This window comes from Rhizobium favelukesii (genome assembly GCF_000577275.2).
GTDB lineage: Bacteria > Pseudomonadota > Alphaproteobacteria > Rhizobiales > Rhizobiaceae > Rhizobium > Rhizobium favelukesii.
Genome location: NZ_HG916855.1, coordinates 627,234 through 683,845, shown reverse-complemented (window position 1 = coordinate 683,845; position 56,612 = coordinate 627,234). Strand labels below are relative to the sequence as shown.

52 protein-coding genes, 1 tRNA gene and 7 pseudogenes (2 of these 60 cut by a window edge) are annotated in these 56,612 nt (G+C 59.1%); 21 read left to right on the top strand and 39 right to left on the bottom strand.

The genetic code is table 11. The features are described from left to right. A protein-coding gene (locus tag LPU83_RS66775; protein WP_024315538.1) for a HAMP domain-containing methyl-accepting chemotaxis protein crosses the window boundary here: on the bottom strand, positions 1-1,711 show its 5' portion. It extends 221 nt beyond the left edge of the window; only the first 1,711 of its 1,932 coding nucleotides appear in the window; the start codon lies at positions 1,709-1,711; the stop codon falls past the left edge of the window. Positions 1,712-3,086: 1,375 nt separating this feature from the next. Then, positions 3,087-3,524, bottom strand: a complete 438-nt coding sequence (locus LPU83_RS66770) for a CBS domain-containing protein (protein ID WP_024315539.1) — start codon at positions 3,522-3,524, stop codon at positions 3,087-3,089. A 739-nt stretch (positions 3,525-4,263) separates the two neighbouring features. On the opposite strand from LPU83_RS66770, the gene LPU83_RS66765 reads away from it, so the two are divergent. Next, complete coding sequence (locus tag LPU83_RS66765; protein WP_157997394.1) at positions 4,264-4,425, top strand: hypothetical protein; 162 nt, start codon at positions 4,264-4,266, stop codon at positions 4,423-4,425. A 152-nt stretch (positions 4,426-4,577) separates the two neighbouring features. Here the strand turns inward: LPU83_RS66765 and LPU83_RS66760 are convergent. From LPU83_RS66760 to fdnG, 8 genes and pseudogenes are all read right to left on the bottom strand, one after another. Continuing rightward, positions 4,578-4,673, bottom strand: a tRNA-Sec gene (locus tag LPU83_RS66760). 129 nt (positions 4,674-4,802) lie between these two features. Next, a pseudogene (gene selB / locus LPU83_RS66755) lies at positions 4,803-6,632 on the bottom strand (selenocysteine-specific translation elongation factor); the annotation flags it as partial. A 2-nt stretch (positions 6,633-6,634) separates the two neighbouring features. Next, on the bottom strand, positions 6,635-7,393 hold the full coding sequence (locus LPU83_RS66750) for a tetratricopeptide repeat protein (protein ID WP_063828723.1): 759 nt from the start codon (positions 7,391-7,393) through the stop codon (positions 6,635-6,637). A 62-nt stretch (positions 7,394-7,455) separates the two neighbouring features. Then, positions 7,456-8,862: an L-seryl-tRNA(Sec) selenium transferase gene (gene selA / locus LPU83_RS66745; protein ID WP_024315542.1), complete on the bottom strand. Its 1,407-nt coding sequence runs from the start codon at positions 8,860-8,862 to the stop codon at positions 7,456-7,458. A gap of 10 nt (positions 8,863-8,872) precedes the next feature. Continuing rightward, positions 8,873-9,790 carry a formate dehydrogenase accessory protein FdhE gene (gene fdhE / locus LPU83_RS66740; RefSeq protein WP_024315543.1) on the bottom strand — a complete coding sequence of 306 codons (918 nt, stop codon included), beginning with the start codon at positions 9,788-9,790 and terminating at the stop codon, positions 8,873-8,875. A gap of 52 nt (positions 9,791-9,842) precedes the next feature. Continuing rightward, positions 9,843-10,550 carry a formate dehydrogenase subunit gamma gene (locus LPU83_RS66735; protein ID WP_024315544.1) on the bottom strand — a complete coding sequence of 236 codons (708 nt, stop codon included), beginning with the start codon at positions 10,548-10,550 and terminating at the stop codon, positions 9,843-9,845. Beyond that, positions 10,547-11,488, bottom strand: coding sequence for a formate dehydrogenase subunit beta (gene fdxH / locus LPU83_RS66730; protein ID WP_024315545.1), 942 nt, complete (start codon positions 11,486-11,488; stop codon positions 10,547-10,549). Before fdxH ends, LPU83_RS66735 begins: the two co-directional genes overlap by 4 nt. A 12-nt stretch (positions 11,489-11,500) precedes the next feature. After that, positions 11,501-14,587 (bottom strand): formate dehydrogenase-N subunit alpha, encoded by a 3,087-nt coding sequence (fdnG, locus tag LPU83_RS66725; protein WP_082323284.1) that lies wholly within the window; start codon positions 14,585-14,587, stop codon positions 11,501-11,503. A gap of 465 nt (positions 14,588-15,052) precedes the next feature. Between fdnG and LPU83_RS66720 the strand changes: the two genes are divergently transcribed. Together LPU83_RS66720 and selD are read left to right on the top strand one after the other, a co-directional pair. Next, on the top strand, positions 15,053-15,493 hold the full coding sequence (locus tag LPU83_RS66720; protein ID WP_037070770.1) for a twin-arginine translocation signal domain-containing protein: 441 nt from the start codon (positions 15,053-15,055) through the stop codon (positions 15,491-15,493). Beyond that, positions 15,486-16,547 carry a selenide, water dikinase SelD gene (selD, locus tag LPU83_RS66715; protein ID WP_024315549.1) on the top strand — a complete coding sequence of 354 codons (1,062 nt, stop codon included), beginning with the start codon at positions 15,486-15,488 and terminating at the stop codon, positions 16,545-16,547. Before LPU83_RS66720 ends, selD begins: the two co-directional genes overlap by 8 nt. 168 nt (positions 16,548-16,715) lie before the next feature. Here selD and LPU83_RS66710 read toward each other — a convergent pair whose 3' ends face one another. Continuing rightward, entirely contained in the window at positions 16,716-17,003 is a 288-nt protein-coding gene (locus LPU83_RS66710) for a hypothetical protein (RefSeq protein ID WP_024315550.1), read from the bottom strand. Between the two features lie 335 nt (positions 17,004-17,338). Between LPU83_RS66710 and LPU83_RS66705 the strand changes: the two genes are divergently transcribed. From LPU83_RS66705 to LPU83_RS66670, 8 genes are all read left to right on the top strand, one after another. Further along, positions 17,339-18,103, top strand: a complete 765-nt coding sequence (locus LPU83_RS66705; protein ID WP_024315551.1) for a carbonic anhydrase — start codon at positions 17,339-17,341, stop codon at positions 18,101-18,103. Positions 18,104-18,225: 122 nt separating this feature from the next. Further along, complete coding sequence (locus tag LPU83_RS66700) at positions 18,226-19,653, top strand: alanine/glycine:cation symporter family protein (RefSeq protein WP_024315552.1); 1,428 nt, start codon at positions 18,226-18,228, stop codon at positions 19,651-19,653. Between the two features lie 107 nt (positions 19,654-19,760). Beyond that, complete coding sequence (locus LPU83_RS66695) at positions 19,761-20,846, top strand: calcium:cation antiporter (RefSeq protein WP_024315553.1); 1,086 nt, start codon at positions 19,761-19,763, stop codon at positions 20,844-20,846. Positions 20,847-21,125: 279 nt separating this feature from the next. Further along, positions 21,126-21,770 (top strand): MarC family protein, encoded by a 645-nt coding sequence (locus tag LPU83_RS66690; protein ID WP_024315554.1) that lies wholly within the window; start codon positions 21,126-21,128, stop codon positions 21,768-21,770. A gap of 104 nt (positions 21,771-21,874) precedes the next feature. Continuing rightward, on the top strand, positions 21,875-22,993 hold the full coding sequence (locus tag LPU83_RS66685) for an HlyD family secretion protein (RefSeq protein WP_024315555.1): 1,119 nt from the start codon (positions 21,875-21,877) through the stop codon (positions 22,991-22,993). After that, entirely contained in the window at positions 22,986-24,044 is a 1,059-nt protein-coding gene (locus LPU83_RS66680) for a DUF2955 domain-containing protein (protein ID WP_082321330.1), read from the top strand. Before LPU83_RS66685 ends, LPU83_RS66680 begins: the two co-directional genes overlap by 8 nt. 325 nt (positions 24,045-24,369) lie before the next feature. Continuing rightward, a complete protein-coding gene (locus LPU83_RS66675; RefSeq protein ID WP_015241729.1) occupies positions 24,370-25,251 on the top strand; it encodes a tyrosine-type recombinase/integrase in 882 nt (293 codons plus the stop codon). A gap of 7 nt (positions 25,252-25,258) precedes the next feature. Continuing rightward, complete coding sequence (locus tag LPU83_RS66670; RefSeq protein ID WP_040680916.1) at positions 25,259-26,455, top strand: IS91 family transposase; 1,197 nt, start codon at positions 25,259-25,261, stop codon at positions 26,453-26,455. 450 nt (positions 26,456-26,905) lie between these two features. On the opposite strand, the pseudogene LPU83_RS66665 reads toward LPU83_RS66670, so the two are convergent. From LPU83_RS66665 to LPU83_RS66655, 3 genes and pseudogenes are all read right to left on the bottom strand, one after another. Beyond that, positions 26,906-27,397 (bottom strand): annotated as a pseudogene (locus tag LPU83_RS66665) (SDR family NAD(P)-dependent oxidoreductase); the annotation flags it as partial. A 520-nt stretch (positions 27,398-27,917) separates the two neighbouring features. After that, positions 27,918-29,735, bottom strand: coding sequence for a molecular chaperone HtpG (htpG, locus tag LPU83_RS66660; RefSeq protein WP_374046230.1), 1,818 nt, complete (start codon positions 29,733-29,735; stop codon positions 27,918-27,920). Positions 29,736-30,513: 778 nt separating this feature from the next. Beyond that, positions 30,514-30,861, bottom strand: a complete 348-nt coding sequence (locus LPU83_RS66655; RefSeq protein ID WP_024319128.1) for a hypothetical protein — start codon at positions 30,859-30,861, stop codon at positions 30,514-30,516. 163 nt (positions 30,862-31,024) lie between these two features. Here LPU83_RS66655 and LPU83_RS74810 point away from each other — a divergent pair, with 163 nt between their 5' ends. After that, entirely contained in the window at positions 31,025-31,279 is a 255-nt protein-coding gene (locus LPU83_RS74810) for a CrpP-related protein (protein WP_231052134.1), read from the top strand. On the opposite strand, the gene LPU83_RS66645 is transcribed toward LPU83_RS74810, so the two are convergent. Then, positions 31,269-31,445, bottom strand: coding sequence for a hypothetical protein (locus LPU83_RS66645; protein WP_157997393.1), 177 nt, complete (start codon positions 31,443-31,445; stop codon positions 31,269-31,271). The genes LPU83_RS74810 and LPU83_RS66645 overlap by 11 nt on opposite strands. A 1,263-nt stretch (positions 31,446-32,708) precedes the next feature. Here LPU83_RS66645 and LPU83_RS66640 point away from each other — a divergent pair. The 4 genes from LPU83_RS66640 to LPU83_RS66630 are packed head-to-tail and all read left to right on the top strand — an operon-like array spanning position 32,709 to position 33,792. Next, positions 32,709-33,071 (top strand): hypothetical protein, encoded by a 363-nt coding sequence (locus tag LPU83_RS66640; RefSeq protein ID WP_231052133.1) that lies wholly within the window; start codon positions 32,709-32,711, stop codon positions 33,069-33,071. Further along, a complete protein-coding gene (locus LPU83_RS66635) occupies positions 33,061-33,282 on the top strand; it encodes a hypothetical protein (protein ID WP_197901963.1) in 222 nt (73 codons plus the stop codon). The genes LPU83_RS66640 and LPU83_RS66635 overlap by 11 nt, the downstream gene beginning before the upstream one ends. Next, positions 33,266-33,583, top strand: coding sequence for a hypothetical protein (locus LPU83_RS72875; protein ID WP_040680914.1), 318 nt, complete (start codon positions 33,266-33,268; stop codon positions 33,581-33,583). Before LPU83_RS66635 ends, LPU83_RS72875 begins: the two co-directional genes overlap by 17 nt. Then, positions 33,580-33,792: a hypothetical protein gene (locus LPU83_RS66630; protein ID WP_040680913.1), complete on the top strand. Its 213-nt coding sequence runs from the start codon at positions 33,580-33,582 to the stop codon at positions 33,790-33,792. Before LPU83_RS72875 ends, LPU83_RS66630 begins: the two co-directional genes overlap by 4 nt. A 305-nt stretch (positions 33,793-34,097) precedes the next feature. On the opposite strand, the gene LPU83_RS66625 is transcribed toward LPU83_RS66630, so the two are convergent. The 5 genes from LPU83_RS66625 to LPU83_RS66605 all read right to left on the bottom strand — a co-directional run bounded on the left by LPU83_RS66625 (position 34,098) and on the right by LPU83_RS66605 (position 37,841). Then, positions 34,098-35,158 (bottom strand): IS630 family transposase gene (locus tag LPU83_RS66625; RefSeq protein ID WP_112334090.1). Its coding sequence is split into 2 segments (ribosomal slippage): positions 34,098-34,666 and positions 34,666-35,158, totalling 1,062 coding nucleotides; the frame shifts between segments, so codons are not numbered across the junction. 27 nt (positions 35,159-35,185) lie between these two features. Then, complete coding sequence (locus LPU83_RS66620) at positions 35,186-35,515, bottom strand: hypothetical protein (RefSeq protein WP_040680912.1); 330 nt, start codon at positions 35,513-35,515, stop codon at positions 35,186-35,188. Then, positions 35,499-36,071 (bottom strand): hypothetical protein, encoded by a 573-nt coding sequence (locus tag LPU83_RS66615; protein ID WP_040680909.1) that lies wholly within the window; start codon positions 36,069-36,071, stop codon positions 35,499-35,501. Before LPU83_RS66615 ends, LPU83_RS66620 begins: the two co-directional genes overlap by 17 nt. Positions 36,072-36,752: 681 nt before the next feature. Beyond that, positions 36,753-37,136, bottom strand: coding sequence for a substrate-binding domain-containing protein (locus LPU83_RS66610; RefSeq protein ID WP_024319206.1), 384 nt, complete (start codon positions 37,134-37,136; stop codon positions 36,753-36,755). A gap of 393 nt (positions 37,137-37,529) precedes the next feature. Then, positions 37,530-37,841: a cupin domain-containing protein gene (locus LPU83_RS66605; protein ID WP_037071701.1), complete on the bottom strand. Its 312-nt coding sequence runs from the start codon at positions 37,839-37,841 to the stop codon at positions 37,530-37,532. A 96-nt stretch (positions 37,842-37,937) separates the two neighbouring features. Between LPU83_RS66605 and LPU83_RS66600 the strand changes: the two genes are divergently transcribed. Further along, positions 37,938-38,895 (top strand): IS630 family transposase gene (locus LPU83_RS66600; RefSeq protein WP_112334086.1). Its coding sequence is split into 2 segments (ribosomal slippage): positions 37,938-38,288 and positions 38,290-38,895, totalling 957 coding nucleotides; the frame shifts between segments, so codons are not numbered across the junction. Between the two features lie 1,097 nt (positions 38,896-39,992). Here the strand turns inward: LPU83_RS66600 and LPU83_RS74805 are convergent. Together LPU83_RS74805 and LPU83_RS66595 are read right to left on the bottom strand one after the other, a co-directional pair. Next, positions 39,993-40,307: pseudogene (locus LPU83_RS74805) on the bottom strand (glutathione S-transferase family protein); the annotation flags it as partial. 1,021 nt (positions 40,308-41,328) lie between these two features. Next, positions 41,329-42,417, bottom strand: coding sequence for an IS110 family RNA-guided transposase (locus LPU83_RS66595; RefSeq protein WP_024318708.1), 1,089 nt, complete (start codon positions 42,415-42,417; stop codon positions 41,329-41,331). A gap of 106 nt (positions 42,418-42,523) precedes the next feature. On the opposite strand from LPU83_RS66595, the gene LPU83_RS75235 reads away from it, so the two are divergent. Continuing rightward, positions 42,524-42,655 (top strand): hypothetical protein, encoded by a 132-nt coding sequence (locus tag LPU83_RS75235; RefSeq protein ID WP_258579804.1) that lies wholly within the window; start codon positions 42,524-42,526, stop codon positions 42,653-42,655. 716 nt (positions 42,656-43,371) lie between these two features. Here LPU83_RS75235 and LPU83_RS66590 read toward each other — a convergent pair. The 9 genes and pseudogenes from LPU83_RS66590 to LPU83_RS66555 all read right to left on the bottom strand — a co-directional run bounded on the left by LPU83_RS66590 (position 43,372) and on the right by LPU83_RS66555 (position 49,539). Continuing rightward, the gene (locus tag LPU83_RS66590; RefSeq protein ID WP_024318710.1) at positions 43,372-43,683 is read right to left on the bottom strand and encodes a potassium channel family protein; all 312 of its coding nucleotides are present in this window, start codon (positions 43,681-43,683) and stop codon (positions 43,372-43,374) included. 248 nt (positions 43,684-43,931) lie between these two features. Next, positions 43,932-44,148: pseudogene (locus LPU83_RS74800) on the bottom strand (hypothetical protein). 24 nt (positions 44,149-44,172) lie between these two features. Further along, a pseudogene (locus LPU83_RS74795) lies at positions 44,173-44,508 on the bottom strand (DUF2092 domain-containing protein); the annotation flags it as partial. 657 nt (positions 44,509-45,165) lie between these two features. Beyond that, positions 45,166-45,444: a DUF982 domain-containing protein gene (locus LPU83_RS66580; RefSeq protein ID WP_024318711.1), complete on the bottom strand. Its 279-nt coding sequence runs from the start codon at positions 45,442-45,444 to the stop codon at positions 45,166-45,168. A 448-nt stretch (positions 45,445-45,892) separates the two neighbouring features. Then, complete coding sequence (locus LPU83_RS66575) at positions 45,893-46,618, bottom strand: amino acid ABC transporter ATP-binding protein (protein WP_024318712.1); 726 nt, start codon at positions 46,616-46,618, stop codon at positions 45,893-45,895. Next, on the bottom strand, positions 46,596-47,255 hold the full coding sequence (locus LPU83_RS66570) for an amino acid ABC transporter permease (protein WP_024318713.1): 660 nt from the start codon (positions 47,253-47,255) through the stop codon (positions 46,596-46,598). The genes LPU83_RS66575 and LPU83_RS66570 overlap by 23 nt, the downstream gene beginning before the upstream one ends. After that, positions 47,252-47,923, bottom strand: a complete 672-nt coding sequence (locus LPU83_RS66565) for an amino acid ABC transporter permease (RefSeq protein ID WP_024318714.1) — start codon at positions 47,921-47,923, stop codon at positions 47,252-47,254. The genes LPU83_RS66570 and LPU83_RS66565 overlap by 4 nt, the downstream gene beginning before the upstream one ends. 72 nt (positions 47,924-47,995) lie before the next feature. Continuing rightward, entirely contained in the window at positions 47,996-48,781 is a 786-nt protein-coding gene (locus tag LPU83_RS66560; protein ID WP_024318715.1) for a transporter substrate-binding domain-containing protein, read from the bottom strand. Positions 48,782-48,786: 5 nt separating this feature from the next. Continuing rightward, a complete protein-coding gene (locus tag LPU83_RS66555) occupies positions 48,787-49,539 on the bottom strand; it encodes a GntR family transcriptional regulator (protein WP_024318716.1) in 753 nt (250 codons plus the stop codon). A 221-nt stretch (positions 49,540-49,760) separates the two neighbouring features. Between LPU83_RS66555 and LPU83_RS66550 the strand changes: the two are divergent. Beyond that, positions 49,761-50,123, top strand: a pseudogene (locus LPU83_RS66550) (site-specific integrase); the annotation flags it as partial. Between the two features lie 16 nt (positions 50,124-50,139). On the opposite strand, the gene LPU83_RS66545 reads toward LPU83_RS66550, so the two are convergent. Next, entirely contained in the window at positions 50,140-50,553 is a 414-nt protein-coding gene (locus LPU83_RS66545; protein WP_024318717.1) for a type II toxin-antitoxin system VapC family toxin, read from the bottom strand. Further along, positions 50,550-50,798, bottom strand: a complete 249-nt coding sequence (locus tag LPU83_RS66540; protein ID WP_024318718.1) for a type II toxin-antitoxin system VapB family antitoxin — start codon at positions 50,796-50,798, stop codon at positions 50,550-50,552. Before LPU83_RS66540 ends, LPU83_RS66545 begins: the two co-directional genes overlap by 4 nt. A gap of 183 nt (positions 50,799-50,981) precedes the next feature. Here LPU83_RS66540 and LPU83_RS74790 point away from each other — a divergent pair. Both LPU83_RS74790 and LPU83_RS66530 read left to right on the top strand, forming a co-directional pair. Next, positions 50,982-51,352: pseudogene (locus tag LPU83_RS74790) on the top strand (IS481 family transposase); the annotation flags it as partial. Beyond that, positions 51,339-51,590 (top strand): hypothetical protein, encoded by a 252-nt coding sequence (locus tag LPU83_RS66530; RefSeq protein WP_024318719.1) that lies wholly within the window; start codon positions 51,339-51,341, stop codon positions 51,588-51,590. The pseudogene LPU83_RS74790 and the gene LPU83_RS66530, both read left to right, overlap by 14 nt. Before the next feature lie 316 nt (positions 51,591-51,906). Here the strand turns inward: LPU83_RS66530 and LPU83_RS66525 are convergent, their stop codons facing one another. The 6 genes from LPU83_RS66525 to LPU83_RS66500 all read right to left on the bottom strand — a co-directional run. Beyond that, complete coding sequence (locus tag LPU83_RS66525; RefSeq protein ID WP_024318720.1) at positions 51,907-52,263, bottom strand: type II toxin-antitoxin system RelE/ParE family toxin; 357 nt, start codon at positions 52,261-52,263, stop codon at positions 51,907-51,909. A 1-nt stretch (position 52,264) separates the two neighbouring features. Continuing rightward, positions 52,265-52,516: a ribbon-helix-helix domain-containing protein gene (locus tag LPU83_RS66520; RefSeq protein ID WP_024318721.1), complete on the bottom strand. Its 252-nt coding sequence runs from the start codon at positions 52,514-52,516 to the stop codon at positions 52,265-52,267. A gap of 354 nt (positions 52,517-52,870) precedes the next feature. Next, entirely contained in the window at positions 52,871-53,011 is a 141-nt protein-coding gene (locus tag LPU83_RS73295) for a hypothetical protein (protein ID WP_112334140.1), read from the bottom strand. A gap of 325 nt (positions 53,012-53,336) precedes the next feature. Beyond that, entirely contained in the window at positions 53,337-54,671 is a 1,335-nt protein-coding gene (locus LPU83_RS66510) for an ISNCY family transposase (RefSeq protein WP_037069090.1), read from the bottom strand. Positions 54,672-55,032: 361 nt separating this feature from the next. Beyond that, positions 55,033-56,556 (bottom strand): adenylate/guanylate cyclase domain-containing protein, encoded by a 1,524-nt coding sequence (locus LPU83_RS66505; protein ID WP_024319029.1) that lies wholly within the window; start codon positions 56,554-56,556, stop codon positions 55,033-55,035. Positions 56,557-56,591: 35 nt separating this feature from the next. Then, positions 56,592-56,612, bottom strand: the end of a protein-coding gene (locus LPU83_RS66500) for a response regulator (protein ID WP_024319028.1). It continues 345 nt past the right edge of the window; 21 of the gene's 366 nt are visible here — the last part of the coding sequence; the start codon falls outside the window, past its right edge; its stop codon occupies positions 56,592-56,594.

Genomic DNA, 56,612 nt, shown 5'->3' with positions numbered 1-56,612 from the left:
CCGCGTTCTTCTGCGTGGATTGATCGAGCGAATTCACCGCGGCATTGATTTCTTTCAGCGCCGTGGACTGTTCCTTCGCAGCCTCGACGATTGAGCTCACGTGACGGTTGATTTCCTGCACTTCGCCGACGATCTCCGTCAGCGCCGTACCGGTCTCGCCGACCAGGGTCACGCCGGAACGCACTTGAACGCCGGAATTGCTGATCAGTTGCTTGATTTCCTTGGCGGCATTGGCGGAGCGTTGAGCCAGTTCGCGAACTTCCTGGGCGACGACTGCAAAGCCTTTGCCCGCCTCTCCGGCACGTGCAGCCTCAACGCCGGCGTTCAGTGCCAGCAGGTTGGTCTGGAATGCAATGTCATCGATGACGCTGATGATATTGTTGATCTCGTTCGAGGAACCTTCGATCTGGCTCATCGCGGCGACCGCACGCTTCACGACTTCGCCGGAACGCTCGGCATTCGTGCGTGTTCGTGCAACAAGGTTGCCGGCCTCTTCCGCGCGACGGGTCGAACCATTGACCGTCGTCGAAATCTCATCGAGCGCTGCGGCGGTCTGTTCAATCGATGCCGCCTGCTGTTCGGTGCGCTTTGCCAGATCATTGGAAGCTTCGCTGATCTCGCGGGCACCGGCATCGATCGACAAAGCGTTGTCACTGATCGTCTTCAACGCAGATTGAAGCTTCTCTACGGAGTTGTTGAAGTTGAGGCGCAGCATATCGAGAGATACGGCAAACGGATTGTCGAGACGGATATCAAGATTGCCGGCGGCCATTTCCTCAAGCGCCTGGCCGAGCTGGCGAACGGCATCGTTCGTCTGCGCCGATAGCGCCTCGCGTTCCGTCGCGGTTGCTTCAAGCCGCGCGTTCTCATCAGCGGTCCGGCGAGCGTCGGCAGCGGCGCGCGCCTCGGCCTGCGAGGTCACGGCTTGGCGCACGGCGCCAACGGCCTTCGCCAAATCGCCGACCTCGTCGCTGCGGGCCTCGATATCGCTGGTGCTTTCGTTGTTGCCCTCTGCCATCCGCCGCAGGGCGATCTGCAGCTTGGCCATCGGCACGGTGATCGAGCGGGTCGCGAGGAACGCGGCGGCAATAGCCATAAGCACAGCGCCTCCCAACGAGCCCAGCGCCAGCGTCTGGAAGCCTGCGACGACGACGCTGACGCCACTGCCAACAGACTTGTTCAAGTTTTCCTGATAGTCGATGAACTTGTTGATGGCCTTGAGCCAGTTGACGAAGAGAGGCGTTGCCTGCTCGATCAGCATCTGCTTGGCTTGCACCGGGTCGTTTGACATCTGGCGCGCGATGATATCTGCGACAACTGGATTGGTTTTGGACTGGACGTCGGCGATTTCCGCAATGATCGCCTTCTCGGGTTCGCTCGCAGCGCCTGGGACAGAAATCATCGCATTCATCTTCTGCTCGTTTTCGGCATACGTCGCAGCAAGCTTTGCAATCAGATCGATCGCGGTCTGACGCGCGGCTGGCTCATCGCGCAAAACGACATCGCGAATGGCAATGGCCCGATCATGAACGCTACCCCGGAAATTGATGGCGAAGCGTTGCTTGACGCTATTGACCTCGTTGATCTGCACGAGATCGTGGTCGACAAAGTTCATCTTTGAAATGGAAAAGACGGTCAAGCCAATCATCAGCAGCAGCAGGAAACCAAAAGCTGTATAAAGGCGGGGGCCGATGCCAAATCGAAACGTCATTCGCAATCCTCCAAGCGCAAATAATCGCGCAAGCAACCAATTGCGCGATGCTGCAACAATGAGCGTTATCCGGGGACACCGGCCGAGCGCCGTTGAGCTCATGTCTCGCTTTGTCAGAAGAGAGCACTCGTGAATAAACAGATAATGAAAGATGGTTAATAATTATAATATGAATAAAATAATTTATACTCTGACCAAGTAATGCCCGGCTCGAGTATTGCAGGTTGCAATTCAAAATCACTTGGTTTCTTGATTCGGCTTTTTTGCGGATTGAATGACTCTGTTTGCAACTGGTACCAGTGCTTGCGGCAATGCCGCGACGGTCTGTGTCTTACCCCGGCGATCGCCTATGCAGATGCCTTGACCGCCAAGTTTCGGGGCGAGATAAATCAAAATGGCCACCAAGGATCGTCGAACTCCTAAGAGCAGCTTTGCGAAAAGATCCCCCCTTCGGGATGGGAGTAGCAGCAAGCGACGAGATTACCCGGCCAACCGGCGCAGTTGAACGTGTGGTGGCATGCGGCCCTGACCGGTCATACCCCATGCTTATCCCTGCAGGGATTGACGCAGTTGCGCTGGTTGAATAATCCCCGCTCGCTATCCGCAGGCCCGGCTCTCGACCCGGTCGTCGCCTTTCCGCCGCGTCCGCATGGTGCCAGATAACCGCCATCGTCGCCGCGATCTTTCTGGGTTACGCGCTACATATCCAGCGTCTCATCGGTGGCGACATGACCATAGCAGGGTTTTTCCTCGCCCCGACAAAGGGCGGTGTCGAAATAGAAAGCAGGGGAGTTTCATCAGAGCAAGAGACCCGAACAGCGAAGCGAAGACATGGCGATTTGGCGACTTGCGAGACTGTTTCTGGCGAATATCAGAAGACGCTGAGGCTCAACGCAGTGAGATGATCGTCGTCGGAATCGGGCGAAGATTGGGAGCACATCGTATGCGAATCCTGTTGATATTGATTATCGGACTAATGGTCGGATCCATATTGGCGATACCGCTGATAAAGCCGTTCATACAGGAAGGCGGCAAAGGAAGCGAGGAGCCGCCTGCGGTAATTCAGCAGCCGGATCCTCTAAAATAGCGCAGGACAGTCGCCACTGCGAAAGGCAGAGTTGGCTCGGTTTGTCTGAACCGTTTCGAGCGTTTCGCTAAAGCTTGTCGCGTCTTGAGCGTGATGGCGAGGACACGTTTCAATCGCACCAGCCGTTGATGTGCCCGGCCGCCCTTCGCGCGCACAGCCTTCCTTGCGCAGCAATAGTGGTATTCGTAGATGTCGCGCCCGGTGCCGTTGATGCAACGGCGCGAGGCGCTTGAGGTGACAGGTGGCAGCTGACTGGTGTTGGCCTTTGCAGATGGCTGCCGCCAACCGTCAATGCGCTGTCTGCGAATGTTCGCCGCCGCGTTGTGAGATGCCGCTCAGTGCCTTACCCGTTTCGGTGGCCTCGCTCTTGGTGGCGAGGTCGCCAAGCGAGATGATGCCGACGAGGCGCTTGTCTCGGTTCAGTACTGGCAAGCGCCGTATCTGAAGATCACCCATGTTGTGAAGCACGTCTTCAACATCTTCATCATCGAAGCAGTATCTAACCTTGATACTCATCACATCGCGAACCTTTGCCTCGGGGCCTTTGCCCTCCGCCACGCCACGAATTGCGATGTCGCGATCGGTGATCATGCCGACCAGCCTGTCATTCTCACTCACCGGGAGAACGCCGGCATCAAGACGTCCCATGATCAGGGCGACATCCCGTAATGTCTGCTCCGGATCGGCGATCTGAACGTCTGTGGTCATGCAGTGGCTGACTTTCATGATAACCTCCCTCACGTTGCCCGCGCCAAAACTGCGGGTGAATAGTGTCAACGTACACCGGTCGTAAATGTTCCTGCGGTGGGGCGGCAAATGGCGGTCGTGCTTCGCCTGAGCGTTTATACTTTGACCTCCAGCCGCGCGTCATGCCGCGGCTCATCGCTCCCTCGGCCAAAGCCAAGAGACGCAGATGACGGATGTCCTCGAACAGTGTGGCAATGGTCGCATTCACGTCGTCGTCGTGCCAAGCCGAGCGCTGCCTTTACTTCGAAATGAACGATGAAACCGCCATCTCAGGAGCCTGATCGAAAGGGAAGCCCTCGGCGGGATATTGCTGCAACGTGGCTGTCGCATGGGGCGAAAGCTTCCCTTCTTGTCCTGGTCCCCAGCGGTCAGAACAAGGACAGATTACGCTAATCTGCACGGCTCACCAGACGGACCAAAGTCCCTGGCAGCAAGAAAATCGACCGTCGTCCGCGATCTCGGCTCTCGTGGGTATTCTACGCAGAGACGTCGCTCGATGAACTGCTGACCAAGTTCGATCGCGCGCATCCACACTACACAGACACAACGCACGAAGACATCATCGCGCACTGGAAAGCCGTTGACGATGTGATGAATGACGCAGAGCTCAGACTGCTCAAGGGCTGAAAGCGATGTGGGACGTCGAGCACCAATTTCCGTTCCTGCGACGCGGACGAGGAAGCCTATAGGGCTGCGTACCGAGGCCAGCAGTAACCTCGTGGAACTGATCGAGGCAATTCAGGTTCATACAGTGGAAGGCTTCAAAGTGAAGGCGCTGGCTAGCTTCTGGTGTCATTCAGGAGGCAAAATCGACTTTGACGCGGCGGCAACAGACCTGCAATTGGCCGCCGATGTCATCAACGATTTGCCGGCAGTCTGAAACGAAAGGCGCTGTCGCGCTTCGCGAACGATGCGGCCGTGTCATCCCACCAAAAGCTATCTCAGGGGCAAAATGGAGTGGGGAGAAAAGTGCGGACGCCTACTTATGCTCTTTAAAATATGAAATGATATCAATTATATAAGGCGGATACTTGGCGGAAGAGAGTGGGAGTCGAACCCACGAAAGACCGTCTCTCGGCCCCTCCCGGATTTGAAGTCCGGACGCCCCACCGGGGACGTATCTCCTCCAGAAACGACACCGTCGCCGGCGATACTATTCGACATATTGCCGAACAGGTCCAGACGGTTTTGGTCGACGCGGCGGAGATCGCCGCGACGCAGCGTAACGCGATGGCGATCGAAGAAATCGAGGATCTGGATCGCGACCTTGCGGCCATTTTCGACACGGTCGCGAAACTGCATTGCGGTGAACCAGCCCCCCTCGGCGCCAGAACTGATCTCGGCAATGATTGCAACCATCTCCGCAACTGCCTCGCGCAGGAAGAAATGATCCTGTGCTACTTCATGCGCCTTGCCCATGCGGCCGCCGAGTTTCAGCAGCCGACGTGTCTGTTGCTCGGGGACCGCCAGCAATGCGGCAATATCGCGAACCCTCGGAGGACGGAACCGCGCTGCCCCGCCGAGCAGCGGCTCAATCCTGTCCCACAGCCGCTCGTCGGCCAATGTCATCGTCACTTGATGTCCCGAAAGCCGGACCCAAGCGCCATCCAGCACGATCTCTCCCGCGCGGACGAGGTTCTGCAGGGCTGCGCGAAATGCCGGGATGGGCAAGCGCACCTCGAGCCCAGCCCGCAACAGCTCGATGCCCATTCCCGGCAGATCCTGGTTCTCCACATGGAACCTCTCAAGCCGGCTCCAAAGGTTGCTATGGAATTTCTCCCAGCGATCAGGCGACATAGCGAGCGCCGTGTCATCGATGGACAACGGCACCGTTCCCAGCGATGCGGCCACGGCGCTGGCATCTGCTGTGGCAATTGCCCTGTCGCGGGCGAAAGCGGCAATGTCGACATAAAACGGATGCACCGCGAGCAACGCCTCGAACGCGCGCTCAGGTGCAACCAACGTCTGCGCCTGAAGTTGAGCCATCCGTTCCGGCGTCCGGCGCTTGCGTGCCGGTGCGCGTAAATCCAGGAACCGGCCTCCGCCGATGGTGCGCCGTGCGGAGGTATCGCGGATGATGTAACGGTCACCGACCGCGGCTGCGATCGGACTGTCCAGCACGAGCTGCACAAAGGTATCTGTTCCTGGGATGGCTGCTTCCTCGGCAAGCACGACGATACGGGCACCGACCTCTGCCGATGCGTGATGAAGCCGGACGGGGAACCAATGACCGATGGGTTTTGCCTCTGAAGAGAGCACACGCAGTGTCGCGTCGATGCGGCCCGTCGGAGCATGCAGGCTTTGCTCGCACACCATATCACCGCGATTGATGGCCGTTTTCGTGATCCCCTGGCCAACGAGGTTTAGGGCGCAACGATCGCCCGCGCGGCCGTTTTCGCTTGGCCGGTTCTGCGTATGGATCGAGCGCACCCTTGCGACAAGGCCGGAAGGGCTTACGGCGACATGATCCTCGACCGATACCGTGCCTGACAGGACTGTTCCGGTTACGACTGTGCCCGTCCCCTGAATTGTGAAGGAACGATCGACGGCCAGACGAAAGCGCCCCGACGCCTGATGCGGCGTGAACCTGCGTGCGGCATTGACGATCTCATCGCGCAGAGCTCCGATACCCCGGCCTGAAACCGTCGAGACGGCGATGACTGGGGTATTGCCGAGCGTTAAGGGGGCTTGCTCGTTTCGCACGGCGACTTCGACCTCGACGAGACGGTCTTCCGGCACAAGATCGGCTTTGGTCAAAGCAACAATGCCATGCTCGATGCCGAGAAGATTGACAATGGCGAGATGTTCGCGCGTCTGCGGCATGATGCCGTCATCGGCCGCGACCACCAGCAGGACGAAGTCGATGCCGCTTGCACCGGCAAGCATCGTGTGAACGAATTTCTCGTGGCCCGGTACATCGACAAAGCCAAGTATCTGCGCGCCATTCACGGGCATATAGGCAAAGCCCAGATCGATCGAGATGCCGCGAGCCTTTTCCTCTTTCAGCCGATCCGTGTCGATGCCGGTCAGCGCCCGGACGAGGGATGTCTTGCCATGATCGATATGTCCTGCAGTGCCGACGATCATTACTACTCCCCCTCTCGGTTATCTGCGGGAGGATCGGCGATTTCCGACAACGGCAGAGCTGCGCGGCGTTCGGCCAGCGCCAGTTCATCCGTATTGAGCGACGCGCGAACGGCATCGAAGAACGCTGCTGAGAGCGCGCTGCCGCCAGCGCGCGCCCGCAGCAACCATGCGAAGGCTTCGATCAAGTCGCGGGCAATGCCGTTTCCGAGATAACAGGCCGCGCCGAGCATGGCCTGTCCATCAGCGTCGCCAGCGGTAGCGCCAAGCCGCCACCAATAGACCGCCTCGACGGGATTGCGCGGCACGCCCAGGGCATTGTGATAAAGCATACCGAGCCGCGTCATCGAAGCGGCAGAGCCGTTTTTCGCAGCCGCAAGCGCCCATCGGCGAGCCTCTTCAAAATCAGGCTCGATAATATCGCCCTCGAGCAGCATCCAGCTCAGCATATCCTGGGCTTCGCTGTCATTCTGTTCAGCCGCCGCTCGATAGAGCGCCGCCGCCCGCCCATAGTCCGGTTGGATGCCCTCTCCCCTGAATAATAAAGAGGCTAGGTTGCGCTGGCCAAGCCGGTCGCCCGCCTCCGCCGACAATGTCAACCAGTGACAAGCAAGATCAGCATCCTGGACGACGCCCAGTCCTTCCACGAAGCATGCGCCGATATTGTTTTGCGCCCGTGCGTTTCCCGCTCTTGCGAGAGGCTCCCAGATGGTGAGGGCCGCTTTGTAATCACCGCGCCGCGCAGCGGCGAGCGCCGCGTTCATCTGCGCCTCGAAGCGGACTGCATTCCCGGCTGGCTTTCGCAGGAAGCGGCTAAAAAGGTTCATCAGACCCTCCCCTGACCGGCGGGGAGGCTCATCAAATTAGCCGCAAAACTCTCCTCATCTTCGAGACAGCGCAGATCCAGCACCAGCGATCCGCGTTCGATTCGACCAATGACCGGGATCGGCAGCCGTCTGAACGAAGACGTCAGTTCTGCGAGCGCGCTGCCGCTGCCTTCGATCGGCGTCAGCGCAAGCCCCGCGCTGGGCACGCAGGACAGCGGCAGGGCGCCGGAGCCGATCTGGCTTTCGCAAGCAACGACAGATACGTGGACAGCGGCCTTCAGCAGGCCCTTGACGACAGGTGCCAGCCGTTCCGCCTGCGTCTTGATTTCAAGCTGAGAACGTGTGAGCAGTCGCATGACGGGGAGGCGCTCGCCCAGGCGCTCCGGATCGCGATAAAGTTTCAGTGTCGCTTCGAGAGCGGCCAACCTTATCTTATCGACCCGCAGCGCGCGTTTCATCGGGTTCTTGTTGATCGTCTCGATGAGTGTCCGGCGCCCGACGATGAAGCCGGCCTGTGGCCCGCCGAGAAGCTTGTCGCCTGAAAAGGTGACGACATCGGCACCCTCGCAGATCGCCTCGCGAACGGTGGGTTCGTATGCGAGCCCAAAACGGACCAGATCGACCAGGGTACCGGAACCGAGATCGTTGATCAGCGGCACGCCCTTGTCGTGGGCGATCCCCGAAAGTTCGCGCGCTCCGACCTCTTTGGTAAAACCCTCTATTCGATAGTTCGACGTGTGGACCTTCAGTATCAAGCCCGTATCGGGGCCGATGGCATCCCTGTAGTCCCTGGCATGGGTGCGGTTCGTGGTGCCGACCTCGACAAGACGGACACCCGCGCGCTCCATGATGTCCGGCATGCGGAAGGCCCCGCCGATTTCGATCAGTTCGCCCCGCGAGACGATGGCTTCCCTGTCGGCCGCCAGGCTGTTCAGCACCAGAAGGACGGCCGCAGCATTATTGTTGACGACGGTTGCATCTTCGGCGCCCGTCAATTCGCAGATCAGCGCGCGCAGATGATCATCCCGTTCGCCGCGCTTGCCGTTGTTAAGATCGAATTCGAGCGCGACAGCCTCGCGCATAGCCGCTGCCGCGGCATCGACTGCTGCTTCCGCGAGGATGGCCCTGCCCAGATTGGTATGGAGGACCGTCCCGGTCAGGTTGAAGACGGAGCGAAGCATCGGGCGGTCGTTGGCGTCGAGCCTCGAAAACGCCGCCGCCGCAATTTCCTCGCGCGATGGGACGTCCTTTCCCTGGCGTACCTTCTCCCTCGTTTCACAAAGGATAGCTCGAATGGCCTGCGTGACCGCGATTCGCCCGAAACATTCGATCGCGGCGCCAGCAGGAGCCGTTTTCAGGATTTGGTCGACCGATGAAATCTCCCGCAGGTTAGCACTGGCGTCCATCTCTCCCACCTCAAAAGCCGGCCAGAAGCGGCGCAAATCCACCCCGGCGATACGGGCCTTCGCGCATCAGAAGGTCCAGATTGAGACTTGCCACATCGTCGGCGACCGGATCGGCCGCCGGCTCTGTGTTCTGATAGATTATCTTCGACCAGCCCTGGCATTCATCACAGGTTTCGGCTTTGACGGCCCCGCCCTGCCCTTCTATCTCCTGATAGCCGATCCCTTTGGTGGAGCCGCAAAGTGTGCATTTGACCCGGACATAGTGCCACAATGTTCCGCAAAGCGAACATGAGCAGTACCTTGCGCCATGCGAGCCCGGCCAGCCGACGACCATGGACGACACCGGCCCGCTGCCACATGCAGGACACAGGCCATCGGCCACAGGCACCAGCATTGCCGCGTCGAGAACTGACGCGAGCCGAGCAAAATGCACCTGAAGTGCAGCCCAGACGAACACATGCTCGGCAATCGCATCCGCCGGCAACGCGCCGGAGAATACGGCTCGCGCCATGGACATGCGTTGTCCGGCATCGGTCCTGGTGACGCGGCCAAGCGCCTCGGCGGCAGCAGCCGGTTTTTCGATGGTATCGACAGCTGCAAAGAGGCCGTCGAATATCGCGCTGATCGTTCCGTCGACTTCTATCGTGTCGCGGTCGAGCGGCGGCATTTCAAACTCCCGCACACGCTTGATCGACTCGGGATCCGGATGTTCCGGAAGGGGCAGATCCGCTTGGATATGGTGTTGGGCCTCAAAGAGCTGCGCGAGGAAAACCAGGTATGGCGCCAGGATGCTGACTTCAGCCAACTGACGTAGACGTTTCGACCTGGCCAAAAAGAGTAAAGCGGGATCTGGAAGACGCGCAAACGGTGGCGATGATACGTCTCCAATTGCCGTTGGATCCGGCACAACCGCGCTTTTGCCTTTCATGACACTCCCTCACGAACCGCACGGGCCACGTGATGCAGACCGTAACGCCCGGTCATTCGGCGGGCGTACCCCCCGATTTTTTCCCTGTTGACCTGGTGACCAGTTCACGCAGCCATTTGCGATGATGCCGCCACGCCCACCCACCTGTCACAGAGCCGCGCGTCATTGCCCGTATCGTACCGCGTACCCACAAGGCTGAATAGACATGAATGATCCACACATTGATGATGACGACGGCTGCGATTGAATGCGACAAGACCGCCCATCGCTTCAGCTCGATCGTGGTATAGCCGGCAAAGTATTGGTCCCAGATTGTGGTGCCCGTTGTTATCAGGACGATGATCAAGATCGACATTGACCAGAACACGACCTTTTGACCGGCATTGTATTTACCGACCTCCGGCGCGCGCTCCTCATGGCCGGCCAGAACATCGCGGCCGTGCGCGAGCCAGTTGCTGTCTTCCCGCCTCCAAAGGTTGGCTTTCCAGAAACGCAGGAAAAGGCCGAGAAAACTGAAGAAGAGAACAACGCCAATCCATGGATGAATGATGCGCGTCAAGGGACCGCCGCCGAAGAGCGCGGTCAGGAAGAACAGGCTCGGATGGAACAGCGCCATGCCGGAGAGCGCCAAGAGCACGAGGCTTGCCGCCGTGATCCAGTGGTTGATCCTTGCTCCTGCGGTATAGCGATCGACCGTGACGGGCTTACCGGGGTGGACGCTGTCGCCTTTTGCCATATCGTCGTTTGTGTTCGAGCTCATGAGGAACCGTCTCCCGTCAGTCTCTCCGCCGCCTCTTCGTCCTCCTCGGAAACCTGGTTTGGTCCGTTGACCAGATAATGAACGAGGCCGGCGACGGCTGCCACACCCATGACAGCGAGCCCGGCATATTTCGTGACCCCCTTCCAGGCCTCGACGACCGGGCTTATCCTCGGATTATTCGGCAGATCGGCATAAATTTCCGGCTGGTCGGCGTGGTGCAGCACGTACATGACATGTGTGCCGCCGACGCCGGGCGGATCATAAAGGCCGGCATTGGCATAGCCGCGGGACTTGAGATCGGTGATCCGCCCTTCTGCGTGCTGCTTCATTTCCTCCTTCGTGCCGAAGACAATGGCCTGCGTCGGACAGGCCTTGGCGCAGGCGGGACCTTGGCCGACGGCGATGCGGTCGGAGCAGAGCGTGCATTTGTAGGCGGTGTGATCGACCTGGGAGATACGCGGAATATTGAACGGGCATCCTCTGATGCAGTAGCCGCAACCAATGCAGTTTTCGTGGACGAAATCGACGATGCCGTTCGAATATTGCACGATTGCGCCTGGCGCCGGGCAGGCCTTGAGGCAGCCTGGATCTTCGCAATGCATACAGCCGTCTTTGCGGATCAGCCATTCCAGATTGTTAGTCTCGGGATTTTCCCATTCGGTGAAGCGCATGAGCGTGAACATGTCAGGTGTCAGGTCATGCGGATTATCGTAGACGCCAGTGTTGACGCCGATCTCCGGGTGCGTGTCGTTCCACACAATGCAGGCCGACTGGCAGGCCTTGCAGCCGATGCATTTGGAGACATCGATCAGCTTCGCCACCTCGGTCTGGCGCTCTACCGGCGGCGTCACGCTTGAGGCCGAACGGCGGATGAGATCCCGCTCGCCGAATCTAGGGCTCTCAGGCGCAACAGTGGGATTTGGAACAGGACGGAACATGGCTGCCGTCTCCTATGCCACCGGCCCGGCGATGGGCTCTATGTTGACCAGGAACGCCTTGTATTCAGGCGTCTCTATGTTTGCGTCGCCGACGAAAGGTGTCAGCGAATTTGGACCGAAACCTTTTTTCGCGGCGCCGGTAAAGCCCCAATGCAATGGGATGCCCACGACATGGACGGGCTTGCCGTCGCATATCAAGGGCTTGATCCGCTTGGTCACGACCGCCTTGGCCTTGACGGAGCCGCGCTTGGACCAGACGCGCACCCAGCCGCCTTTGGCGATGCCTTTTTCCACCGCGAGCTCCTCCGATATCTCGACGAAGAATTCCGGCTGCAGCACGGCATTCACCCACACATGCTTCGTCCAGTAGTGGAAATGCTCGGTGAGGCGATAAGACGTCGCCGCATACGGAAACTCCTTGGAGGCTGGCTCGGCAAATTGCTTGAAATCGTCCTCAAACACCCGCGCCGCGGGATTGCCGCGCACTGCCGGGGCAACAAGATTGGCAACGGGCGATTCGAATGGCTCGTAGTGAGCTGGGAACGGCCCGTCGCGCATCATCGTCCTGGTGAAAAGGCGCGAGACGCCTTCCGGGTTCATGATGAACGGCCCGACATCGGCAGGCTTGGCCGTCGGCGCGATGTCCGGCACATCATAACCCGACCACTTTGCACCATCCCATTCGATCAGCTTGCGGCTCGGATCCCATGCCTTGCCGGACAGGTCCGCCGATGCTCGGTTATAGAGAATACGGCGATTGACAGGCCAGGAGAACGCCCATTTCAGATAGGCGCCGGTCTCGTCCGGGTCCGACGTGTCGCGCCGGGCCATGTTGTTTCCGTTCTCGTTGAAGCAGCCGGAATAGATCCAGCATGCTGAGGACGTCGAGCCGTCGTCGCGAAGTGCGGCAAAGCTCGGCACCAACTTGCCTGCCTCGGCCACAACCTTGGCAGGATCTGCCGTGTCGTACACGGTGGCAAGCGCCCGCCCGTTGATCTCCTTGGCGAGTTCCTCCGCGGCCGGTTCGTCCGGATCGGCGTATGCCCAATCGAGATTGATGATCGGATCGGGGAATTTCCCACCTTCCTTGCGGTAGAGCTCCTTCAGGCGCACGTGGATCTGCGCCATGATCCAGTTGTCGGTCTTGGCTTCGCCAGGAGGCGTGCCCCCCGGCCAGTGCCACTGCAGCCAACGGCTGGAATTCGTCAGCGAACCCTCATCTTCGGCAAAGCAGGTCGAAGGCAATTGGATGACCTCCGTGTGGATCTGCGAAGAATCGACATCGTTGAACTCGCCGTGATTCTCCCAGAATCGTGCAGTTTCGGTGTCCAGCGGATCCATTGTGACGAGAAATTTGAGCTTCGACAGGGACGCGGTCGCCTTCGCCCGGTTTGGAATAGCGAGAAGCGGATTGAACCCTTGGCAAATATAGCCCGTCATCTTGCCCTGGTTCATGAGTTCGAAAGCACGCAGGACGTCATAGCCGGGCACGTCGAGCTTCGGCAGCCAGTCGTAGGCGAACGTGTTTTCCGGCGTCGCCGCCGAACCCCACATCGCCTTCAGGAAGCTCACGAAGAATTTCCTGTAGTTCTGCCAGTAGCTCATCTGGTTCGGACGGAGCGGCTTGAAGCCGCGCGTCGACATGTAGGTGTCGAAATCCACTTCCTTCTCGTTCGGCAGCGTCATATAGCCGGGCAACAGGTTCGACATCAATCCGACGTCCGTGAGGCCCTGGATGTTGGAGTGGCCGCGCAGCGCATTCATACCGCCGCCGCGCATCCCGATATTGCCGAGGATCAGTTGCAGCATCGCCATGGCGCGGATGTTCTGCGAGCCCTTGGAATGCTGCGTCCAGCCGAGCGCGTACATCGAGGTCATCACCTTGGTCGGTGACGAGCATTCCGCAACCATTTCGGCTACCTTCAGGAACTTGTCCTTCGGCGTGCCGCAGATGCGCTCCACCATCTCCGGCGTATAGGCGGAAACATGTTCCTTTAGGAGGTTCCATACGCAGCGCGGATTATTCAGCGTGTCGTCAACCACGGCATAGCCGTCGTCACCGATCACATAATCCCAGCTGGACATATCATGGCCGCGCTTTGCCTCGTCATACCCGGTGAAGAGCCCGTCCTTGTAGGCGAAGCCGTCCTTGACGATGTAAGCCGCGTTTGTGAAGGCCTTGACATAGCCCCACTGCACCTTGTCGTTGCCGATGCAGTGGTTAATGACGCCGAGGAGGAAAGCGATATCCGTTCCCTGACGGATCGGCGCATAAAGATCGGCGACCGAGGCCGAACGGGTAAACCGCGGATCGACGACGATCAGCCTTGCGCCGCGATTGGCTTTCGCCTCCGTAACCCACTTGAACCCGCAAGGGTGTGCTTCGGCGGCGTTACCGCCCATGATGACAACAAGATCGGTGTTCTTGATGTCGGTCCAGGAGTTGGTCATTGCGCCACGGCCGAATGTTGGAGCCAAACTGGCTACCGTAGGGCCGTGTCAGACACGCGCCTGATTGTCGAAGACCAGCATTCCGGCGCTGCGCACAACCTTATAGGTCTCCCACGCCGTCTCATTCGTTGTCGCAGACGCGGCGAGGAAGCCGGTCGTCGTCCATCGGTTCACCGGAAGGCCGGCAGCGTTCCGTTCGACGAAATTGGCGTCGCGGTCGTCCTTCATCAGTCGCGCGATGCGGTTCAGCGCATCATCCCAGGAAATGCGCTCGAACTTGTCCGACCCGGGCTTGCGCATCATCGGATACTTCAGACGCGTCTCGGCCTTGACGAAATGCAAAAGCGCTGCGCCCTTCGGACAGAGCGTACCGCGATTTGTGGGATGGTCGGTATCGCCCTCGATATGGATGATCTCTGCCTGCTCGCCTTTTTTCAGGTCACCCTTCGAATACATGATGATGCCGCATGCGACAGAGCAGTATGGACAGGTGTTCCGGGTTTCGGTGGTATTTACGAGCTTGAAAGCGCGGATCGCTTCGGCATGGGCTGCTTCGACGTCTGCAAAGCCAAAAGCTCCGAGCGCCGTACTTGCAACACCTGCGCCGGCCACCGCGAGAAACTGGCGCCGCGACAGTTCCATGTTCATGGCAGATACCTCCCCTGAAACCGGCTTTGCCGACGCGGCAACCCGGCGAATTGGAGACATTCTCTACAGTTCGAGATATAGCTCGTTTTTGAAAAATAGGTCAGCACATTTTATTGTCAAATCAATAAGAAGCCCAAAATTATGATGTCATCGTCGTGCCATACGGCAAAGCTGTGCGAGAACCGTGGCTGACTGTTTCTGAACCATCCTATGATCGCCCTAAAATTGACGTTCAGCCGTAAAGGGACGATGATAAGCAGATGGGATTGCTTGCCGCTCCCGAGTCTCGGGGCATTGCGCATTGGGTTGTTGCCGCACGCCGGAAATGGCGGAGCCGTTCGGATTGTGCTCGACCTCTTTCCTGCAACATTGGAATTCTCCTACGACACAAGACTGTGAACCGCTGCACGCACGAGCGGTCTCGGACGTTCGACGCCTGCATCTTAAGAGCGCCCGCAGGTGCTGATGGCTGCCGGCACCGGCAACTCAAATCGGGAGGGAATGATGATCAGTCGTCGTGAACTTCTGAAAGCGGCAGCCGCGCTGTCGGCAATGGCCGGGTTGCCGAAAATAGCCTTTGCAAATATGGCTTTTGCGCCGAGACCTTCCACGTGGCGAACGTTCGAGATTACGACTCGTGTCGAGCTTTTGCGCGCCGACAGTGCCGCGCGCGCATGGATTCCGCTGCCCGTTCTTCGGGCTGGCGATTGGAACAGGCCGGGCGACATTACCTGGACGACCAATGCGGCCAGCGCCAGGATCGTGCGGGACGACGCCGGTCGGCAAGGCTCGATTGCCTTGATCCGGATGCGTTCAGATACGCGATCCGGTCCCGCGAAATTACTGCCTGACCGACAGCGGCGGCAGCGTCCAATTGCAACCTTTATGGGAGGCCATCATGGATAGTCCGACTGCAACATCGCCCATCCGCCTGACAGCGCTCGCTCATGGAGGCGGCTGCGGCTGCAAGCTTGCGCCATCGGTTCTGCAGCAGCTGCTTGCGGGTCAGCCTGTTGCCGCTCCCTTTGCCCGGCTGCTTGTCGGGACGGAGACCGGCGATGATGCCGCTGTCTGGCAGCTTGACGATGAAACCTGCCTGATCGCGACCACCGATTTTTTCATGCCGATGGTCGATGATCCTTTCGACTTCGGCCGCATCGCCGCGACCAACGCCATCTCCGACGTTTATGCCATGGGCGGCAGGCCACTGATGGCGCTTGCCATTCTCGGCATGCCGATCGACAAAATGCCAACCGAAACAGTGGGGGAGATATTGAAGGGCGGCAGTGCCATCTGCGCAGAGGCCGGCATTCCCGTCGCCGGCGGCCATTCGATCGATTCGCCGGAACCTATCTACGGCCTGGCGGTCGTCGGCACATGCCCGATTTCCAGCTTGCGCCGCAACAGCGGCGCAAGACCCGGCGATGCACTGATCCTGACGAAAGCACTCGGCGTGGGTATCTATTCGGCTGCATTCAAGAAAGGTGCGCTGCCACCGGACGCCTATGGCGAACTCATCGCGTCGATGACGCTCCTAAATAGCGTCGGAGCAGACCTTGCTCTAGATACCGGCGTCCATGCCATGACGGATGTCACCGGTTTCGGCATTCTTGGTCACGCCCTTGAGATGGCTCGAGGATCGAACAAGCGGATATCGCTCAGTGTCAGGGACATGGCTTTTCTTGCGCGCGCCGCCGGGCTCGCAGAGCAGGGTTTCGTGACTGGCGCATCGCACCGGAACTGGGCAAGTTACAGTGAGAACGTCTCCCTGCCTGAAGACCTCCCAATATGGCGACGCCATATACTCACCGACCCCCAGACGTCCGGGGGGCTTCTCGTTTCATGCAGCAAGGATCGGGTAAGGGAATTGCTCGGGAAAATCGTTGCAGCAGGCTATCCCGCCGCGCGCATCATCGGCGCGGTGGAGGATGGCGAGCCCGAACTGCGCGTCGCTGCCTGAGCGAGTTTGGTCGTAACCGGTGTTCCGCTCCCACGTTGATCTTGCCGCCCTGATCTGTGATCGCCTTTCCATGGAAGAGCAACGGGAGTTTCTCCATGGAGACTACATTGGAGGTTCTCACGACCAGGAAGTCTGGACGTGAGGTTCACCGGCATTGGCCGGATGAGGTCAAGGCGCAAATCGTTTCGGAGAGCCTTCGGCCCGGCGCCAGTCCGTATCTTCCGCGATAACCCTGTCGGGCGAGGCGCTGATCAAACCGACTTCTTTCAGCCGCAGCGCATAGAAGCGGATGGTGTCAGCGGAATCGTAGTCCCGCCATTTCCGGTAAGGCAGCTCGCTGATCGCTGCGAACGCATCATCGTAGTGGCTGGCGAACCCGCCCGCCACCAGGCGCTCGGCAACCTGGGCCGGCGCCGCGGTGCGCGATAGTCGCCTGTTGGCCCGAAGCCGCCCCACATCCTGGCGATCGGAAGGGACCGCTGCGGCGGAAATCTGACATTCATAACGAGCATGTAATGAGTGAGCCTACCTAAGTGCCGGCAAGGTCTATTTGCAGGTGTGAAGACGTTCCATAGAGGCGGTAGCCGATATCGTAGAATACTCAAGAAAACTATGGTAGATTTACAGTACTTTTTAGATTCTCGTTTTATCCCATCCTGAACGGCGATGCTTGGATATTTCGCATAAGCGTAAGGCTTTCAAGGACGAGAAGGGTGTATTCCACTTCACTCGCGAGGCACGGGTGAATGACCTGATCTGCGATGGCATGCATCGAACACAGGGAGGAACCGATGAAACCCAAGGACATTTCCATCCGAGCCGTTGGTATGGCTTGCGGCTGCGGTAGTTGCTCGACCCCGTCAGCGGGTCGCGGCGAGGATGCCGATCTTGCGCGTCGCGGCTTCATGCGCAATGCGATCGCTTGCTCCGTCGTGGCGCTGGCTGGTGCTGCGGTCACGCGCGTTCGGCCGGCAGCGGCCCAGAGCGCATTGACGCCCGATGCGGCGCTCAAGGAGTTGATGGACGGCAACGAGCGCTATGTTGGCGGTCAACTCCGGTCCCTCAATGAGGACCTATCAATCCTCAAGTCCAAGAATGCCGAGAAGCAGGAGCCCTTCGCCGCGGTGCTGTCATGCGCCGATTCCCGCGTACCGGTGGAGTTCGTCTTCGACCAGAGCATCGGTCATCTGTTTGTCGTGCGCGTGGCCGGGAACATCACCACACCGGAGATCACGGCGAGCCTCGAATATGGCGTCGCCGTTCTAGGTACCAAGGTCCTCATGGTGCTGGGGCACGGTAACTGCGGCGCGGTCAAGGCAACGATGGAAGGCAAGGCGGTGCCTGGTCAGATCAGCGCGCTTTACGCCCCGATCCGGCCGGCGGTGGATGTCGCTGGCGGCAACCTGGACGCCGCCATCGACGCCAATGCCCGGCTTCAGGCAAGCCTGCTCAGCCAAGCCTCCCCCATCATCGCCGGAGCGATCAAGGAGGGGAAACTGAAGGTCGTGGCGGCCCGCTATGACATCGTGAGCGGAAAAGTCTCGTTGCTCGCCTAGTGGGGCATCAGCATCGATCCGGGGCCCAGGGGACGCAATTGGCTTTGTCCCGGACACGTCGCATCGTGAACGCATGGTAGGGCGTGCGTGTAGTTGTGATGATCGCAAACCGGAGGGACGCCATGAACACGATCATCGATTTCCTCAACACGATCTTTTGGGGTTATATCCTGATCTACGGACTGCTCGCCGTCGGGGTGTATTTCACCATCCGCCTTGGCTTTCAGCAGATCGTGCATTTCGGCGAGATGTTCCGGGTCGTCACCGCACGCGATACCCGCGGCGACAAGGAGGGCATCTCTCCGGTTCAGGCGCTCTGCACTAGCCTCGCGAGCCGGGTCGGCACCGGCAACATCGCTGGCGTCGCGGTGGCGCTGACCCTCGGCGGGCCCGGCGCGATCTTCTGGATGTGGATGGTGGCGCTGGTGGGAATGGCAACGTCCTACTCGGAGTCGACCCTCGCCCAACTCTACAAGGTGCATGAGGCGGAAGGCGGCGGCACGGGCGTCTACCGCGGTGGCCCGGCCTTCTACATCGCCAAGGGGCTCGGGATGCCGTGGCTCGGGTCGGTCTTCGCGGTCTGCCTGATCCTCTCCTTCGGTCTCGTATTCAACGCCGTCCAGGCGAACTCCATCGCCGATGCTATGGCCGGCGCGTTTGGTATCCCGAAGCTCGCGACGGGCCTGGTGCTCGCGGCCATCACCGGCATGGTGATCTTCGGCGGCATCCGTCAGATCGCCAGATTGGCGGGATATATCGTGCCCGTCATGGCCGGTGTCTATCTGCTGATGGCACTGTACGTGCTCCTCACCAACCTGCCGCTGGTGCCGGGCATGCTAACCCACATCGTCCGCTCCGCGTTCGGACTCGAGGAGGCGGCGGGCGGCGTGGCGGGCGGAGTCGCCGCGGCAATGGCCAACGGTATTAAGCGCGGGCTGTTCTCCAACGAGGCGGGCATGGGTTCGGCCCCGAACATCGCCGCGGCCGCGACGCCCGTGCCGCACCACCCCTCGAGTCAGGGCTTCGTGCAGGCGCTGGGCGTGTTCATCGATACGCTCGTGATCTGCTCGAGCACCGCGCTCATGATCCTGCTCTCGGAAGTCCACCTTTCGGGTCTCAACGGGACACAGTTGACCCAGGCGGCGTTGGGGCACCATATCGGCTGGATCGGGCCCTATTTCGTCGCAGTGGCGATCTTCTTCTTCGCCTTCACGTCGATCATCGGCAACTACTCGTACTCCGAGATGGCGATGGTCTTTCTCGGCATCGGCAATGCGACCGGACTGACCGTGCTGCGCGGGTTGGTCCTGCTCCTAGTCGTCTGGGGCGCGCTGCAGGCGGTGGCCACGGTCTTCGACGCCGCCGATGCGGCCATGGGACTGATGGCGACGATCAACTTAGTCGCCATCGTCGCACTCTCCGGAACGGTAGTGAAGCTGACGCGCGATTATTTCGCACAGCGCAAGGCCGGGGTGGAGCCGCGCTTTCACGGACGGGACTATCCCGAGTTCGGTGACCAGATCGACCACACTATCTGGACGCGGGACTGAGGCGGGCAGTAACACCGCACGAGATCACCACGGGGGTCAAGTGCCAGTCGCGGTGAAGGAATAGGCGAGGATGGGCAGCCAGTCTCGGCTGCAAGTAAGGAGGACCTATCGCTTTGGCAGCAGAACAAACACCGTGGTGGACATGGGTGTCGCCTGCAGTGGCTTGGGCGATCCTGCTGGTGGCACCATTTACGGGGGTCGGGGGCCTTGTTGCTGCGGCTGCTGGAGTGGCTCTGATCGCCACCGTCTTTGCCGCCGTTCACCACGCCGAGGTTGTCGCACACCGCACCGGCGAGCCTTTCGGCACGCTGGTGCTGGCAGTCGCCATCACGGTCATCGAGGTGGCGCTGATCGTCTCGGTGATGATCTCCGCTCCGGCGGAAAAAGCGGGGCTGGCACGCGATACCGTATTCGCCGCAGTGATGATCGTGATGAACGGCATCGTCGGCCTCTGCCTGCTTTCCGGGGGTATGCGCCATCACGAACAGGGATTTCAGCTCCACGGAGCAAGCGCCGCCTTGGCTGTGCTGGCCGCGCTCACCGTCTTGACGCTGGTCGTGCCAAACGTCGTCGCGACCGCAGCCGGGCCGATGTTCAGCACACCGCAGCTTGTCTTCGCCGGTATAGTCTCGTTGGCCCTCTACGGCTCGTTCATCTTCGTCCAGACCGTGCGGCACCGCGACTATTTCCTCCCGCTCGAGGCCGATGACGAGGATACGCACGCGTCATTGCCGTCAAACAGGATGGCCGCCACCAGCGCAGCCTTGCTGCTCGTCGCGCTGGTGGCGGTGGTGGGGCTTGCGAAATCCCTGACGCCGACGGTGGAGGCAGGAATAAGCTGGCTTGGCGTGCCAAAAGCCGTCGTGGGGATCGTCATTGCGGGCGTCGTGTTGCTTCCCGAGTGCCTGGCGGCGCTCAGGGCAGCCCAGGCCAACCGCCTGCAGACCAGTCTGAATCTGGCGCTGGGATCGGTACTCGCGGCAATCGGTCTGACCATCCCAACGGTCGCGCTTGTTTCGATTGTGATTGGCCAGCCCCTGGTGCTTGGCCTGGACGAGAAAGACCAGGTTCTGCTAGTGCTGACTCTGATCCTCAGCGTGATCACATTGGGTACGGGCCGGACCACGGTGCTTCAGGGTATCGTGCACCTGGTCGTCTTTGCAGTGTTCTTGTTCTTTGCAGTCGCGCCGTAGTGCGCAGGTGCGAAGCAACCGCGGAGTGCGTGGATGGACTCCGCTCGGCGCATGGACATCTGGATTATATCATTGGCGTCATTCAAATTCCTGCTTCAGGCGCACGATCTGCTCAGCCGTCCACCCCCGAACGTCGGTCACTTCGACCCAGGCGTCGATGTACCGACTCCTGGTGCTTGACCGCAATGCACCGAACGGTAGAATTAGGGCGCGGTTATTTAGAAGGTGCGAAGTCGCATACATCTGCCTTCAAAGACATCAAAAGAAGGGAGCCGCTCAATGGATTTCTCGGTGATCGATGTCGACCTAGTGGTGACGCTGCTGCTGCTCTTGCTTATCGGCATGGGACCCAAAATCGCATTGGTGCCTTTTCTCGAGAAGACCAAGCACCTCGAACCAGCGATACAGCGGTCGGTCGGCCGGCGGACGGTGGTGACGGCGGTCGTCACGGCAATCGTCCTGTTCGCCACCGGCGCACTGCTCATGCGCCTCCTGCACATCACCGCCGGTACCGTTGCAGTGGCCGGTGCCATCATTCTAGCGATCTTGGCTATCGAAATGGTGGCCGCGCCTGGCAAAAAGGTCGAGGAGGATGCTGGCGTCCAAGCAGAGCCGAACCGGGTCGCAATCTACCCGCTCGCCGTTCCATATCTGCTGAATCCGGTTGGGATCACGATAATGATCGTTGCCTCCGGCGAGGTCGTCTCAATCGCCAGCGCCGGCCTCGTCCTCGGACTCATCCTGTTGGTCGGCGCGTTCGACTATCTGGTCTTTTCCAACATCGACAAGTTAGCGATGCGCCTGAACCCGGTCAGCCTGATTATATCTGAGGTCGTGTTCGGGATTCTGCTCACCGCAGTTGCTGTCGAGATGATGGTTTTCGGGCTCGGCTTACTTGGGATCATTGCGGCGGCCAAGCACTAGAGCGTGAGCCGCCGATGACCTTGGGATACGAAGCGGCGGAATGCAGGCGGAAGCGGATACTGGGGCGTCGGTGAAAACGCACGACGGTGCGAGGGGAGGATGACATGGCGGACGAGAAAAGGGTAGCGGAGTCCTCGACGCTTGCGCCACCGCCGGCGAAGGCTCTATCGCACAAAAATCCGGTTCGCCGCGTGACGCTGATCGTGATTGCGATCTGCGCCGCGCTCTTCGTTTACGGCATCGCCGCCAACCGCTACACCCCCTATACGGCCCAGGGACTGGTGGAGGCGTATCTGGTCAAGATCGCCCCTGAAGTTGGCGGCAGCGTGATCGATGTCGGCGTCGACACCGATCAGCGTGTGGAGGCAGGCACAGTCCTGTTTCGCATCGACCCCGACCCGTATGCGCTCGCCGTCCGTCGCGCCGAGGTGCAGCTCGAGGCCGTCGGGCAGTCGATCGGCGCGTCTACCGCGGCGGTGGCGTCAGCGGAGGCAAAGCTCGCCGAGGCCATCGCCAAGCGGGAGAATTCGCGCGAGCAGGCAGCGCGCACCCTCGAGTTGGTCAAGAAGGGAGTCTACCCTGAGGCGCGCCGGGCGCAGGCGCAGTCGATCCTGGATTCATCGGAAGCTGTCGTGGTCCAGGCCGAAGCCGAGATCGAGAAGGCCCGTCAAGCCCTTGGTCCCACAGGCGCATCCAATCCTCAAATTCGCGATGCCATGGCGGTTCTGGAACAAGCGAATCTCGATCTCCAACGCACCGCGATCCTGGCTCCTTCCGAGGGCGGTGTGACGAGTCTCTCGCTCGCGATCGGGCAGCTATTGGCGAAGGGGGAGACTGCGATGACCTACATCGACACAAGGGAGGTCTGGATCGAAGCGGCTTTCCCGGAAAACAGCCTGGAAAACATTGCCGTCGGCCAACCCGCCGACATTGTGCTCGACATCCTTCCGGGACGCGTGGTCACGGGACGCGTGGTAGCGCTGGGCTACGGGGTGGGCAACCGCAGCGTCGACCTGCGCACCGGCCTGCCTGCACCGCGGACACAGAGCGGCTGGGTTCGCCCGCCACAGTTGATGCCGGTGCGTATCAAGTTGGACCAGGACGTGCGGCCACTCCGTTTCGGCGCGCAGACCAACACGATGATCTACACAAGCGACAACGCCATCATGAACGCCATAGGCTACATCAGGATGCGGCTCGTCGCGCTGCTGACCTATGTCTAGTGAGGCCACAGCCGTGCGTCCTGGCGGACCCGATCGCGCTGCCGAACGCGCACGCCGCGCCGCCCTTCGCCTCGCCTTCGGGGTTGCAGCCTGTTTCGCGGTGGTCGAGGCGCTCGACTGGGACGTGACCTTCCTCGCCCCGCTCCTGGCCGCGAACATCCTCGTCAAGCTGGAACGCCCTCCGCCGAGCCTTGCACAGGGTCTCGCTTTCCTGGGCCTGATCGCCGTGTCGACAGGGATAGTGATGGTGCTCACGGCAGCCTTTATCGGCAGCCCGGTGGTGCTGATCCTCGCACTCGCGCTCATCATCTACCTCTCGTTCTATGCCCACCGGCGCGGCGCGCCGGAGTTGGTCACGCTGCTTCCCCAGATTTCGGCCGTCATGCTTCCCACCATCGCCATTCTGTCGCCCGCGGCAGCGGGATCGTTTGCCACCACGATAGTATTGGCCGGCATCGTGGCACTGATAACCGTATGGACAGCGCACACGATATTCCCCGCTCCTGCGGCCGCGGGGCCTGAAGCGTCGCCAGCCAACGACACGGCACGTGCGGCCGGGCCGACCACGGCTGCGCGCCACGCACTTTATGACACTCTCATCCTGCTCCCAGTTCTGAGCTGGTTCATTCTCGACGCCACGCAGGTCGCGATCGTCGTACTGATAGTCATCGTGACGCTGCTCCGGCAGCACGACCGAGGACAAGGGCAGCAGACTGCGCTCGGACTGATTCTCGGAAATCTTATCGGCGGGATAGCAGCCGCAGGATTTTACAATCTCATGCTCGTTGGCGGCTCGCTGCTGTTTTTTGTCATGGCGTGTTTTGCCGCAAGCCTCATTTTCGCTGGCCGGATCGTGGTGGCGGCCGAGCGCGCACCCATTTACGCCATAGCCTTCGCAACCTTCATCCTGCTCTTGGGGCTCGGTATGTCACCGCTGCCCGGCACCAGCGGCGAGGCCTTCTTCAGCCGCTTGCTCAACGTCCTTCTCGCCTCGGCTTACGCAATCGGTGGCCTGTCGCTCGTGGAGCGCTGGCGACGCCTGCCGTCCTGAGCGCTTACGCGTGAACAAGAGCTTGAGTAGCGGCTTTGGATTCCGAGACGGGACCTTCGGGACATCATCGACAAGGGTCCGGATGTGGCACGTTCCAACCGAACACACATCAAGGGACTATGCCGAGCTTGCAATCTGGACCTATCGGAAATCGCGGGCTTTGGGGAACTGGCTCGGCATAGTCTCGGGCTCGGGATAAATTCCAGTGGACTAACCCGCTCCGCTACGCCGGAGCGGCAAGGAGGTGACGTATTCAGTAGGAGCCCCAACTGCGCGAGGATGGGACGGCTGGTTGCAGCCCATCCATTGGACAGAGGAGCTCATCATGACCCCACTTCGCCAGCGCATGAGCGAGGACATGCAGGTGCGCAATTTTTCGCTCAATACCCAGCACTCGTATCTGCAGCAGGTATCGCTGTTTGCACGACACTTCGGCAAGTCGCCAGACTTGCTCGGCCGTGAGGACATCCGGACCTATCAGGTCTATCTGGCCAACGAGAAGAAGCTGGCGCCGGGCTCGATCCACATCGCCCTTTCGGCGCTGCGCTTTCTCTTCAATGTGACACTCGAAAGGGATTGGGTGCCGGAAGAGGTCCTCCCGCTTCCCAGGAAGCCACAGAAACTGCCAATCATCCTCAGCCCGGATGAAGTGCAGCAGTTTCTCGGCTGCGTGGCCGATCTCAAACACCACGCCATTCTGACGACGTGCTATGCCGCCGGTTTGCGCATCTCGGAAGCGGTGCACCTGAAGCCCACGGACATCGACAGCCAGAGAATGGTCGTCCGTGTCGAGCAGGGCAAAGGCCAGAAGGACCGCTATGTGATGCTATCGCCGAAGCTGCTCGAGATCCTGCGCGATTACTGGAAGATGCGGCGGCCAAAAGAGTGGCTCTTCCCCGGCGATCGCGCCGGCCATCCGATCACCAGGGATGCGGTCGGGCAAGCCTGCGCGAAAGCGCACGATCTCTCCCGCTTGTCCAAACCGGTGACGCCGCACAGTTTGCGGCACGCCTTCGCCGTCCATCTCCTCGAGGCCGGCGCCGACGTGCGCACCATTCAACTGCTGCTCGGTCACCGCAGTCTTGCAACCACCGCCCATTACCTGCGCATCGCCACCAACAAGGTCTGCGCCACGGCGAGCCCCTTCGAGCTTTTGCCACGTCCAGCGCCCACCCCGCCGCCGCCCGCCAAGCCTGAGTATTTCTGAGCTCCCGATGGTCCGTTCAGGGCCGGAAGTGGCGGATATATTCCGTCGCTACGGCGAGGCCTATCGTGCCCAGCACACATCGCTGTCGACCGCTCAGCGCCGCGTCATGACGGCGATCGAGTTGTGCCGGACCGCCGCGCTCGGTGGGCACGTCGAAGCGTGCGATCAATGCGGACACAGGCGCATCGCCTTCAACAGCTGCCGTGACAGGCATTGTCCCCGCTGCCAATCGCTGGCCCGCGCGCAATGGCTGGAGGATCGTCGCGCCGAGCTGCTCGACGCACAGTACTTCCACGTCGTCTTCACGCTGCCGGAGGCCATTGCCGCCATCGCCTATCATAACAAGGCGCTCGTCTACGGCCTGCTGTTCCGCGCCACCGCTGAGACGCTGCGCACCATCGCCGCCGACCCCCGGCATCTCGGCGCCGAGATCGGTTTCTTCGCCGTTCTTCACACCTGGGGGCAAAATTTGCTGCACCACCCCCATCTGCACTGCGTCGTCCCGGGTGGCGGGTTCTCGCCAGACGGCACGCGATGGATCGCCTGCAAGCCGGGCTTCTTCCTGCCGGTCCGCGTGCTCTCACGCCTGTTCCGCCGCTTGTTCCTGCAGCACCTTGAGAAAGCCTTCAACGCCGGCAAGTTGCAGTTCTTCTCCGACTTGCAGCGCCTCAACTGGCGCAGTGCCTTCCGGCGCTATCTGGCGCCCCTTCGAAAGACCGACTGGGTTGTCTACGCCAAGCCGCCCTTCGCGGGCCCCGAACAGGTCCTGGATTATGTCGGCCGCTACACGCACCGCGTCGCCATCTCCAACAACCGCCTCATCGACATAGAGGATGGCAAAGTCGCCTTTCGCTGGAAGGACTATCGGCACGGCGATCGGCAAAAGGTCATGACCGTCTCCGCCGACGAGTTCATCCGCCGCTTTCTGTTGCATGTCCTGCCCGAGGGCTTCCATCGGATCCGCTATTACGGTTTCCTGGGCAATCGGTATCGCGAACAAAAACTTGCCCATTGCCGCGACCTGCTCGGCATGCCGGTTCCCGAGCCGTCGGACAGCCGAGCTCCGAAGGAGTACCGCGACCGTTACGAGGAGCTCACCGGGCGGTCCCTCAGGCAATGCCCGGCCTGTCGTCAAGGGCAAATGATCACCATCGAAACCTTCGACGGCTTCACCGAACCACCGCCATACCGGGATACGTCATGAAGAAGCGCAGCACTTTCATCGTCGCCGCATCGCCCCGTTCGGCCGGCCAACCGGGCCGATCCCGCGAAAGTGTGCGTCGTCGCGCCCACCAGCGTCTTCCGGCAGGCTACAGCGTCAATCGTTACCTCTTTCGAACCCGAAATCTGCGCTGCTTTCGTCACCCGCGCTCCCGCCACCCCTGCATCCACGCCACTGTGCGATGCCCTTTCCTTGGACGGGCACCATTCAATACCCATAGAGCGCCACTCGCGCCCGCGGCTTAGCCCAACACGTTTTTAGCGCACCGTCGCCATCGGCCTCGGAGCGCTCGTCAACGTCGATACCCGCGACGACACGCTAAAAACGCTCTGCATTATGCCGAACTCGGCATAACAGGTCAAAGATGCCACGAGGCCTCGCCGCTCCCCCGGCCTCCGCTATACACCCACCAAATCGTAAGAACGGCGCTTGCGCTCCATTGTTAACCAAAATGTCGAGGCGCGAGAACTTCTTGGCGGTCTTCGCGACGGCGTCACGGCAGAACTTTGGATCCTTGACGTCGCCCTTGATCACGAGGCACTTGTGGCCTTCTCTTTCGACGGCCGCCTTGGTGTCCGCCGCATCCTTATCCTCGTCAAGGTGGACGATAGCGACGTCTGCCCCTTCGCGTGCGAACAGGATTGCCACCGACCGGCCGATACCAGAGTCGCCACCGGTGATGAGCGCGACCTTGTTCTTCAGCTTTTCGGAGCCCTTGTAGAACGGCGCGTCGTACATCGGTGCGAGTGGAAGATCCGCTTCTGAGCCGGGCTTAGCCTGATGGGCTTTCGGGAACGGCGGCGCTGGATAGTCTCGTGCACCGGCCTGCATCGCTCCTGATGGCTTCGACCTCTCCTTCTTGTCGGCCTTTTCGACCTGTTGCTGGATTTCGCGCTGCTTTGCGGCGGTAGCCTTTGATGACATCGTGCGCTCCTCTCGATTGTGAGAAGACAACGCCCAAGGGCCGAAAAAGTCACGCCGATTGGAGCCGAAAGCTTCGCAAGTTGAAACAGGATGGCATCATTGAGGGGTAAACCTAGAAACGCATCCTGCGGCAGTTTCCTCGCCTTGGTCAACACGACGTACCTCCCCTGCCCACCCAACTCCGCGATTTTGTCCCCCAGGTCGAGCGCTTTTCCGCGGAGATAACTCGGTAGGTCGCGCCGCTAGGCGGTTCCGCCAGATTGGTTGTCCAGACCGATGCCTGTTTGCTTCAACTTCGCCTTGAGCAGCTGGGATACCAGGGCCTTAGTCCGAAAGACTTGCAGCGACTGACTTGGGAAGCGCCGTATCCCATCCGCTGGGAAGCGGATGAAGTTGAACGATCCCTGCGAAAACGCTTTGCACCGATGGCTGCGAACTCCCAGTGACTATGCGCCGGTCTCACCCGCGCAGTTGCGACGGCACCCACGTCCCGGGAAGAGGCCCTGCTAAATTGTCCGCCTCAACGCACTGTCCTCGCGAAAACCCGGGCCAGACGCTCGGCGAACGCTCGGGGATCGGTAGGTTTGTCCCCATCGAGAATGCGGGCTTCATCGAGAAGCAGATATGTCGCGTCCTCACGGAACCCGTCGTCATCCTTCATTGACGTGATCGCGGCGACCGTCGGATGCGCGGGATTGATTTCGAGGATCGGCTTCGCCGCTGCGTCCAGGCGGCCGGCACTCTGGAGGATTTTCTCCATTTGGCGGTCGTAGCTGTTCTCGGGCGCGACAAGGCACACCGCACTCTCTGTCAATCGATCGGAGGCGCGAACATCTGCGACGTGATCGGCCAACGTCTTCTTCGCAAACTCTACAAACGCATCCGCCTCCGCAGATGCCTCAGGGCTAGCAAGAGACTGCCCATCAAGCTTGGGGGTTTGGGACAGGTCGGCAGCGCCCTGCGTTACCGACCTAAACGCCTTCCCTTCAAATTCGGGGGCGTTCATCGTCCAGAAGCTATCGATGGAATCCGTCAACAACAGGACTTCTATTCCTCGTGCACGGAAACCCTCCAACTGCGGCGATGCCTTCAACTGTTCGAGGTTGCCGCCCGCCAGGTAATAGATGACGCTTTGCTCGCTCTTCATGTCCTTCACGTACTCGCCAAGCGACCTGAAGCCTTCGCCTGACGTTGTCGTCCGGAACCTCGAAAGCGCAAGCAACTGGGAGCGGCGTTCGAAATCCTCGTAGATGCCCTCCTTGATAACCGCACCGAAGTTGTCCCAAAGGGTACGGAAGGTTTCAGGCTCACTCTCCGCCAGCTTTTCGATCGCTGTCACAATGCGGTTCGCTACACCCTTGCGGATAGCCGACAAGATCGGGCTTTCCTGGATCATCTCGCGCGAGACATTCAGAGGCAGATCAGAGGTGTCGACGAGACCACGGACAAACCGAAGGTAGCGCGGCATAAGCTCGGCATCGTCGGTGATAAACACCCGCTTCACGTACAACTTCATCCGCCCCTTGCGATCGGGGTCGAACATGTCGAACGGCTGGGAACCGGGGACGAAGGCCAGTGCGGTATATTCGTGCCTTCCTTCGGCCCGGAAATGAACAGTCAGCGCCGGATCATCGTACTGACCTGACACTCCGCGGTAGAAGTCGGTGTACTCGTCCTTTGAGACGTCATTTTTGGCCTTGGTCCAGAGTGCGGAGCCATCCGTGATCCGCTCGGGCTCGCCGCCGGGCTTTACGATAATGGTGATTGCCACGGGCACGTGGCCCGATTGTTCCTTGACGATACGTTCAATCGTCCATCGGGATGTGTAGTTCTTGGCATCCGCCATTAAATGGAGAGTGATGCGTGTCCCACGAGCTGGCGCGTCAACAGGGTCGATCGGCGTGACCTCATAGCTGCCCTTGCCATCCGACGACCACCGCCACGCATTGTCCGATCCGGCACGGCGAGAGGCGACGTCGACGCGCTCGGCGACCATGAAGCATGAGTAGAAGCCGACGCCGAACTGCCCGATAAGCTGCGACCCCTCGCCGCCGGGCTTGTTGGCTCCGATCCGTTCCATGAAGGCCCGTGTGCCAGACCGAGCGATCGTACCGAGAGCCTCGATCAACTCGTCGTGGTTCATGCCAATCCCGTTGTCTTCAAGGATGAGACGATTGGCTTCCTCATCAAGGGTAAGTGTGATCCGTGCTTCCCCATCACCTCCGAGCAGCGACGGTGTTTCGATCGCCTCATAACGCAGCTTCTCGCAGGCATCAGCAGCGTTTGAAATCAGCTCGCGGAGGAAGACGTCCTTATCAGAGTAGACCGAGTGCACCATCAGGTGGAGAAGGCGAGCAACATCGGCTTCGAAGACGTGGCTTTCGACTGGCTTTTCTTGATTTTGGGACACCCAGAGACCTCACCGAGATGAATGAAAAAATGCGCAGATGAGGTGGCAAGCGGCTTACAAAAAATCAAGGAGCTTGAACGATTTTTGCGTCCCCGACCTCGGACTGGCGGCCTGAAGGAAACGGCCGACACTCAGAGAGGGAACCCGTGATGGGTTGACTGCGGTTTCCCATGCAATGCACATTCTGCTTCCATCGCCGCGGAACTGCAGTTGCAGCACATCTAATGTGCGGCCGCACACCTAGCTATAGGTCATCCAAGTCGCCGACCAAGCGACCTATGCATAAATTCCTCTGCGAGCTTCCTACGATCGCGGGCTGCCATAAGGGCATCGAGATCGATTGACGACGGCCCGAACTTTGTGAAAAGCCTATATGCCTCGGTGTCATCGAGCGCATACTTCTCCTTGAACTGCGCGAGGCTATATGGAGCCCCGCGAACAAGCTTGCGTCCATTGTGAACGTCGGGTCGGCTGATAGAAACCATCGCATCCTCCAGGTGATGATCGTTATAACAGCAATTTGCGGCCGCCGGGCTGGCAACTGAAGAGTCGTCTTCGGAAGGACCAGGCGACCACCCGGCTAATGAATCAACTAATAGATTTGTTCCATCGCAATCGGTGGCCAAATAGAACCTTGGCTACTACCACCCTGCCAAACGGCTTCGGTGCCCGCTACGACGCTCTATCGGGACTGTTGCAGACTGCCTCAGAAGGGGACTTTGGACGATTGGGTTGGCGGTGTTGCTGATGTCTCGAGATCGCTCGGAGTATCGTCCATGCCCGCATCGAGACTCGTCGCTTGAGTTGGACCTCCGACGCTTTCTTCCAAGTTGCCGTTGCTCAGAGCATCATACCGATTGATTGGTGCCTCCACCTCATTGCCGAAGTTCGAGACTTGGGCCAGAAGCGCCTGCGCATGCTGCAAGGCATTTTCTGTGTCGATGCTGTTGTCGGCATTGCTCATGACGACTGAGATATACTCGCCACCCTCCCCCAAAAACTCGACGGCAATCATCTGACCTTCTGGTGCTATACGTGTCCCTGTGATCTGCATGACATCCTCCGCGTTTTACAAAAAACTTCATTGAGGACGGTTGGTTCCGGCCCCATGTACGATCTTGCCCTGTGAGATTTTGAACCGGCGATTTCGCGCGAAGCCCGGATACTTCCAATCGCCATGTTGGCGATGCTGCAAGTCGCAGTCCTTTAGCGGAGCAATGATATGGCGTAGGGCACGCATTCTTGGCCTCAAGGTCCACGAAAACCCCTATCTCAAGCCGGAACGCCTACCCAAGGAAGACGAAGTCGCACTCGGTGACTGGGTGGCGCGCCATGATGCTTGGAAATTCGGTTGGGAAGCGGAAAACGCCAGTCGAGAGGGCAGCATCTCGAAGTACTTTCCGTCTAAATTCAACCGCCCACTAGGTCGCTTGGTGCCTAAGTCTTACCTTCGAAGATTTCTCAGTGAATGACGGTCGCGACCTGTTCGTCCGCAGGGATCGGCGCTTTATGCGTTTCCGTCACCGACCAGGCCGTGACGGCAACAGCAACAGCCATGTACATGAAAGCTCCCTTGAACGGACGGGCCGTCAAGACGCAGTCCCTTGTCGCTTCCAACGAGTTCAGCTTCTTTGTCATGTTGTTCCTTCGTGTCTGAAGGGGGTGATATAGGCGATTAGCGTCCGCTAAAGAACGACGGGAATCGAGTACCTGCTCTGCGGCACACGAATACCCGCCGATCATCACTCTAGCGCTCCGGACTTGGAACCCAACCTCGTGTCAGGCCTTTGCTCATGCATTTCTGTGCGGTGTCGAGCTGATCTCTAAGGTGCTTGCAGTCGTCGATCAGCGTGACAATGGCTGCCCTCATGTTACCCGAGTGCCAAGCAATCGCTTGTTCAACGGCATCGTACTGAAGGTCTAGCCTTTTCTCGGCGGCTGTCATCGCGTTTTCCCTCGCGGTTTCTGGCTTAGACAGGATCATTCGCAGACGTCATGGTTCACGCCCAACATTGACGACTCGTTCCGGAATCAAGGGAACCGGCGAATGGTGGCAGAGCCCAGTGATTCCTTCAACCCGAACACTTGGGACTCTGGTTGGGAGTCGAAATCGTCCGATGACCGGTCTGTCGATAGGTGCGCGCAGAAGTTGTACGACTGCAGCTTGGCTCTGAAAAGCCAACGACTACCGTTGAATGGACTCCTTTTCTCAGGATCGCACTCCAGATCATCGGCGGATGCGGACGGGCCGCATCCTATAGGAATAAGGCACATGCGCGCTTGACGTGCCGCCTTTGCAATAGCTGTTAAGTACGTAATGCGTCTGCCAAGAACCGTTTGCCGGGTTTCTTTTGTGCGGCTCACTATCGGGGCCTAACGCGGTCGGACGCAGGCTCAGGAATGGTCGAAATTTACTCCCAGTACATCCACGATGACGGTCTTCGCTACGTCGTGTTACCGAAGGGAGACGAAGTCGAAGGCTGGGGGATGCCGGCGCGGAAAAAATCCCCAAGACGTTGGATCACGCCGAGGTCATGGAAGCAGGCCACGGCGAGGCGATAGACATATATAGATCCGTCGCCCGGCGACTAACTGACTACCGGATGTGCTCCGTGTGCGGCCCGAGGGGATTTCGAATATCAAGATCGAAACAAGCGACGGCACAATCGAGCATAAGAACATTTTCACGGTCTATGAGTCTGGTGATCTAGTGTCGCTGGCACATGCTCAAGAGTAATCACCAGGAGCCAGGACAAATCGCCTCCGGAGGAACTCCGAGCGATCGTCCTCGTTGAGCTGGCCCTCGAATGAGTTTTCCTTGTCTCGTCATATCCGAATGTTGACTGGGCCACAAAAGAGAACATAATAGGAACATCCGATCCATTGAAGAGGACGACGGCCATGCCACACATGCCGATCGCAAAGCTGCGCGCTCAAGACATCACAGGTACTTACTGGACGCCGCCAACGGAAGCGACAATGGCCGAAATCCATCCGCTTCTAATGGCAATCATGATAATGATGCCCAACTACCAGGGCTGGAGCCTCTATTCTGCCAACGCCTACGACATGGCTTCCGGAGGCCCGCTCGGCTATTTCGACATTGCGGTCGACCCCGCCACAAAGAGAGCCTGTGGCTACTTCAATGCCGTCGGTTCCAGCATCGTGATGCGCAAACCGGTCTGGTTCCAATGCGCCGGAGATGCGAGCGACGTCGTGCAGGCCTTCTATGACGTCGTTCGAGAAGCGGGCCATGTCGATTAAGCCCGCAAAGCAAATGGACGTCGCCTTTGAGGTTGAAGCCGCCCTCGCCTTCCACGACGAAGATGCCAAGGCGACCATCGCGACACTGCTCGGTGACATCAAGCATTTGCGCATGCAACTGGCATTGGCCGAGGCAGCAATGAGCCGCGGAATGACGCGGGGATGGACGCCCACGTTTGATCGGGAGGTTGAACGTGCTGGACAGGACTAGCCGGACAGCAAAGCCGAATTTCGAGACCGCCTTTCGTAAATGGTGGCAGGCTCAGGGACCGAACTTCGAGAACAGGGTCAACATCAGCCTCGCAAAGAAGCTCTTCCGAGCGGGCTATGCTTCGGGGCGCAGAGCGGACACCGACCGATACATCTTCGCCGTCGGTCGTTTCCGCATAACGGTTTGGGCAGATGGTCTGCTGGACGCGAAACGGAAAGCGACAGCCGAGGCTGATCTTAGAGCCGCCAAACGCGGGTGGAAAAGAACCAAGACGGGTTGGGTCCTCAAGGAGGGATTATGAACGACATCGATCGGCCGACACTGCAGCGTGCTCCCACACTCGTCGGCCGGAAATGCCATTGCGGGGACTGGGCTGGCTTCAGTTTTGTCAAGGGAGAACGCGACGACTGGTGGTGTTGGAAGCACTATCCATACAAGACCTCGGCTCGCTTGGAGGCTGCCCTGGAAGCCGCCGAGGTCGCACGGTCCTTCGCTGCAAAAGTCGCATAACCGCTAAGAATACGAAACGTCTCCCACGCCCACAGCGCGCAAGCGTCCGTAAACAGTTTCGCGTTTTCGCCAGGAGCAGCTTCGACTTCGAAACCGCCATCCCACGTCATTCCCGCGCGTGCGAGAACCCCTTGAATATCCAGGTCAGGCGCTGGCGGTTCGTCCTCCGGCAGAAGAAATCGCTGGACACGAAGTCCATCGATATAGGCTTCGTGGCAATAACGGCCGAGTTCCTCTCGCGCCTCCAGAAGCCGAAGCATCGCCTTAGGGCTGCCTTGGACTTCGCTAATACCAACATGCATTGATCAAAACCGATGCGCCCACTCGCGCAGTCCAATGGACATTATCTTCCAGGGTTGCGCGACGAGTTTGTTCCAGGCGGCACAGCAGTGAGCGACGATGTCCTCGTAGTCTGTGAAGATGCGGTTCGACAGCCAGTTGTCCCTCATAAACTGCCAGACGTTTTCGACAGGGTTCAATTCAGGCGAACGCGGCGGCAAGAACAGCAATGTGATGTTGTCAGGGACGCTGAGCTTCGGCGTGACGTGCCATCCGGCTTGATCGAGGATGAGGACCGCGTGAGCGCCGTCATCGACTGCCTGGCTGATTTCCAGCAGATGTTGATTCATGGCGTCGGTATCGCAATAGGGCAATACGAGGCCCGCGCCCTTACCTTTCTTGGGGCAGATGGCACCGAAGATGTACGCCCACATCGTCCGTTGATCCAGCGGCGCTGAAGGTCGGGTGCCACGGCGAGCCCATCGGCGGGTGATCTTGTTTTTCTGACCTATGCGCGCCTCGTCGGCCCACCAGAGTTCGATCTCGGTATTCTTCGGGAGGCTGCTTCTGATGGCTGCCAATGCGGCAGGGAACTCTTTTTAAAAGCGTCCACTTCGGGTTCATTCTGGGCGTAGTGGCGCGGCCGGGCAGACAGCTTGGCAAAGCCGAGAGCCTTCAATTCGCGACCAACCGTGGTCTCGTCCATCGAGATCCGGAATTCCTGGAAGATCCATTGGACCAGATCCTTGCGCCGCCACCGAACGACACCGTGGATAGCCGGGATCGGACCACGCTCTACAATCTTGGCCAAGGCCTGGCGCTGATCATCATTCAGCTTGGGCCGATTGCCGGGAGCCTTGCCGTTGAGGAGCCCGGCCGACCCGTGCTCATTGAAACGAACGACCCAGTCGCGAACAATCTGCAAGGTCACGCCCCCGATCCGGGCCGCATCTGTACGCGAGCCGCCGTCATAAATTTCCGCCAACGCCAGAAGCCGCCGCGCTTGAGCGGCATCCTTGGTCCCTTTCGCGAACTGCCGCAGAGCAGGACCATCAAAATCATCGCGCAATGCAATCGCCGAACCCATTGCAAACCTCCCGTTTGCCCCATGGATTCAGATTTTCACCGATTCGGGAATCCCAAGTGAGTCGCACTCTGCGCTCGCTGGTATAACCTGGAGGATACCCTCAAGGTTCTCTTCGATCTGGTCGACCAATTGGAAGTACCAGGCCTTGAGATCGGATAGGCGCGAAAGCTCGATTTGGTCACCGCAGTTCTCGAGCACGTATCTCCAGTCCGTGCACTCGATGGCCTGTTGGATCTCCGCTACTGGCAAGCCTTCACTGAGATGGCGATTTGCGGCTTCCGCAAAAGCTTCGTCGTCATCACGACGCGCTTGAACGCGGAAAGCGGCGACCCGGGAGAGATCAAAGGACTGATGCATCGATGCCTGCCTTGGACGTTTGAGCCAGTTGTCTTCTTGCCGCGTGTTCCGCTTTTGCGGCTTGAAGACGAGCTTCATGCTCCTCGGACCAGATTTCATGGACAGTATCACCACCGTTCCATTGGAAACCCCGCTCCCTGAGGCAGTCGTCGATAGCTGTTTCGGGTGGCGGGGACAGTTCGCCAGCGCGCAAATGGCGATTGATCCTAATGCCGGCCAACTGGGTATTTTCCGCGATGCGGGCGACGGCAGTGCGCACCCTTACCTGCTCAAACTCCGCAGCGCGGCTAGGATCGTCCATGTCCTGCACACGTAGGCGTGCGGCTGCAGTTTTGAGGCCGCTGAGCGCCTGCGTCCACTCCGTCAAAAGGTCGTCCAGTTTTGCGATCGAGACGCCGCGTCCGGAATTGGTCAACACAAACCTCCACGAGGTGTCGGCAGTTGCCGCCTTCAGCTCGACCACTGGGCATCCGTCCGCTATAAGGGACTGAAGTTCCTTGATGTTCTGTCGCTCCAGCAGCTCTTTCAGCAGCTTGACCCGATCTTCGTTTGCCATTTCATCTCCACTTCTGACTAAAAGTGTTCCGGCAATCCGAGAAACCGTCAATACGAAAAACGGCGACAAGTTCTTCCTTGATCAGTGCGTGTGTTGATTATGGGATGGCCGCCCTTCCGAGGACATCGAGTATGATGGTCCGTCATTTAAGGAGAAGCCATCTCACAACAACCGACCTATGATCAGCAGCAGGGGCTCCCTGCCTGCGGCCTAACGAGAACTGTGCCCGACGGATGCAAACTACTAGATTGCCAGGTCCCGGTTAAGAAAAAGCCCCAGGCTAGAACTAATCGTTTGCCGCTGGTCCGTGATATGTTCAAGACTGCGCCCATCTGGAGGCTGGCGAAATTGCGGAAGCCATCGCGGCAAGAATAGCCTGGCCTCGAAGCTAGGTGACACGCAGTAGTTGTTGACGACATGCTATGTCGTGGCAACGAAAATTCGGTCGTTTAGTCCTATCAATTCGACTTGCCATTTGCGAAGTTATCTACCCACTACCCCTCCATGGGGCCGGCGAAAAGACGTGGGTCTTATCAGATTTGTCACCCTTGGGCACCAACCGCTTTTCCGTCCGAAGAGCGGGCGTCGGTCGCTCGATGCATTCGCAATGCATCCTGAGACCGACGCCATGGTTTTTACCGAGTTCAATAGTTTCACCATTCGATGAGCAAAATCCAATGGTTAGCTGAGTTCATATTTTTGGGCTACCCGGTGCAACCCAGTTAGCACCTTCACGGGCACGCCCGCGTCGATCGACGCGATCTGATTCGGCGGAAAGTTCACAGAGAAATCGGTCTCACCCCGTGCGATCCACTCCGATTGGTCGACGCTCCTGTCGCCCTCGACGTAGCGGACGTCGGTGAAGCCCTCTTCGCGCATCAGTTCTCCGGCGATGTACGCGCCTGCCCAGCAGTAGGAACCACCAACCCACCGCGGCAAGCGGACAGACGTCGTTTCCGGTGCCGGTTCCGCAGCAGCGTTGGTTGGCCGAACCTTAAACGGCCATGCGCTCCCGGCCGCCGTGGGACTGGTCAGGAAGGTGCGCCGATTTTGAATGATCTGCATCGAAACGCTCCTTTCATGAATTTGCGGTTTGCAGCCGGAATCGAGGAAAGAGATTCCGACTGAAGCGGACTCTCGTGAGCGCGCTAATAATTGCGAGTTCGGAGCGCGCCCTATTTTGCGGCGGGAGTCTTACGCTCTCAGTCGCTGGCGCATGAGCGGTCCCGGCCAGCGATCCTAATTACAGGCCTGATCTGGTCCGGTAGCGAGCATTCTCACCCAGCTAAACAACTAGCCGGCTGCCGCCGTTCTCGAATGCTATTTGACGGCAATGGAGTTGGGTTTGCCTTCCTCTCCAATCATCACGACCAGGAGTTTCGTGGGGACGCCGCCAGGATTGAAGGCTTGCATGGGGGTACTACAGCCTCCCCAGCCTTATAGGTTCTTGAGACCCCCTCAACCCGAGTTTCCAGCGTTCCTTCCAACATGAGCGATGATTGGAACCGGATGTCGATGAAGATTGCTGTGACCGTTCGGTTGGATTGTAATGACCATCGACGTTACTTCCGGCTTATCAGTCTGCGGCAGAGTCAATGGTTGGTCGGTAGCTGTTGTCGTCGTCTTCAGTATAACTTTCCCTTCGAAGCCTACGGCGTCGTGCGAGTGATCCTGGGCAAGTACGGTTGTGGGGAACGGCGTTAAACCAGCGCTCCCCGCCGCAACAGCAACGCCCAATGTGAGGGATAACGTGTGCGTAATCGTGTTCATCGCTTCCTCCGTCTAGAGCATCGCACTTGAATTGAGAATCGAGTGGGGTTTTCACGAGGGTATTGGTGTGATTCACTGCGGTTGGAGGTGAATCACATGGGTAAATCTCATTCTGTTGATCTTCGTCAGCGTGTTGTTTCCATGGTCGCTAGCGGCCAATCACGGCGAGCCGCTGCCCGTCATTTCGCAATCAGCGACAGCAGTGCGATCAAGCTGCTGCAACGCCGGGAGCGGACTGGGCTGATAACCCCCGCGCGTCAAGGAAGGCCACCAGGTGCAGGGAAACTGTCGGCGTTTCGCGATTTCCTGGTCGCACAGGTCGAAGGCAAACCGGATATCACCATGCCAGAGCTTGCCCGTCGCCTTGAGGATGAACATGGATTGGTTATTCCACCATCGTCCCTGTCGCGGTTTTTGATAACGCAGGGATACACATATAAAAAAACAGATAATGGCGTCGGAACGCGCTCGCGCTGATATCCGAAAGGATCGTGATGTCTGGATTTCGAAACGCCAACCCCGGATGCGATTTGAACCGCATCGACTTGTTTTCTTGGACGAAACCTCGGTGAACACAAAGATGGTGAGACTGCGTGGGCGCTCCCCGCGCGGCGAGCGTCTCATCACGGATGCGCCCTTTGGCCACTGGGGGACACAGACATTCATTGCAGGCTTGCGCTGTTTCGGTCTTACTGCGCCCTGGATTATTGACAGGCCGATGAACCGGGAAATCTTCGACACCTACATCGAGACCCAGCTTGCGCCGACACTCGAACCAGGCAATGTCGTCATCCTGGATAATCTTCGCGTTCACAAGAGCGATAAAGCCAAAGCCTGCCTCAAGGAAGTTGGTGCGTGGCTCCTGTTTCTGCCGTCTTATTCGCCAGATTTGAACCCGATCGAAATGGCCTTCGCCAAAATTAAGGCCCATCTCCGAGCCGCCGCCGCTCGCACGTTTGACGCACTCTCAAATGCGCTCGGATCCATCTGCAACCTCTTCAACAGCCAAGAATGTCGAAACTATTTTACAGCCGCAGGCTATGGGTTCGATTAAAGGTACGGCGCTCTAGTCGATGCATATTAGGCAACACTAAATCAACCTCGGCGCGAGGACGGCGGGTTGTCAAATCAACTTTTTGGAAATAGCGCACCTGCCGCGTCCTTTGGAGACGTACGGCAAAGTTCCGCTCAATTACAATGCGGCCGCCGTTAGTGAGCGGCCCCAACGGGGCATCAGTGAGCATTCGTCCGGATCAGATTGACTTCCGCTCATGGCGCATTCTTGCCACCTCTATCACAACCGCAGCGTCCGAAACGGGCCAACGTTCTTGGTCAATGTGCTAGGAAAACAGCGCTTACGTTTGGTCTCGCGTTCGATCGCCATGCGCTGCGGATGCGTTCTTCTTGGCGCGCCGAATATGGCGGGCTTCTCATGATCGTTGCGCACCTCGGATCACCGACGTCCCGCCATAGCGGCTATGTGGTCGTGTTCGCCATCGCGCAGCGAACGGCCGCCTTCTCGCGGATTTCGTTGAAGAAAGCGGCGCCTCCTCCAGCGCTTGGGACGCTTTGTTAACGTTGTATAATTTCAATGCGGCTTATCACGAGGGCGCGGTGGCAAGGGAGCTGATCATCATGGGCCAGCTTTGCAAGGGTGGACAGAAATGTCCGCCTTTGCTCTTCATACATCAGCCTTTTTTAGCGGCAGCTATGATGGTCTGAGTGCCTTGGCGCAGCGCCTTGCCCTCAACCGAACGGGCTCTTACTGCGCCACGTGCATCTGGATGGTAATAGCCTCGTTCAGCGCCTCGGCTGTTTTTTCACCGGCAATCACCCGATTTACCGCCGCCGCCAGGGCGGCCTGTCCGCACTCGCTGTCGAATGCGACACGATGTTTCTCGCCCAGGTCCTGACCACGGTCGTAACCGTGTCGATGTCCTTGTCGTCGAGAGATAGGAGGTTCAAGAGCGACATCTTTGTGTCCTCCCTAACGGGGAGATTTGATCTCCCCAGCGTCCCCTCCGTTGGGGCATTTGATGTTACGCTCATCAGGCGATACCGCAACAATCAAAAGCAGCCGAATTCAAGTTCGGGAGCTGTGTTTGCGCTCGCCGATGTGCACCAGTACCGGCTGACGGAGAAACCCCTGGCTTATGAATGCGGAAGAGACGATGATTTCGCAGCTGTCAGCTTTTGGCCTCTATGTTGCTTACTCTGCCGCCGCGCCATCTGGTCTGCATGTGCCTTTAGGAAGGCCGGGGGGCCGTGGCGCGTGCGACATGGCCACGACAGGCGGGAATGTTCCGCCAGCCCGTCGAACCGATCGACAAGGCGCAGCACATCCGCCGTGAGTGTGTCGGCGACGGAGAGGGTCCAGGCGAGCCATTCTCGTCCTGCCAAGACCGGCTCTATGTGTTGAAGCCGGACCCTGAGGAACGCGTCGAAACGGTCCCATGCCGGCGTATCCTTGCAAGAGAAGGGGGCGAGGATCTCATAATGGGGCTGATGCGAGGTAATGACCCATACAGTAAATGTCGCAGCCTCGCATGACTGAGCATCCGAGCAGCAAGCGGCGCAGGCATCACACTTGCAATCGTCGCCGCTGCCTTGCTCATTAGACTAGGCCATGAGACGGCAAGGGGATAGGTCCGGTTCGATGCAAAGGTCGGACCTTTGCCTCGCTGCGCGGCAATCACTGACCGCGGCATATCCTGCGGACGTAATCCGATAGAACCGGATCTTCAGCCAGGCGCTGTTGAAACTGTCCCTCGTCCACTTGGCCGGATCGATAGGCCTCGAGGAAGCATCGTTGTTCAAGCGTCAAACGGGGCAGATGGGATGCCGCCGGCGTGGGGGGTGGTGCTGCGCCCGCGCGGGGCAAATGGGACGCCGCCGGTGGTGCTGTGCCCAATGCTTCTGAGGCGCCTTTTATCGATTTTTTGGAGTCTGATCCTGGGGACGACATGGCATTTCTCCTTCCCGTAGATCAACTGCTGTTAAGTCTCCGGGTTCCGCCGCCCGCGGCGCGACGTCGTGCATTTCAGCGAGAAGCCGCGTGCGATGCGGACTGCATCTAGGTCCAGCATGTCAACGGCTCCGCTGATCGCGCCTTGCCGATAGAGCCACGATCGGTCTTGCTGGCTCCATCCACAAGGCAACGCTCGTCAGAGATTTGCACAATCAGATCCCATGGGAGTGAACAGCAGCCGGCGCTCTGGCAAAGTGAGGCTGCATATGTGGACGACCCCCTCCTTGCAAGGGTTTTGGCAGTGATTTTGATCGGATCGCTTGCGTGCATATGTTCGGCCTGTTGTCGCGCTCACAAATGAACGCTGGCCAAGATGGGGTTCGCGACTCGTGTTCCAAACAATTTTGCGACCTGCAGCTGCCATTGCGACTACAGCGACCATTGCGCCAAGCGGAGTGTCACGAGTCCCGAATCGATCGATCATACCATCTGCTGTTTCTTGCAAGTTCACGCATCAGATCAGCACGGTAGCTTTGTCTCTCCGCTCACCGTAACCGACTGATCACTTAAGCTGCACATGCCAGGTCGCTGAACAGCAGGTTTTCGATAATTTTCGCCGGTGACCATCATCTTCCAAGCGATGCGGGCGATCTTGTTGGCCAGCGCCACGGCCGCGAGCTTGGGCGGCTTGCGCTTGAGCAGGTTGACAAGCCAGGGCAAGGCGTTCTTGCCACGACCGGCACGAACCTGACGAAGAAGTGAAGTCGCACCTACCACCATTGCGGTTCGTAACGCTTCATCGCCCGCGCGCGTGATGACGCCAAGCCGGGGTTTTCCGGCGGTCGAATGATCCCTGGGCGTCAGACCAATCCAGGCGGCGAAGTCGCGGCCCGATCGGAAGAGCTCGGGCGCCGGCGTCTTCATGGTCAGCAGCGAGGCGACGATCGGGCCGACAGCGGGGATCTGGGCCAGCCGCCGGCTGCACTCGTTTTCGCGGTGCCACGCCATCAGCTTTGCCTCGATGGTCTCCAGTTCCGCTTGCAGTTGCGCATATTCCTTCGCGTGAAGTGCAAACAGCGCGCGCGCCAACTCGGGCAAATTCTCATCGGCTGCGATGCGCTCGAGCAGCGACTCGACCTTGTACATGCCCTTGGCGGCAGTCAGTCCGAACTCGGCGGCATAACCTCGGATCGCGTTGGCGAGTTGAGTGCGGTTACGGATCAGCCGGTCGCGCATGCCAAACAGCATCAACGTCGCCTGGCTCTCGGCGCTCTTGATCGGAACGAAGCGCATCGTCGGCCGGCTCATCGCCTCGCACACCGCTTCGGCATCGGCGGCATCGTTCTTGCCGCGCTTGACATAGGGCTTGACGTATTGCGGCGGAAGCAGCTTCACCTCGTGCCCCAGCGATCCAAGCAACCGCGCCCAGTGATGCGACCCCCCGCACGCCTCGATCCCCACTACCGTCGGCGGCAGCTTCTCGAAGAACGCCACCATCTCCTTGCGCCGCAGCTTCTTGCGCAGCACCGGCTGCTCGGCAGCATTCACACCATGAAGCTGGAAAAAATGCTTAGACGTGTCCATTCCGACCCTGATAATCTGTTCCACGGACGGCCTCCTTTGTTTGAGATCTGTTGCGACCTCATGCTGGCACAGTTCGATGCCGTTCGGGGTCGTCCACTCCAACAATTTTCATATCGTTGGAGCTCTTATGATGGAGCAAATCGAAGTTACATCGATCCGCCACGGACGCATGGTCGTCCAAACGCCCGATATCGATCTGGAGGAAGACTTGGAAGATGAGAACGACCAAGATCACGAGAGCGATGGACCAAAGCCGAGGTGATGCTGACCGTCGACCTTTCACCTACCTGACGCGGTTCCCTAACGAGAAGGTCTGCGAGAACCGATTTCCAAATCTGCTCGAGCTTGGCGTCCTCTTTTCCAATCTCGGTCTCGAGGATGAAGGCCTGGGCGATTTCCGCGGTCGTGATGGGCTGCCCGCCGCTCGTAGCGTACGAAGGACGCATCCGCTCCTTGGGATCGAGCGATCCTACTTGCTCACGAGCGAGGACTCTGGTGGCAGTTGCGACCTAATTGCGGAGATTTGGGCAGTGCCTGTTCGAGTTCAATCTTGGCATCGCGCACGATAGGGTGTCCACTTGGCGATCTCCGCCTGTACATGTGTGCCGAGCTGCGGCGGCGTAGAACCCACACTGCGCGTAAGGCTTGGCATCTGCTCCTCGGGGCATTGAGCGTCAATTGGAGCCTGCGCTGGTCCGCACCGGATCCGGCCCTTGCCGATGCGGCGCCTTGAACGAGGATGAGCTCGAAGTGTTCGTCGCGCGCATCTCGCTCGATCCCGACGACCTTGTGGCGGTCATCACCACAACTCGCTCTTGACATAGCCTCTCCCCGAAAGGCTTGTTCGAGGGGGTGGCCCGTCAAACAACAAATGTGCCAATCCTCTGCATTAGAGATTCACAGCTGACACGGGCGACGAAGTGGCAGATCCAGGCCAACCACTGGCAGGAAGAAAGACTTGGCGCGCCTTGAATTTTCTTATTTCGCAGTGTTCCGATCAGCCGCGTTCAGGGCCTTGACGGTGACCGCTGCAATGAGACCAGTCAACACAATCCCCGCAAAACCGATTACCAATGCGAGCACCCGAGCCGAGAAATGTTTGGGCGTAAAATCGCCATAGCCGATGGTGAGCCCTGTTACGAAGGTGAAGTAGAGAGCTTCGCCGAGCCCCCAATCCTCTATGCGCCAAATTGCAGCCCCACATCCAACCATTATCGTAATGATCCCGGACATGATTGGCCAGACCACACGAAGCTGCTCGACGAGGGCGATGAAGAACAGGCGCCTCATTTGCTTCGCGCCCTGCCCTTTGTCTGTTTCTGCTGTCACGACCTTCGACCTTTCTACGGTTAGTGTCACAGGAGCCGAGGCCGTAGGGCGTTGAACAGCCCGTCCCCCTCCTTTTTTGCCTGGAGCGCTTTCGACCGCCAGTACGGCGGACACATAGCCGCTTGCGACGCAAGTCGATCGCTTCCCGAGCGGCATGGATCATTGTCGCCCATATCCGCCTCGCCACCAGATGTGGCGGATATGGTTTTTCACAATGCCTTTTCGAGTGGGGGCTCCCAGCCGTTATACACACCGGCCGCGCAACGCCGCGACGGGCGCCGCGCCGGCTACGCTGACCGGCGTCAGGCAGCGTCCGACTCTTGCCTCCGCGGTCGAGACAAAACTATGAACACCGGGGATCGCAAGGCCCTCCCCCGCCTCGAGCCCGGCAACGTCAGTGCCTGTCTTCCAATCCCTGATCTGGATGGTGTACCGTGGTGCCCGGTCAACCTGCTTGTCGGTGACCACATATCGACAGGGATAAGGGTGCTCGCCTCGGGCGATCCAAATCTGCCAGTCGACGTCCTTGTTGCGAAACGCGAGATGATCGCATTCGGTACCGCCGTTCACACCGCTGCCGAGATCCTTCACATCGATCACGTCGGCCATCAATTCATCGTAGACATTGGGAAGAAGCAGGTCTGCGCCAGGAGCCGGCTTGTGACGCTTTTCCTTCAATTCATCGATCAGATATTCGACAGTACCAGGCACCTCCATCTCAGTGTAGCGATTGAGGTTCTTACCCAGCAGGGTTGAGCGTCGTTCCGTCGAAAACCATTTCGACATCGGCAAACCACCGGTCCGCTCGACGCGGAGCTGCCGAACGACTTGGAAAAGAAGGCCGTTTTCGATGCGGTCGTTGAGAGTCTGCGCTTAGACTGATAGCGCCAGGAATACCCTCTATTAATGACGTTGAAGAATTGTGACTCGACTTGTCCCTCACACCAGTAGTTCAATTTCAGGACCGGGTGTGAGGTTGGGTCGATGAGATACGAATGGGATGATGACGCCCGCGGGCGTCGGGCTTATGTGATCAAGGTAGTCTCCGTATTGCTGGCATCAGCCCTGACGGCAGGGGTTCCGACGTGGATTGTCGCCAGAGCCATGGGGTTTTGACAAACGGTAATTCCGCATTTGAAGCCGGAGTCTGCGGCCGGGTGTAGCTCGTCGCTGCGGTTGGAAAGCAGCGCCGTCCAGGTTCAGCCTGCCAAAGGCTCCGCTGCTTGCGCTTGCCAATGGAGCGATGATCGGTTTCGCTCGCTCCATCCGCACAACAACTCCCGAGATTTCGCAGTGCCTATTCGAGTTCAATCTTGGCGTCGCGCGCGACGCAGACTGCGAGTATTTCATGATGAGCCTGATCCGAGGCAAATACCGTCGCCCATCCAGTGAACGTCGCAGCCTTGCATAGCCGGGCATCCAGGAGAGGTGTGCGATCCAGCGCTAAGCCTTGGCCTGTCCACCCTGAGATGACGCGGGCATGAAGTCGAAGGCAATATCCGCGTCAGACAGAGCGGCAATGAAGGCTTCCTGAGCCGCCGCGTTTTCGTTTCTGTCGGCTATCGACCGGCCACAGACATAAATGGCGGTCTGGTAGCTGTGGTTCAGCGTGCAAGGCCAGCGCATCAGCAAGAAGTCTATGGCCGCTCGGCTGTCTCCAATCGTATACGCCACGCCACTTTCATTACCGGCAACGATGATAGGGATATCCCAGAGTTCCATGGCGCTTTTACCAGTGAAGCTGTTGCTTCATCAGCACAACGACTGCGGGATAAGTCGAAACAATCGTTAGGGTCGGCCTGAAAACCGCAGATGAGGACGGTCGGCGTGGAGGCCCTGTTGTCGCCATCGACCTGGTGTCGGCAGGGCATTCGTCGCTCTTCGAGAACGCGGCGCGTGTCAGTCTGATCTCGATGTGACCGACGTGCGCGGTGACCTCGGTTCCGCGCTGACTGGATGCAGGATGTCGGCATCGTTAGAATGGATTGTATCAAAATGACGATCGTCCACCCCGCCGCAATGCAACAGTTATGAAAGAGAACGGAGAGCCTCGGCCATGGGTCTGAAGATCGTTGCGCGAATTGCGGCTCTGCACCGCGCCTGCTTTGCGCTTGAAGAGACCGCAGACGGAATGAGCGCCAAGATCACGTTTTGACATGGCGCCTGCTGCTTAGTGAACGCCGAGAAACTGCTGGAGCTCCGGTGTCTTCGGATTGGCGAACACCTCCTGCGGCGGTCCGATCTCGTGAACGCGGCCCTGGTGCATGAAGACGACCCTTGAGCAGACGTCGCGGGCGAACTTCATCTCATGCGTCACCATCAACAGCGTCATGCCGTCCGCGGCAAGCTCGCGGACGACCGCCAGCACCTCGGACACCAGTTCCGGATCGAGCGCCGAGGTGATCTCGTCGCAGAGGAGCGCGATCGGCTGCATAGCGAGCGCCCGAGCGATCGCCACCCGCTGCTGCTGGCCGCCCGAAAGCTCGTCCGGATAGGCGTCGAACTTGTGCCCCAGCCCGACGCGATCGAGCATCCTACGGGCCATCGACTCGGCCTCCGCCTTCGGTGTCTTTTTCACGACGGCCTGGGAGAGAATGACGTTGCCGCCGACCGTCAGATGCGGAAAGAGGTTGAACTGCTGGAAGATCATCCCGACCTTCAGCCGCAACGCCTTCAGGTGCGTTTCGTCGTCGAGCAGTTGCGCACCGGCGACCGATATCGAGCCCTGCGTGATCGTTTCGAGCCCGTTGATACAGCGAAGCAACGTCGACTTGCCCGAGCCGCTCTTACCGATGATGGCGATGACCTCGCCCGGCTCGACATCGAGATTGATACCTTTCAGAACCTCGTTGGTGCCGAAGTTTTTGCGAACCTCAGTGATTTCGATGAGCGACATTGAGCTTCCTTTCAAGCACTTGGCTGCTTTTGGACAGGGGCCAGCAGAGCGCGAAATAGATAAGGGCGACGAGCCCGTAGACAGTGAATGGCTGGAAGGTGGCGTTGGTGACGACGGTTCCGGCCTTGGAGAGTTCAACGAAACCGATGATCGAGGTGAGTGCCGTGCCCTTGACGACCTGTACCGAGAAACCGACCGTCGGCGGCACCGCGATCTTCAGAGCCTGCGGAAGAATGACGTAGCGCATTTGCTGCAGCCGCCCCATGCCGAGGCTGGCGGATGCCTCCCACTGCCCCCGGTTGATGGATTCGACGCAACCGCGCCAGATTTCGGCGAGGAACGAAGCTGTCCACAGGATAAGCGCAACTCCGGCCGCCAGCCAGGCCGGCACGTCGATGCCAATCAGTCCAAGGCCGAAGAAAGCGATGAAAAGCTGCATCAGGAGTGGCGTTCCCTGGAACAGCTCGATGTAATATTTAGCAAAAACCCTGGCCGCCTTGCGCATGCTGATGCGCAGGAAGAGAAGAAGCAGGCCGACCGCTCCTCCGCCGGCAAAGGAGACAAGTGAGAGCAGGATGGTCCAGCGCGTCGCGAGCAGCAGATTGCGCAGGATATCCCATGTGGAAAACTCGATCATCGCGCTGCCCTCCTTGGAAAGATGAGACCGCCGAGGACGGCGAGTACCTGGCGAAGCAGGATCGCGAGGCAGAGATATATGACGGTCGAGACAATATAGGTTTCAAAGGCGCGGAAGGTCCGCGATTGGATGAAGTTCGCGGCAAAGGTCAGGTCTTCAGCAGCGATCTGCGATACCACCGACGAACCGAGCATCACGATCACCACCTGCGACGACAGGGCCGGCCAAATGCGCTGCAGCGAGGGCACGAGCACGACGTGCCGGAAGGTCTCGAAGCGGGTCATGGCAAGGCTGGCGCCCGCTTCGAACTGGCCCTTTGGGGTTGCCTGCATGCCGGCGCGGATAATCTCGCAGCTATAGGCTCCGAGATTGACGACCATCGCGATGTTTGCCGCGGTCAGTTCGTCAAGCCGCAGGCCGAGAGAGGGCAGGCCGAAGAAAATGAAGAAAAGCTGGATCAGGAACGGCGTGTTGCGGATCAGTTCAACATAAGTTGCCACGATCGGCTTCAGCCAGGCGGGACCGAGCGCCCGCACCCACGCGCAGAAAATACCGAGCGAAATGCCGAGTGCCGCGCCGACGGCGATCAATTCGAGTGTTATCAGAACGCCCTTAACGATCTGCGGATAATATTGGGCAAGCCAGCCGAATTCGAAAATATAGTTCAAGTTGTTCCCCTCTTGGCGCTCAGCAGCGGCTCCGCCATCCCGCAGGCAGTGGGATGGCGGCCATGGATACGATCAGAGGTCGGCCGGAAGATCGGCGCCGAGCCATTTCCGGGAGATGCCGTTGAGCGCACCGTCTGTTTTGGCAGCGGCAAGGATGGCGTTGACCTTCTCAAGCAGCGCCGACTCGTTCTTGTTGAGGCCGATGTAGCAGGGAGAGTTCTTGATCAGAAACTTCAGCTCCGGGCGCTTTGGCGGGTTTCTGGCGAGGATGGCGGCTGCAACAACGTTGCCTGTTGCAACCACATCCACCTGCCCGGAGAGGAACGCGGAAATCGTGCCGTTGTTATCCTCGTAGCGTTTGATGACGGCGTCGGCAGGGGCAATCTTTGTCAGTTCCAGATCCTCCACGGCACCGCGCGTGACGCCGATAGTCTTTGCGGAAAGTTCCTCGGCCTTCGTGACAGAAACGTCTGCGGGGGCGAAGACGCCGTTGAAGAACGGGGCATAGGCGGCGGTGAAATCGATCACCGCTTCGCGCTCGGCGTTCTTGCCGAGGCTTGAGATTACCAAATCGACCTTATTGGTCTGGAGATAAGGAATGCGGTTTGCGCTGGTGACGGGAACGAGCTCTGTCTTCACCCCGAGCTTCCCCGCGATCAGGTTTGCCACGTCGATATCGTACCCCTGCGGAGCCATGTCCGTCCCCACGCTGCCGAACGGCGGAAAGTCCTGCGGGACGGCGACGCGGATCGTGCCGCGGGTGGTGATGTTGGCGAGCGAGTCGGCATGTGCGGCGACCCCGAAGCCGGCGGTGACCGCGAGCGTCGCAATTGCAAAAAATACGCGTCTTGTGAGCATGTCTTTTATATCTCCTTTGGGGCTACGGGTTGTTTCGCGCCGGATAAACGGGACGTCGAAGGCGCATTCTTGGGTGGGAGGGACAGGGAAATACGCAGTTCGGACAGCGGATCGGGGCGCGCCGTCAGATCCAGGCCCGTCTCCACTTCGTCCAGATGCTCGATCGACAATTCTGCCGCTTTGACGAGATCGCCTTCGACCATGGCTTCGAAGATGCGGCAATGCCCCTGATGGGACTGGGCTGCATGGAACTCCGATTGGTAGAGCATCGAAATGAGAATGGTCCGGGCGGTAAGATCGCGCAGCACTTCGATGAGCACGGCATTGCCGCACAACTCCGCGATCCTGATGTGAAAATCGCCCATGAGACAAGTTAGGCGCTGACGGTCGCCAGCGGCCATCGCGGCCTTTTCCTCGTCCAGATGCGCAAGGAGAAGCTGCCGCCCGTCTTCGGTCAGCGGCCGCATGCTCCGCAGCAATCCGGACTCGATGACCCGCCGCGCCTCGTAGACCGTCATCGCTTCTTCAGCCGAAGGCTCTACGACGAACCATCCTCGTCGCGGACTCACATGAACGATGCCGCGGGTTTCGAGGCGCATCATCGCCTCGCGCACCCGCGTACGAGATACTCCGAAAAGCCCGGCGAGTTGATTTTCGCTGAGCCGAGTGCCCGGATGGATTCGCGCGGAAAGAATGCCTGAAACGATGGCTTCTTCGATGTTTGTCTGCCGGGTCTTTTCAGTATGTAAGTCTTGCATACAAGAGAGAAAGCAAGGGCCGTACCAAATTCTAACGCGACCTCAGAATCAACACGTCACGGCGGATCTGCCTCGCGCTCTGTCGATATTCTAGGCATCGCCCCTGTGCATCTGCCCAAAAAGGACCAAGGCGGCCCATCACCAGCAAATCAGTTAAGATGGCCGCATTGGAAACGATGCAGTCATTTTTAGTATGGGACACATGGTAGGGGTTGAACAGGATCAGACACTGGATCAAGTTCGCCAAGATCGCCCATGGCCCTCTTTTCCGCCGCGTCTCGGGACAGGGAAAATCGGTCGGTTCGGAGCGTTTGAACGACAAGGAAGCGGCGCGACTGGTCAAACGCGCCGCGATCTGAGGTGATCTGGCTGAAGTCGAGCGAGCACTCAAGTTTTCAGGCCACTCATTGCGCGCAGGCATTACCCGCTCCGCCGAGGTCGATGAGCGGTCCTTGCAGAAGCAACTCAGCCACACGAGCGCGGAAATGACCCGCCGCTATCAGCGCCGGCGCGATCGCTTTCGCGTCAACTTACCAAGGCATCCGCGCTTTGAAAGCCCCTCTTCTGCTTCATCCAAAGGCTAAAAGCATCACAAAGGCATTAGAAGTCCCACGGAGATATGAGATCGAGCCCTGTGGTCTCGAAATCCGTGAGATTGCGGGTTGCTAAGCGGCCACCGTTTACCCGGGCAATCGCGGCAATCATTCCATCGGGTGCCGACATTCCGCGTCCCTTACGAGCGGCATCGCCCATAATCTCCCCGTAAGCGCGTGCGGCTTCTTCGGTCAATCCGAATATGCGATCAGCAAAACGACGACGCCACTCTTGCAACCCTTGTTCCAGCCGATCGGCGCGCTGATCCGGCCTTATCTTCTGGATCCCGAAGGCGATCTCGGCGATCGTCACTGTTGGCAGTGCTAATTCCGCATCGAATCGAACCAGCCAAGCGATCACTGCCTCATTTGGTGCCTTCTTCAAGGTCTCAGAAACAACGTTGGTGTCGAGAAAGATCAAAGATCGACGCCCTGATGCCGATGGCGATTTTCACGGACTACAGCTTCCAGATCGATGTCTGTGCCGGTTTGCGCCCCAAGACGCGAATAGAAGCTCGAAGCAGGCTCGCGCCCTGCCTCCCGGATCTCATAGGATTCGAGCGCACGTTCGACCACCTCGGCAATCGAACGATTTTCGCGGCGAGCAAGCCTATGAGCCAAATCTCGCGCCTTGGAGCTTCGGACAGAGAGTTGTGGTGCGGCCATATCAAATCTCCTTTAGTGCACAATATAGAATGATTGCTCTCTGCCATCAAGATGGCAGTTGACGGCTTGCCATCTATGCATCATTGCGGACGGTCGGTTGCTGATGTCTCCTGAGTTTGAAAACGAGTGAATTCCCTACATTGCCTCGCTATCGGGCATGAAGTCGCCGGCCGGTGCGCTACGCCCGAGCCGGTCGAGGCGATGATCGTCTCCTGCAAGAAGGACAAGCCGCGGGCGCGCGGTAGATCCGCGAACTTTTGCTCAGGAGGCTTGCTGGCGATGTGCGCGTCCCGGCCAAAAGCACGGTGCATGCCATTCTCGACCGGCACGGGCTGGTCGCTCATGCCCGCCAGCGGCAGCGTTATCGGGCAGAGGGAACGGCCTTATCACAGGCCCTTTTGCCGAACGACTTGTGGTGCGCCGGCTTCAAGGGCGAGTTCAAGCTCGGTGACGGCCGCTACTGTTACCCATTGACGGTCACCGACCAAGTGTCACGCTACCTTCTCGCCTGCGAGGCCTTTGAACCGACAAAGGAGGTGGGTGTATTCGAGGCAGCCGGGTGCGAGCGTTCCGGACCCCTCGCAGCTCTATGCCTGGCGTCGTAAGGCGCTTTCGTCGGGAGCGGTTGCCCCGTTGAAGGAGGGACCAAGCAAACCAGAGAAGTCCACGCGCTTCGAAGCGGTGGACAGTTCGGTGGTGGAAATCGTGGTGGGCGATGTCGTCGTGGGCGCCGGCAGCGATATTGATCCCGATCATCTGGCGAGGATCCTTCGAGCGGTTCGCAAGGCTTGATCGCCTCCGGTATGGTGGTGTCGTGCCAGCCAGTTGACTTCCGCAAGGGAGCTGCGTCTTTGATGGCGCAGGGGCGGGATGGCGGGCTGGATCCGTTCAATGGCGCGAATGGCCATGCCGGCGCAATGATCTCCGCCCACGGGGAGTCGGCCCAGGAGAAGGTCGAGACCTGAAGAGCGCGCAAGACACCATCGTGCCGAGCAAGGCGGCCTGAATGGGTCCCCCGTGTCCTCGCGACTGGGCGTCGCATCTTCATAAGAGAAGTCTCTGCGTGTTCCGGGCTTGCACTCCTTTAGGAAGCGCCAACGCCTATGGCTTAGAAGGCTCGGCTTTCTCCGAGTAGTACCGCCAGGTCCTCAGCAAGGCGCACCGGCACATTCATCCGCTCGTGCAAAATGCTCATCACACTGAGATCGCCGTTATCGATTTCTCGGAAGAACTCGTAGTGATGTTCGTAGCGGCTGAAATACGCCTCACGTTTGACATCAGCGGGAACCGCATGCCGTTGCGGTAGCTTCCGCCATATCGCCTTTTCCTCGCACAACCGCTGCAAATGAGTATGCAAGCCGGTGATGTAAGTCACCGCCTGCTTCTCACCCCATTTCTCAACGGTATCCCGCCAAATTTTGTCCTGCGCCGCGTCCGCGCGCGGGTAAAACCGATACGCAACCATATCAACGGCGCTGGTTGCGACGGATTACATCCTCGGCCGTGACGGTGACAAATTCACTGTCATCTGCGCGCATGGCAGGAGCCAGTTCCTTTTGCAGTGACTCCCATGCCTCATCCCGTGTCTGCAAGTCGCGGCGGATTAGCGCACGAATATACTCGCTGGCATTTTCGTAGAGGCCATCCTCACCAATCTGCTGCTGAATATGGGCCTGCAACTGGCCGCCGACCTTCACATGGATGCTTCCCGAAGCCATTTGGCATATCCTTTCGTTCTATCTGCATTTTGGGTAGCGTAGGATCTATCGTCAATATTCATCACCACGCTCCTATGGGAGCGCGGTGTGAACCCGCAAGCTGGCGGTCATGGTGATGGCCTCAAGCTCAATGCCTCAAGGCGCCACGTTTAACAAATTCGCAGGCCTGGTAGTGGGAGGCCGATAGCTCATGCCCTGTAATTTGGGATGATCGATCAAAAGCCTCTATCTGCGTTTCAATAGAGCCACCTCCTTTCGGCTCGATTGGGTTCGGAACATGCCCGTGCGATGTGTACTTCGTCAGCCTAATCGATTTGTCATCGTTCCACAGACCAACGGTTGCGACCAAACCGCTCATTTGCCCAGCCGCGCGGCTGCAATAGCATGCGGCATCAGGAATGTGGCGATTTCCGCGATGACAATGATCAGATCGCCAGGAGCGTGTGCAACGCCTTCAACGAAAGCGCGCCATTGCCGCTGCTTTTGCTCGTCCATGGGAAAGCGTCCGTCAGCTCGTTCAGCTGGCTTTTGAACGTATTAGGGTTGATCGCTGTGGTCCGTCGACATTGAAATGTCCTTCGTAGAAACCGACCAACCGCTCTGATGTTGCGGGCGTAGCGCGATTTTAGCTAGTTTCCGTCCATAAACGGCTGGTTTTCTTGTGCTTGCAGCGCGTTTGGGTTCCGCTTGGTGGCCGCTTTGAAGCCATGCGGTGTGGCTCATGGGTGCTAATTGCGGCGGCCAGGATTTCTGGTGGAAATGCGCGCATTGGGAACTGCCGGCGTTCCGCCGGTCCGGTTTTGGCTGGCGACATGGGATGTCAGTTCGATCTGAGGCGGGCGAAGAGGGCGAGATTGTAAGCGACCACCGAGGACCAGACATAAGTCTTGAAGTGGTCGAGCCCACGCCAGGTGCAGCGCCCCAAGCCGTAGGCGCGTTTGAGGCAGGAGATGCCGGCCTCGATGCCGGCGCGGAAGTTGCGTAGCTTGCGATAGACCCAACGGCTTTTGACCATGTCTTCGATCTTGAGGCCGCACTTCTTGTGGAAGGCCATGTCTCGCACGCCCCAGGCCTTGGCTCCGCTCAGATTTTCGCGGCTGGCATAGCCGCCGTCGGCGGCGGCCTGCCGTGGCGGCTCGCCCCAGATGCCAATGTGACGCTCCAGCATCGGCAGCAAGCGCTCGCTGTCGGCCGGGTTGCCGGCTTCGACGACGAGGTCGAGGATCAGCCCGCTTGTGCCGGTGGTCAAATTGATCTTATGGCCATACTCGACGTCGCGGCTGCCTTTGACGATGATGTCGGCATGCGGCTCGAACAAACTGACCAGCTTGTCGCCAGCCGGCACCGCCTCGCCGGCCAGGACCCGCCGCTCGGTCTGGGCGATGATCCGTTCGATCAGCGGCTTATAGTGGCGGACTTGGGCCTGCCAGCGTTCGACCGCCGGGCCCGCCGCCAAGGGCAGCTGCGCCGCCGCCTGTTCGAGATAGCTCAAGGTGGTGCGCGTGATCCTGAGCAGCGCGCGATAGTGCTGAACTCGTTTCGGACGACCGCGGGTAAATTGGATCGCCCGGGATCGCTTCTTCGCCGCGCGGCAGTGATCGTGCCATAAGATGGCGCTGCCCAAGGAAGCCGCCTGCTGCAACAGCCGCACCATCACCCGCACGCAGTCCCACAAAAGACTGCTGTCGCTCGGTTCGTGCATCAGCGCCGAAGTGACGGTGCTGTCGATGCGCACGACCTTGCCGCGTTCCACCTTGTCCTGCCGGGCGCTTGTCAACAGCACGCGATTGATCGCTTCAAAGGTCCCGGCCCGGATCGCGCTGATCGTCTTGTGCAAGACCGACTTCTTCGGGCTGCACCCCCATGGCAGCCGGGCAAAAGCCCGGAACGAGGCGGAATCTTCCAGATGAAAGGCCAGCTCCTCATAACTCAACTGACGGTGTTGTTTGAGCAGGGCGCAACGCAGCACGGCCTCCGCCGGCAGGCCCTCGCGGCCGGTCTCCTTGACGCCGTGGCGGCGCAGGTCCTGCGCTACCAGCCCGAGCAGATCACGATGCTCATCCAGCCATTGCGACATGGCTTTCAGCTCGCGGCCGATCTCGTGTTCGGCGAAAAGATCGAATATATTGGATTGGACGGTGCGTTCTTGGCGCATTGTCGGCTCCGGCGGTTGCGGGTTTGTCTTTAGAATCAATGGCTTGATCTAAAGTGTACCTGAAACCGCCGGGCTTTGCCCGCGGCAATATCGCGATTCCTCCAATAATTTCAGCGGTTTACCGTTTGTGGACGGACACTAGCTAGCGAGGGTCTAGCTGAAGTCGCTCCACGAGTGCCAAGAGGAACGACAGAAATCGGACCTAAGAAGCTTTCACGCATTTCGTCCACAGCGTGGTGGGATGCGTCTCATCAACACGGCAGTTCGGCGTCTACACGGCTTGAAACAGCAACTACGAACCGTTCTGCACCAGCCGTCATCCTTTGCAACAGGGCCGCATGGAGCACGTCGACAGGAAGTGTTATTCCAAAAGGTAGGTTGTGCATCTCCCAATGCCGCGAATATTCATGATTTCCCGGCGGGCGGGCAAACGTCCCTCGCCAAGCGCATCGAACGTTGTTTGCGATATCTGAATTTGACCTGGTACGCCGCAAGACTCCATACGACTTGCAACATTGACCGTATGTCCCCAAACATCATAGCCAAAGCGTTTCCGACCGATTAGGCCAGCGATGACCGGCCCGCTATGGATGCCAATCCGCAAGCTGAGCGCTGATCCATCATCGACGCCTCCAGACATTTCGGCCAGCAGCGCCTTGGCGAACGCAACGCCCGCGACGGCGTGATCCACGCGAGAATCCGGTAGTCCCGACGCCGCCATATAGGCATCACCGATCGTCTTGATCTTTTCGATGCCATATTGATCAGCAAGTTCATCGAAACGACTAAACAGGTCTCCCAGTCTCCGGACCAGTGCTGCAGCCGGCGTTCGCGATGCAAATTCCGTGAAGTTGACGATGTCGGCGAAAATAATAGTGACCATATCGATGCGATCGGCGATCACTTCCTCTCCATCGGCAAGCCGCTTCACCACCTGCTTCGGAAGAATCGCATGCAGTAGGGCGTTTGCCCGTTCCTTCTCGAATTCTATCTGCGCCAGATATTGCTTTTCGCGCGTTCGCCAACGACGACGCTCGAGGCAGGCGGCAATGCGCGCTTTCAGCAAGACGGGATTGATCGGTTTGCGGAGATAGTCCTCGGCCCCCGCCTCAATGCAACGGGCAACGGCGTCGTCATCCTTCAGGCCGGAAATCATCACGACCGGGATCTCGCGAAAGTGTCCGTCCGATTTAAGCTGGCCGAGAAGCTCTATACCGTTCATGTCCGGCATCAAGACATCTGCCAATACGAGGTCGAATTCCTGCTGATCGAAGATACGAAGCGCCTCCTCGCCGGAGCTTGCCGCAACGACGGTGTGTCCATCGCGGCGGAGGCGTCTGGACAGGAGGTCGCGATTTGACGCCGTGTCATCGACGACGAGGATACGTCCTGCCCGTTCCGTGACGGCCGAAGAACGGGTCGCCATTGTCCTAGCCAGATCGGCGGCGATCGTTCCATCGAATTTAGGCTGAAATTCCTGATCCACATCGGGGGGCGATCCATCAAGTGTTTCGTCAATCTGCGCAAGCAAATTGCGGCTTTCACGGATGACCTTCGACACGTCCTCCAGCAGACGCGCCGGCAAGGTATCGGCGAAGTCCTCGATCAACATCTCGGAATAGCCGAGAATGGCATTCATGGGCGTTCTGAGATCATGGCGCAAAAGCCTATCGAGCGAGGGGGCATCCCCATTCTCCGGCATTTCGATGTCGAGCAGACGCTTGATCAATGTATTCAGCTCCCGCGCGGCGCTCAAGATCCTCTCAAGGTCCGGCAAGGCATCACTGGGTCCCGCGTCCCGCACCTCTTCCGTAATCAGTTCCTGATAGCCCAGAATGGCCTGGGCCGGATCGACGATGTTTTGGGCGATTCTGGCGATATACATGCGATGCCCGATGTCCCGAGATTGAGCCACGATCGTTACCCTCCGGTCAAACGGGC

What these genes read in the sequence shown, in the direction of transcription:
- LPU83_RS66520 (WP_024318721.1), bottom strand. Translation starts at nt 52,516, where the DNA reads ATGGCTTCGGGAAGCATCCATGTGAAGGTCGGCGGCCAGTTGCAGGCC.
- LPU83_RS73295 (WP_112334140.1), bottom strand. Translation starts at nt 53,011, where the DNA reads ATGGACGAGCAAAAGCAGCGGCAATGGCGCGCTTTCGTTGAAGGCGTT.
- LPU83_RS66770 (WP_024315539.1), bottom strand. Translation starts at nt 3,524, where the DNA reads ATGAAAGTCAGCCACTGCATGACCACAGACGTTCAGATCGCCGATCCG.
- LPU83_RS66540 (WP_024318718.1), bottom strand. Translation starts at nt 50,798, where the DNA reads ATGGCCGCACCACAACTCTCTGTCCGAAGCTCCAAGGCGCGAGATTTG.
- LPU83_RS66610 (WP_024319206.1), bottom strand. Translation starts at nt 37,136, where the DNA reads ATGCAGATCATTCAAAATCGGCGCACCTTCCTGACCAGTCCCACGGCG.
- LPU83_RS66655 (WP_024319128.1), bottom strand. Translation starts at nt 30,861, where the DNA reads ATGCAGATCACAGGGACACGTATAGCACCAGAAGGTCAGATGATTGCC.
- LPU83_RS66690 (WP_024315554.1), top strand. Translation starts at nt 21,126, where the DNA reads ATGGATTTCTCGGTGATCGATGTCGACCTAGTGGTGACGCTGCTGCTG.
- LPU83_RS66635 (WP_197901963.1), top strand. Translation starts at nt 33,061, where the DNA reads ATGTCGATTAAGCCCGCAAAGCAAATGGACGTCGCCTTTGAGGTTGAA.
- LPU83_RS66630 (WP_040680913.1), top strand. Translation starts at nt 33,580, where the DNA reads ATGAACGACATCGATCGGCCGACACTGCAGCGTGCTCCCACACTCGTC.
- LPU83_RS66705 (WP_024315551.1), top strand. Translation starts at nt 17,339, where the DNA reads ATGAAACCCAAGGACATTTCCATCCGAGCCGTTGGTATGGCTTGCGGC.
- LPU83_RS66570 (WP_024318713.1), bottom strand. Translation starts at nt 47,255, where the DNA reads ATGATCGAGTTTTCCACATGGGATATCCTGCGCAATCTGCTGCTCGCG.
- LPU83_RS66680 (WP_082321330.1), top strand. Translation starts at nt 22,986, where the DNA reads ATGTCTAGTGAGGCCACAGCCGTGCGTCCTGGCGGACCCGATCGCGCT.
- LPU83_RS66720 (WP_037070770.1), top strand. Translation starts at nt 15,053, where the DNA reads ATGGCTGCCGGCACCGGCAACTCAAATCGGGAGGGAATGATGATCAGT.
- fdhE (WP_024315543.1), bottom strand. Translation starts at nt 9,790, where the DNA reads ATGAAAGGCAAAAGCGCGGTTGTGCCGGATCCAACGGCAATTGGAGAC.
- htpG (WP_374046230.1), bottom strand. Translation starts at nt 29,735, where the DNA reads ATGGTGCACTCGGTCTACTCTGATAAGGACGTCTTCCTCCGCGAGCTG.
- LPU83_RS66590 (WP_024318710.1), bottom strand. Translation starts at nt 43,683, where the DNA reads ATGAGGCGCCTGTTCTTCATCGCCCTCGTCGAGCAGCTTCGTGTGGTC.
- LPU83_RS66525 (WP_024318720.1), bottom strand. Translation starts at nt 52,263, where the DNA reads ATGGTTGCGTATCGGTTTTACCCGCGCGCGGACGCGGCGCAGGACAAA.
- LPU83_RS66645 (WP_157997393.1), bottom strand. Translation starts at nt 31,445, where the DNA reads ATGACAAAGAAGCTGAACTCGTTGGAAGCGACAAGGGACTGCGTCTTG.
- LPU83_RS66735 (WP_024315544.1), bottom strand. Translation starts at nt 10,550, where the DNA reads ATGAGCTCGAACACAAACGACGATATGGCAAAAGGCGACAGCGTCCAC.
- LPU83_RS74810 (WP_231052134.1), top strand. Translation starts at nt 31,025, where the DNA reads ATGATATGGCGTAGGGCACGCATTCTTGGCCTCAAGGTCCACGAAAAC.
- LPU83_RS75235 (WP_258579804.1), top strand. Translation starts at nt 42,524, where the DNA reads ATGGAGCAAATCGAAGTTACATCGATCCGCCACGGACGCATGGTCGTC.
- selA (WP_024315542.1), bottom strand. Translation starts at nt 8,862, where the DNA reads ATGGACGCCAGTGCTAACCTGCGGGAGATTTCATCGGTCGACCAAATC.
- LPU83_RS66640 (WP_231052133.1), top strand. Translation starts at nt 32,709, where the DNA reads ATGCCACACATGCCGATCGCAAAGCTGCGCGCTCAAGACATCACAGGT.
- LPU83_RS66510 (WP_037069090.1), bottom strand. Translation starts at nt 54,671, where the DNA reads ATGCGCCAAGAACGCACCGTCCAATCCAATATATTCGATCTTTTCGCC.
- LPU83_RS66605 (WP_037071701.1), bottom strand. Translation starts at nt 37,841, where the DNA reads ATGAACACGATTACGCACACGTTATCCCTCACATTGGGCGTTGCTGTT.
- LPU83_RS66615 (WP_040680909.1), bottom strand. Translation starts at nt 36,071, where the DNA reads ATGGCAAACGAAGATCGGGTCAAGCTGCTGAAAGAGCTGCTGGAGCGA.
- fdxH (WP_024315545.1), bottom strand. Translation starts at nt 11,488, where the DNA reads ATGTTCCGTCCTGTTCCAAATCCCACTGTTGCGCCTGAGAGCCCTAGA.
- LPU83_RS66675 (WP_015241729.1), top strand. Translation starts at nt 24,370, where the DNA reads ATGACCCCACTTCGCCAGCGCATGAGCGAGGACATGCAGGTGCGCAAT.
- LPU83_RS66560 (WP_024318715.1), bottom strand. Translation starts at nt 48,781, where the DNA reads ATGCTCACAAGACGCGTATTTTTTGCAATTGCGACGCTCGCGGTCACC.
- LPU83_RS66750 (WP_063828723.1), bottom strand. Translation starts at nt 7,393, where the DNA reads ATGAACGCGGCGCTCGCCGCTGCGCGGCGCGGTGATTACAAAGCGGCC.
- LPU83_RS66555 (WP_024318716.1), bottom strand. Translation starts at nt 49,539, where the DNA reads ATGCAAGACTTACATACTGAAAAGACCCGGCAGACAAACATCGAAGAA.
- selD (WP_024315549.1), top strand. Translation starts at nt 15,486, where the DNA reads ATGGATAGTCCGACTGCAACATCGCCCATCCGCCTGACAGCGCTCGCT.
- LPU83_RS66505 (WP_024319029.1), bottom strand. Translation starts at nt 56,556, where the DNA reads ATGTATATCGCCAGAATCGCCCAAAACATCGTCGATCCGGCCCAGGCC.
- LPU83_RS66575 (WP_024318712.1), bottom strand. Translation starts at nt 46,618, where the DNA reads ATGTCGCTCATCGAAATCACTGAGGTTCGCAAAAACTTCGGCACCAAC.
- LPU83_RS66670 (WP_040680916.1), top strand. Translation starts at nt 25,259, where the DNA reads ATGGTCCGTTCAGGGCCGGAAGTGGCGGATATATTCCGTCGCTACGGC.
- LPU83_RS66620 (WP_040680912.1), bottom strand. Translation starts at nt 35,515, where the DNA reads ATGCATCAGTCCTTTGATCTCTCCCGGGTCGCCGCTTTCCGCGTTCAA.
- LPU83_RS66700 (WP_024315552.1), top strand. Translation starts at nt 18,226, where the DNA reads ATGAACACGATCATCGATTTCCTCAACACGATCTTTTGGGGTTATATC.
- LPU83_RS66580 (WP_024318711.1), bottom strand. Translation starts at nt 45,444, where the DNA reads ATGGAACTCTGGGATATCCCTATCATCGTTGCCGGTAATGAAAGTGGC.
- LPU83_RS66685 (WP_024315555.1), top strand. Translation starts at nt 21,875, where the DNA reads ATGGCGGACGAGAAAAGGGTAGCGGAGTCCTCGACGCTTGCGCCACCG.